The 57,671-nt window shown below is 36.0% G+C and carries 57 protein-coding genes, 2 pseudogenes and 3 riboswitches (2 of these 62 running past the window's edge); of the genes and pseudogenes, 34 read left to right on the forward strand and 25 right to left on the reverse strand.

Translation table 11 applies throughout. The features are described from left to right. Together MKY76_RS11775 and MKY76_RS11780 are read left to right on the forward strand one after the other, a co-directional pair. Positions 1-959, forward strand: partial view of a PLP-dependent aminotransferase family protein gene (locus MKY76_RS11775; protein ID WP_131520216.1) — the 3' portion only. 457 nt of this gene lie to the left of the window's left edge; the window shows 959 of its 1,416 coding nt (coding positions 458-1,416); its start codon lies off the left edge, out of view; it ends in the stop codon at positions 957-959. 69 nt (positions 960-1,028) lie between these two features. Beyond that, positions 1,029-1,460, forward strand: coding sequence for a DUF2935 domain-containing protein (locus MKY76_RS11780; protein WP_131520215.1), 432 nt, complete (start codon positions 1,029-1,031; stop codon positions 1,458-1,460). Between the two features lie 79 nt (positions 1,461-1,539). Here the strand turns inward: MKY76_RS11780 and MKY76_RS11785 are convergent, their stop codons facing one another. Then, positions 1,540-1,905, reverse strand: coding sequence for a hypothetical protein (locus tag MKY76_RS11785; protein WP_131520214.1), 366 nt, complete (start codon positions 1,903-1,905; stop codon positions 1,540-1,542). 347 nt (positions 1,906-2,252) lie between these two features. Here MKY76_RS11785 and MKY76_RS11790 point away from each other — a divergent pair, with 347 nt between their 5' ends. The 4 genes from MKY76_RS11790 to MKY76_RS11805 all read left to right on the forward strand — a co-directional run bounded on the left by MKY76_RS11790 (position 2,253) and on the right by MKY76_RS11805 (position 7,494). After that, entirely contained in the window at positions 2,253-5,300 is a 3,048-nt protein-coding gene (locus MKY76_RS11790; protein WP_131520213.1) for an ATP-binding protein, read from the forward strand. Continuing rightward, complete coding sequence (locus MKY76_RS11795; RefSeq protein WP_131520212.1) at positions 5,297-6,403, forward strand: response regulator; 1,107 nt, start codon at positions 5,297-5,299, stop codon at positions 6,401-6,403. Before MKY76_RS11790 ends, MKY76_RS11795 begins: the two co-directional genes overlap by 4 nt. 71 nt (positions 6,404-6,474) lie before the next feature. Then, complete coding sequence (locus MKY76_RS11800; protein WP_048392764.1) at positions 6,475-6,978, forward strand: GNAT family N-acetyltransferase; 504 nt, start codon at positions 6,475-6,477, stop codon at positions 6,976-6,978. Between the two features lie 48 nt (positions 6,979-7,026). Beyond that, the gene (locus MKY76_RS11805) at positions 7,027-7,494 is read left to right on the forward strand and encodes a DinB family protein (protein ID WP_259950768.1); all 468 of its coding nucleotides are present in this window, start codon (positions 7,027-7,029) and stop codon (positions 7,492-7,494) included. Positions 7,495-7,521: 27 nt separating this feature from the next. On the opposite strand, the gene MKY76_RS11810 is transcribed toward MKY76_RS11805, so the two are convergent. Next, a complete protein-coding gene (locus tag MKY76_RS11810; RefSeq protein WP_227744874.1) occupies positions 7,522-7,803 on the reverse strand; it encodes a hypothetical protein in 282 nt (93 codons plus the stop codon). A 48-nt stretch (positions 7,804-7,851) separates the two neighbouring features. Then, entirely contained in the window at positions 7,852-8,262 is a 411-nt protein-coding gene (locus MKY76_RS11815) for a DUF3888 domain-containing protein (protein ID WP_227744873.1), read from the reverse strand. Between the two features lie 90 nt (positions 8,263-8,352). Between MKY76_RS11815 and MKY76_RS11820 the strand changes: the two genes are divergently transcribed. After that, the gene (locus MKY76_RS11820; protein ID WP_319839172.1) at positions 8,353-8,772 is read left to right on the forward strand and encodes a hypothetical protein; all 420 of its coding nucleotides are present in this window, start codon (positions 8,353-8,355) and stop codon (positions 8,770-8,772) included. A gap of 31 nt (positions 8,773-8,803) precedes the next feature. Here MKY76_RS11820 and MKY76_RS11825 read toward each other — a convergent pair whose 3' ends face one another. Beyond that, positions 8,804-10,285 (reverse strand): Lsa family ABC-F type ribosomal protection protein, encoded by a 1,482-nt coding sequence (locus MKY76_RS11825; protein ID WP_342556578.1) that lies wholly within the window; start codon positions 10,283-10,285, stop codon positions 8,804-8,806. A gap of 564 nt (positions 10,286-10,849) precedes the next feature. Then, positions 10,850-11,030: riboswitch (cobalamin riboswitch) on the forward strand. A gap of 173 nt (positions 11,031-11,203) precedes the next feature. Between MKY76_RS11825 and metE the strand changes: the two genes are divergently transcribed. The 15 genes from metE (at position 11,204) to MKY76_RS11900 (ending at position 26,027) form a co-directional block, all read left to right on the forward strand. Beyond that, positions 11,204-13,501 (forward strand): 5-methyltetrahydropteroyltriglutamate--homocysteine S-methyltransferase, encoded by a 2,298-nt coding sequence (gene metE / locus MKY76_RS11830; protein ID WP_342556579.1) that lies wholly within the window; start codon positions 11,204-11,206, stop codon positions 13,499-13,501. A gap of 149 nt (positions 13,502-13,650) precedes the next feature. Beyond that, positions 13,651-13,844: riboswitch (cobalamin riboswitch) on the forward strand. A gap of 148 nt (positions 13,845-13,992) precedes the next feature. Then, positions 13,993-15,609 (forward strand): nickel ABC transporter substrate-binding protein, encoded by a 1,617-nt coding sequence (gene nikA, locus MKY76_RS11835; RefSeq protein ID WP_066036744.1) that lies wholly within the window; start codon positions 13,993-13,995, stop codon positions 15,607-15,609. A gap of 71 nt (positions 15,610-15,680) precedes the next feature. Continuing rightward, on the forward strand, positions 15,681-16,634 hold the full coding sequence (nikB, locus tag MKY76_RS11840; protein ID WP_115673607.1) for a nickel ABC transporter permease: 954 nt from the start codon (positions 15,681-15,683) through the stop codon (positions 16,632-16,634). A gap of 2 nt (positions 16,635-16,636) precedes the next feature. Next, positions 16,637-17,446: an ABC transporter permease subunit gene (locus MKY76_RS11845; RefSeq protein ID WP_227744871.1), complete on the forward strand. Its 810-nt coding sequence runs from the start codon at positions 16,637-16,639 to the stop codon at positions 17,444-17,446. 13 nt (positions 17,447-17,459) lie between these two features. Next, on the forward strand, positions 17,460-18,230 hold the full coding sequence (locus MKY76_RS11850; RefSeq protein WP_269898459.1) for an ABC transporter ATP-binding protein: 771 nt from the start codon (positions 17,460-17,462) through the stop codon (positions 18,228-18,230). Positions 18,231-18,239: 9 nt separating this feature from the next. Beyond that, on the forward strand, positions 18,240-19,046 hold the full coding sequence (locus tag MKY76_RS11855; protein ID WP_319839174.1) for a dipeptide/oligopeptide/nickel ABC transporter ATP-binding protein: 807 nt from the start codon (positions 18,240-18,242) through the stop codon (positions 19,044-19,046). A gap of 188 nt (positions 19,047-19,234) precedes the next feature. Continuing rightward, positions 19,235-19,600, forward strand: coding sequence for a DUF2089 domain-containing protein (locus MKY76_RS11860; RefSeq protein ID WP_004229931.1), 366 nt, complete (start codon positions 19,235-19,237; stop codon positions 19,598-19,600). A 12-nt stretch (positions 19,601-19,612) separates the two neighbouring features. Further along, entirely contained in the window at positions 19,613-19,999 is a 387-nt protein-coding gene (locus tag MKY76_RS11865; RefSeq protein WP_016991732.1) for a hypothetical protein, read from the forward strand. A 9-nt stretch (positions 20,000-20,008) separates the two neighbouring features. Continuing rightward, positions 20,009-20,290 carry a hypothetical protein gene (locus MKY76_RS11870; protein WP_048392756.1) on the forward strand — a complete coding sequence of 94 codons (282 nt, stop codon included), beginning with the start codon at positions 20,009-20,011 and terminating at the stop codon, positions 20,288-20,290. A 370-nt stretch (positions 20,291-20,660) separates the two neighbouring features. Then, positions 20,661-20,839: riboswitch (cobalamin riboswitch) on the forward strand. A 117-nt stretch (positions 20,840-20,956) separates the two neighbouring features. Then, on the forward strand, positions 20,957-21,181 hold the full coding sequence (locus MKY76_RS11875) for a glutaredoxin (protein ID WP_342556580.1): 225 nt from the start codon (positions 20,957-20,959) through the stop codon (positions 21,179-21,181). Continuing rightward, positions 21,178-21,537, forward strand: a complete 360-nt coding sequence (gene nrdI / locus MKY76_RS11880) for a class Ib ribonucleoside-diphosphate reductase assembly flavoprotein NrdI (protein ID WP_342556581.1) — start codon at positions 21,178-21,180, stop codon at positions 21,535-21,537. Before MKY76_RS11875 ends, nrdI begins: the two co-directional genes overlap by 4 nt. Continuing rightward, entirely contained in the window at positions 21,534-23,627 is a 2,094-nt protein-coding gene (gene nrdE, locus MKY76_RS11885; protein WP_269898457.1) for a class 1b ribonucleoside-diphosphate reductase subunit alpha, read from the forward strand. Before nrdI ends, nrdE begins: the two co-directional genes overlap by 4 nt. Then, positions 23,615-24,583 (forward strand): class 1b ribonucleoside-diphosphate reductase subunit beta, encoded by a 969-nt coding sequence (nrdF, locus tag MKY76_RS11890; RefSeq protein WP_004229921.1) that lies wholly within the window; start codon positions 23,615-23,617, stop codon positions 24,581-24,583. Before nrdE ends, nrdF begins: the two co-directional genes overlap by 13 nt. 12 nt (positions 24,584-24,595) lie before the next feature. Then, entirely contained in the window at positions 24,596-25,033 is a 438-nt protein-coding gene (gene dut / locus MKY76_RS11895; protein WP_048392753.1) for a dUTP diphosphatase, read from the forward strand. Between the two features lie 145 nt (positions 25,034-25,178). After that, complete coding sequence (locus tag MKY76_RS11900) at positions 25,179-26,027, forward strand: copper amine oxidase N-terminal domain-containing protein (RefSeq protein ID WP_259950139.1); 849 nt, start codon at positions 25,179-25,181, stop codon at positions 26,025-26,027. Positions 26,028-26,109: 82 nt separating this feature from the next. Here the strand turns inward: MKY76_RS11900 and MKY76_RS11905 are convergent, their stop codons facing one another. After that, positions 26,110-26,601: a PaaI family thioesterase gene (locus tag MKY76_RS11905; RefSeq protein WP_048392750.1), complete on the reverse strand. Its 492-nt coding sequence runs from the start codon at positions 26,599-26,601 to the stop codon at positions 26,110-26,112. 296 nt (positions 26,602-26,897) lie between these two features. Here MKY76_RS11905 and MKY76_RS11910 point away from each other — a divergent pair, with 296 nt between their 5' ends. Further along, entirely contained in the window at positions 26,898-27,494 is a 597-nt protein-coding gene (locus MKY76_RS11910) for a hypothetical protein (protein ID WP_315058419.1), read from the forward strand. A 109-nt stretch (positions 27,495-27,603) separates the two neighbouring features. On the opposite strand, the gene MKY76_RS11915 is transcribed toward MKY76_RS11910, so the two are convergent. Then, positions 27,604-27,990: a hypothetical protein gene (locus tag MKY76_RS11915; protein WP_257960965.1), complete on the reverse strand. Its 387-nt coding sequence runs from the start codon at positions 27,988-27,990 to the stop codon at positions 27,604-27,606. Positions 27,991-28,184: 194 nt separating this feature from the next. Between MKY76_RS11915 and MKY76_RS11920 the strand changes: the two genes are divergently transcribed. The 6 genes from MKY76_RS11920 (at position 28,185) to MKY76_RS11945 (ending at position 34,009) form a co-directional block, all read left to right on the forward strand. Beyond that, positions 28,185-28,679, forward strand: coding sequence for a DinB family protein (locus tag MKY76_RS11920; protein ID WP_054550171.1), 495 nt, complete (start codon positions 28,185-28,187; stop codon positions 28,677-28,679). A gap of 47 nt (positions 28,680-28,726) precedes the next feature. Then, positions 28,727-29,281 (forward strand): GNAT family N-acetyltransferase, encoded by a 555-nt coding sequence (locus tag MKY76_RS11925; RefSeq protein WP_016991743.1) that lies wholly within the window; start codon positions 28,727-28,729, stop codon positions 29,279-29,281. Between the two features lie 14 nt (positions 29,282-29,295). Next, positions 29,296-30,057: a glycosyltransferase gene (locus MKY76_RS11930; protein WP_115673612.1), complete on the forward strand. Its 762-nt coding sequence runs from the start codon at positions 29,296-29,298 to the stop codon at positions 30,055-30,057. A 190-nt stretch (positions 30,058-30,247) separates the two neighbouring features. Then, positions 30,248-31,195 carry a serine hydrolase gene (locus MKY76_RS11935; RefSeq protein ID WP_342556582.1) on the forward strand — a complete coding sequence of 316 codons (948 nt, stop codon included), beginning with the start codon at positions 30,248-30,250 and terminating at the stop codon, positions 31,193-31,195. A 309-nt stretch (positions 31,196-31,504) separates the two neighbouring features. Continuing rightward, complete coding sequence (locus MKY76_RS11940; RefSeq protein WP_288582591.1) at positions 31,505-32,071, forward strand: TetR/AcrR family transcriptional regulator; 567 nt, start codon at positions 31,505-31,507, stop codon at positions 32,069-32,071. Between the two features lie 57 nt (positions 32,072-32,128). After that, on the forward strand, positions 32,129-34,009 hold the full coding sequence (locus tag MKY76_RS11945) for an alpha/beta fold hydrolase (protein ID WP_342556583.1): 1,881 nt from the start codon (positions 32,129-32,131) through the stop codon (positions 34,007-34,009). Positions 34,010-34,681: 672 nt separating this feature from the next. On the opposite strand, the gene MKY76_RS11950 is transcribed toward MKY76_RS11945, so the two are convergent. Further along, positions 34,682-35,569: a LysR family transcriptional regulator gene (locus MKY76_RS11950; protein ID WP_048392734.1), complete on the reverse strand. Its 888-nt coding sequence runs from the start codon at positions 35,567-35,569 to the stop codon at positions 34,682-34,684. A gap of 117 nt (positions 35,570-35,686) precedes the next feature. Here MKY76_RS11950 and MKY76_RS11955 point away from each other — a divergent pair, with 117 nt between their 5' ends. Beyond that, a complete protein-coding gene (locus MKY76_RS11955; protein ID WP_115673615.1) occupies positions 35,687-37,084 on the forward strand; it encodes an MFS transporter in 1,398 nt (465 codons plus the stop codon). 793 nt (positions 37,085-37,877) lie between these two features. Here MKY76_RS11955 and MKY76_RS11960 read toward each other — a convergent pair. The 5 genes and pseudogenes from MKY76_RS11960 to MKY76_RS11980 form a co-directional block, all read right to left on the reverse strand. Continuing rightward, entirely contained in the window at positions 37,878-38,834 is a 957-nt protein-coding gene (locus MKY76_RS11960; RefSeq protein ID WP_315058433.1) for an acetyl-CoA carboxylase carboxyltransferase subunit alpha, read from the reverse strand. Continuing rightward, the gene (accD, locus tag MKY76_RS11965) at positions 38,827-39,675 is read right to left on the reverse strand and encodes an acetyl-CoA carboxylase, carboxyltransferase subunit beta (RefSeq protein ID WP_054550179.1); all 849 of its coding nucleotides are present in this window, start codon (positions 39,673-39,675) and stop codon (positions 38,827-38,829) included. Before accD ends, MKY76_RS11960 begins: the two co-directional genes overlap by 8 nt. A gap of 87 nt (positions 39,676-39,762) precedes the next feature. Then, positions 39,763-40,333, reverse strand: a pseudogene (locus tag MKY76_RS11970) (GntR family transcriptional regulator). A 667-nt stretch (positions 40,334-41,000) separates the two neighbouring features. Beyond that, on the reverse strand, positions 41,001-41,258 hold the full coding sequence (locus MKY76_RS11975; protein ID WP_257960958.1) for a hypothetical protein: 258 nt from the start codon (positions 41,256-41,258) through the stop codon (positions 41,001-41,003). 128 nt (positions 41,259-41,386) lie between these two features. Beyond that, positions 41,387-42,574, reverse strand: a complete 1,188-nt coding sequence (locus MKY76_RS11980) for an MFS transporter (protein WP_257960957.1) — start codon at positions 42,572-42,574, stop codon at positions 41,387-41,389. A gap of 91 nt (positions 42,575-42,665) precedes the next feature. Between MKY76_RS11980 and MKY76_RS11985 the strand changes: the two genes are divergently transcribed. Further along, positions 42,666-43,535 (forward strand): LysR family transcriptional regulator, encoded by an 870-nt coding sequence (locus MKY76_RS11985; RefSeq protein ID WP_342556584.1) that lies wholly within the window; start codon positions 42,666-42,668, stop codon positions 43,533-43,535. Positions 43,536-43,937: 402 nt separating this feature from the next. Here MKY76_RS11985 and MKY76_RS11990 read toward each other — a convergent pair whose 3' ends face one another. From MKY76_RS11990 to MKY76_RS12040, 11 genes are all read right to left on the reverse strand, one after another. Then, the gene (locus MKY76_RS11990; RefSeq protein ID WP_066036725.1) at positions 43,938-44,216 is read right to left on the reverse strand and encodes a hypothetical protein; all 279 of its coding nucleotides are present in this window, start codon (positions 44,214-44,216) and stop codon (positions 43,938-43,940) included. Positions 44,217-44,372: 156 nt separating this feature from the next. Beyond that, a complete protein-coding gene (locus tag MKY76_RS11995) occupies positions 44,373-44,846 on the reverse strand; it encodes a DinB family protein (protein ID WP_066036724.1) in 474 nt (157 codons plus the stop codon). Between the two features lie 1,073 nt (positions 44,847-45,919). Further along, on the reverse strand, positions 45,920-46,402 hold the full coding sequence (locus MKY76_RS12000) for a GNAT family N-acetyltransferase (protein WP_315058453.1): 483 nt from the start codon (positions 46,400-46,402) through the stop codon (positions 45,920-45,922). Positions 46,403-46,459: 57 nt separating this feature from the next. Beyond that, positions 46,460-47,815: an FAD-dependent oxidoreductase gene (locus MKY76_RS12005; RefSeq protein WP_342556585.1), complete on the reverse strand. Its 1,356-nt coding sequence runs from the start codon at positions 47,813-47,815 to the stop codon at positions 46,460-46,462. A 104-nt stretch (positions 47,816-47,919) separates the two neighbouring features. Then, positions 47,920-48,144, reverse strand: coding sequence for a hypothetical protein (locus MKY76_RS12010; RefSeq protein WP_103118155.1), 225 nt, complete (start codon positions 48,142-48,144; stop codon positions 47,920-47,922). 64 nt (positions 48,145-48,208) lie between these two features. Next, positions 48,209-48,490: a Fe-S cluster assembly protein HesB gene (locus MKY76_RS12015; RefSeq protein ID WP_103118156.1), complete on the reverse strand. Its 282-nt coding sequence runs from the start codon at positions 48,488-48,490 to the stop codon at positions 48,209-48,211. Continuing rightward, positions 48,487-50,256 (reverse strand): arsenical pump-driving ATPase, encoded by a 1,770-nt coding sequence (gene arsA / locus MKY76_RS12020; RefSeq protein ID WP_342556586.1) that lies wholly within the window; start codon positions 50,254-50,256, stop codon positions 48,487-48,489. Before arsA ends, MKY76_RS12015 begins: the two co-directional genes overlap by 4 nt. Position 50,257: 1 nt before the next feature. Then, positions 50,258-50,617, reverse strand: coding sequence for an arsenite efflux transporter metallochaperone ArsD (gene arsD, locus MKY76_RS12025; protein WP_103118158.1), 360 nt, complete (start codon positions 50,615-50,617; stop codon positions 50,258-50,260). 1 nt (position 50,618) lies between these two features. Then, on the reverse strand, positions 50,619-51,038 hold the full coding sequence (gene arsC, locus MKY76_RS12030; protein WP_103118159.1) for an arsenate reductase (thioredoxin): 420 nt from the start codon (positions 51,036-51,038) through the stop codon (positions 50,619-50,621). Positions 51,039-51,050: 12 nt separating this feature from the next. Beyond that, a complete protein-coding gene (gene arsB, locus MKY76_RS12035) occupies positions 51,051-52,109 on the reverse strand; it encodes an ACR3 family arsenite efflux transporter (protein WP_342556587.1) in 1,059 nt (352 codons plus the stop codon). Next, entirely contained in the window at positions 52,102-52,428 is a 327-nt protein-coding gene (locus MKY76_RS12040; protein WP_305193220.1) for a metalloregulator ArsR/SmtB family transcription factor, read from the reverse strand. Before MKY76_RS12040 ends, arsB begins: the two co-directional genes overlap by 8 nt. 609 nt (positions 52,429-53,037) lie before the next feature. On the opposite strand from MKY76_RS12040, the gene MKY76_RS12045 reads away from it, so the two are divergent. The 3 genes from MKY76_RS12045 to MKY76_RS12055 all read left to right on the forward strand — a co-directional run bounded on the left by MKY76_RS12045 (position 53,038) and on the right by MKY76_RS12055 (position 55,854). Next, positions 53,038-54,024 carry a copper amine oxidase N-terminal domain-containing protein gene (locus MKY76_RS12045; RefSeq protein ID WP_342556588.1) on the forward strand — a complete coding sequence of 329 codons (987 nt, stop codon included), beginning with the start codon at positions 53,038-53,040 and terminating at the stop codon, positions 54,022-54,024. Positions 54,025-54,863: 839 nt separating this feature from the next. Continuing rightward, positions 54,864-55,478, forward strand: a complete 615-nt coding sequence (locus tag MKY76_RS12050) for a DUF4879 domain-containing protein (protein ID WP_103118161.1) — start codon at positions 54,864-54,866, stop codon at positions 55,476-55,478. Between the two features lie 34 nt (positions 55,479-55,512). Then, positions 55,513-55,854, forward strand: coding sequence for a hypothetical protein (locus MKY76_RS12055; protein ID WP_103118162.1), 342 nt, complete (start codon positions 55,513-55,515; stop codon positions 55,852-55,854). A 476-nt stretch (positions 55,855-56,330) separates the two neighbouring features. Here MKY76_RS12055 and MKY76_RS12060 read toward each other — a convergent pair whose 3' ends face one another. Both MKY76_RS12060 and MKY76_RS12065 read right to left on the reverse strand, forming a co-directional pair. Beyond that, the gene (locus tag MKY76_RS12060; protein ID WP_048395851.1) at positions 56,331-57,176 is read right to left on the reverse strand and encodes a DUF2785 domain-containing protein; all 846 of its coding nucleotides are present in this window, start codon (positions 57,174-57,176) and stop codon (positions 56,331-56,333) included. Further along, a pseudogene (locus tag MKY76_RS12065) lies at positions 57,173-57,671 on the reverse strand (alpha/beta hydrolase) (it continues 258 nt past the right edge of the window). The gene MKY76_RS12060 and the pseudogene MKY76_RS12065 overlap by 4 nt, the downstream one beginning before the upstream one ends.

The raw sequence follows: 57,671 nt of genomic DNA on the forward strand, positions 1-57,671 counted from the left end.
TAAGAAATTATATGGCAAGCTACCTTTATGAATCAAGAGGGGTGCAATGCAGTGCAGAGCAAATCGTTATAGGAGCAGGCTTGCAGTTTCTTCTTGGTATCGTATGTAACCTAATTGGACGGAATGAGCTTTTTGCTATGGAAGATCCAGGTTATTATCGCGTTCGTTACTTGTTTAAAGATAATGGTATAAAGGTGAAACCAATCCCACTTGACGAGCATGGTATTCATATCGATCCGTTAAGAAACAATAACATCAAGGCTGTTTATGTCACACCCTCCCATCAATTTCCCCTTGGAACGGTTATGCCTATCTCAAGAAGATTAGCATTACTAGAGTGGGCTAAGGAAGAAGATGCTTATATCATCGAGGATGATTATGATGGGGAATTTCGATATGCTGGAAAACCGATTCCTGCACTACAGGGATTAGATTCAAGTGATCGCGTCATCTATATGGGCACCTTTTCAAAATCTTTGATTCCAGCCATTAAGCTAAGCTATATGATATTACCTAGAAAATTAATGGATTTATTTCATCAAAACAATTACTATGTTCAAACTGTGTCTAGACTCCATCAGCATACGTTACAGCTATTTATAGAGAGTGGGCATTGGGAGAGACATTTGAATAAAACACGAAATAGTTATAAGCGAAGATATGAGGCATTACTAAAGTCCATTCAACAAACGTTCGGGGAAAATGGGAAAATTTATGGAGCCAGCAGTGGCTTACATATTTTACTTGAACCAAATAATAAGATGACTGAAGAGGAATTGATTGATACAGCAAAAATGGCTGGTGTTAAGGTCTACCCAACATCTATTTTTTATGCAAATCCCTTGGTTGTTCAGCCTGCAAAGGTATTACTTGGATTTGCTAATCTAGCGGAAGATGAGATTGACACAGGCATTAAGCTATTAAACAATGCTTGGTTTAAAAGTTCTACTATGACGTGAATCTCTTTCAAAGTTCTATTTCCACATTTCTTGTATATACATAATAGAGATAAGTGGGAGGGGATTTTTATGCAATTTTACTATGGCCATCAAATGCCATTACGTGTATTAGATGAAGCTGAATTTTGGAAACATCAAGAAGAGGAGCATACAGTAGTAATAAGAGAGCTTGTGAAAGATTTGGAGCAGCAATATGTCGATGCGTTAAAGGAATGGGAAAAAGCTTTTGCTCAAACACATCAGCAAGTTGTAAGATATATAGAAACCGTCAATCGTTCCCAGGGACAAGTTTCTCCAGCTCTGTTTCAGGATATGTTACAGCTTACTTCCTTCTGTTTGCAACAGAGTGATCAATTTATCCAGTTTTGCCGAACGCTTATGCAAGAAAGTCAACCGATAAGCGCAAATCCTACAGCTAAAGTTGTATTAAATCATATCATTGTAGAATCCGAATATTTTATCGGAATTGCCCAAACCATTTTATATCAACAGAAATACTAGGTCTAGCGTCTGGAAAATGGAGTTTGGAGAAAAAACACTTGCCACACTCCATTTTTTGGACGTTTTCACCATCACAATATTAACTATTCGGAATTTTCTCTTTATATTTAAAGGAAAGGAGACTTAAAGAATAATTTTTAAGTGTATCTGCGTGAACAAAGTCATTTAGAATACTTTCAATTGAATGACAATGTTGATTGATTAAATTAATTTCTTCTATATAATTTGAATCAATCAATACTTCTTTTAATGTTTTAAACACTACTTTCTGCTCGTTAAATAAATAAACCAGTTCAAACCTAGTGTTCAATATTAGAGTGGTAATCTCAGGGAAAATAATTCGATCCTTTAGTACTTCAAGAATGGAATTCACGGATTTTACTCCATCAATAGTTTGTAAAGATGAAAAAACACCATTTAATAACTCTTCAAAATCAACCTTCATCAAAATCCTCCATCAATCAAAATCCTTTCTGATAATAACATTTTTTTAGAAAAATTTTAATGATTAATATTTCCCTTCGATAATGTGGAAAGTCTATTTAGACAATAGTAATTTATTGAAAACAATTCACTTCACATGTTTCCAGAGGCTAATAAAAATTTTTAATCCGCTCACAATCATTTTTTTAAAATAACAACAAACAAAACATCAAGAAAGGTATTATTATTGCTTGTTTAGATTTTGTTCAAACACAGTATGCTACTATCTCAAAAGGGGTTGATTGTAAAAACAGTGAGCAATATGATGTAAAGATACATCATAAATGATCGATCTTTGGGGGCACGAAAATGAAAAAAAATATCATAATTATTGTAAGTATAATCATGCTTTTTGTGATTGTTTTTTTTATTGGTAATTGGCATTACTTCTCCACTAATCAGCCAAAAATTATACATAAAGGTGTAGGAAAATTAGAGGAAGAGCAATTATTAAAGCCTGTAAAGCTAGAAGGAGAATGGGCCTTTTATCCAAATGTATTAATTTCTTTGGGGGAAAATTTTGATAGCTATCAACATAAAAAACTGAATTTAAATATACCCTTTAATTGGCAAGCATATGTAGAGCCAAATGAAGAGGGGCTTTCGGTGGGAACCTATCACGTCAACATAGAGGTACCATCAGATGGAGTTTACGGCCTATATATTCGAACGATTCGTCAAGCTAGTCGTGTATTCATTAATGGCGTTGAAGTAGGGGCTAAAGGAAATCCAAGTACTGTTTTAAGCGCATATGCATCTGAAAATGATGATAAATATACCGTTTTTTCTCCTAGTGTCAATAAAAGACTAGACGTTGTCATCCATGTTGCAAATTACAATTATCCTCAGGCTGGAATTGTTTATCCTATTGAATTTGGTACGATGAAGGCTATTCAAAAGCATTATCACTGGAAAGTGTTTTTAGATATAGTAGTGAGTATAGGTCATATTATAGTTGGTGCGATCTATGTCTTTACATTTTTACAGAATCGCAAGCGTAAGGAAGAGTTATTCTTTGGTCTATTTACTATTTCATTAGGATTTTATATGTCGTTTATCAATCAAAAAGTATTTTTCCTGTTATTTACTGATCTATCGACGGTCAATCAATTACGTCTGCAATTAGGAATCATTCCACTCGCATTGCTTGCATTAACATTTTTTATAAATGCGATGTACCCACAGTTACTAGAAAGAAAAATTTTATACACGCTTGCCATATTACTTGGTATCGTGTTTGTTATGTACGGTATCTATAATCCCTTTACAAAAAATGAAAGAGCCTCCTCAGAATTTGAAATGATTATGAGAAAAATAATCTATATCAGTGTCACGGCTCCAGTTATTTTCTATAATATTTGGTTGCTTATAAAGGTCATGCTAAAACGTTTAGAGGCTGTGCGTTATGTGCTAATAGTTATTACAGCGATTAGTTGTTATTCTATTTTACTCATTTGTAACTTTTTATTTGGGATGCCTTTTGACTATACAGAATTCATGTTATTTTTACTAATATTATTTGGCTTTTCCTCATTATTAAATTATCGTGCCAATCAAGCTGTTTTAAAAATAGCAGCATTGTCAGAAGAATTGCTTGAACATAATCAAATGAAGAATGAATTTCTTCTGAAAACTTCGCATGAACTCCGTGCCCCCCTAAACGGAATATTAAATATATCCAGATCCTTAATGGAAGGTGCTCAAGGACCATTAAAACGATCTCAACAGGAGCAAGTTATTCTAATTCACAGCGTTACACAGCGCATAGGTCATTTAGTAGAAGATTTATTGTTTTCTTCTAATCAAATGACAGGAGAAGTAAGGATTAGTCTACGCAGTGTATCTCTATCTGTTATACATGAGGTAGTAGCCGAAATTCGTAGTCTTATGCCCAAAAATAGTGAAGTAAGGGTAACAGCAGAGATAAACTTAGATTTGCCAAAGATCTACACGGATGAATTACGCTTTAAACAAATTTTATATAACTTGCTGCATAATGCGATTAAATTTACACAAAATGGAACAATCATAGTCACTGCGCATGTTGAACAGGAGCAGATGGTCATCCAAGTAAGTGATACAGGCTGTGGAATTCCGACACAAGAATTAGATCGTATTTTTAACGCCTTTTATCAAGGAAACAATCATCATAATAAAGAAGGGCTAGGTTTGGGATTAAGTATTACTAAAAATATTGTTGAAAAATTAAATGGTAACATTTATGTGACAAGCACTGTAGGGGAAGGGACAACATTTACATTTACAATGCCCCTCTCAACACTAGAAAACGTAAGTAATGAACAAGCTATCATTACATCACATACAGATACAGAAATACAGCTTCGACTGCCCCTTATTTATAAAGGAAGCGATAAAAAAATACTGGTGGTAGATGACAACCATGTCAATATAAAAACTTTAACGGAAGCACTAAGTTTAAAGGGATATACAGTGATCGCCTTAGATAACGGCTTTGATGCGATCGATTATATTAAAACCAATCATGTAGATTGTATGTTAATCGACCTAATGATGAATGGCATGTCGGGTTATGAGTTATGTAAACGTGTACGTAAACAATATGATATGCTGGAACTACCAATAATTATCTTAACTACAGTTATGAAGCAATCTGACTTACTGCAAACGTTAAAAGTAGGGGCGAATGATTATCTACAAAAGCCGATTTCTACCGATGAACTTTTTATTCGTATTGAATCTTTATTGGCTGTTCGACAATCATCAATCGATGCAATCGAAGTAGAAATGAACTATTTATATTCACAGGTCACACCACATTTTGTATATAACACACTTAATACGATTATTGGTTTAAGTTATACAGATATGGAAAACACACGTGAAGCTCTTTATTGTTTAGCCACTTATTTCCGTGCAAAACTGAATGTTCATTATCGAAATAGCATTGTCCCCATTGATGAGGAGATGGAGCTTGTAAAAGCCTATTTATCAATTGAAAAAATGCGCTTTGGAGATCGTTTACGTATTAAATATGATATTGACGAATCGATACAATTAGGAATCCCTGCATTGTCCATTCAACCTTTAATTGAAAACGCAGTGTTCCATGGTATCTCTAAGAAAGTAGAGGGAGGGACCATAGAATTAAGCCTACAGAGAGAGGGACAATTTGTAAGAATTAATATCTATGATAATGGTGTAGGAATTTCAGAAGAAAAATTGCACCAATTGCTAAATGAAGAAAGTACAAGAATTGGCTTTATGAATCCATTAAAGAAATTTAAATTAATAAAAAATGCTAGTTTACGAATTTACAGCGAAGAAGGAAAGGGAACAACAATTGTCATTTTATTACCAGAGGGTGGTGTCACATGAATATAATGATCGTTGATGATGAAAAATTGGCCATTGATGTTTTATCTATTATGGTTAAACAACTTGCCCAATTTCAGATTAACATTAAGGGAACATTTACAAATCCAACTGAGGTCCTCCAGTTTCTTGAAAAAGAAATAATTGATGTAGTGTTTTTAGATATTGAAATGATTGACACACACGGTATGCAACTTGCAAAGCAGCTCCTACACAAGCAACCATCCTTACAAATCATTTTTGTTACAGCTCATACACAATTTGCCGTGGAGGCTTTTGAAGTTGAGGCAACAGATTATTTATTAAAGCCAGTACAGGAAAAACGACTGATTAATGCGTTAACAAAAGCACAGAAAAAAATGGTCGTGACGGTGGCGCCGAGGGATGAGAAGAAAAACTCATTATATGCGCATACATTAGGCAGCTTTTATCTACTGGATGTTCAACATAATGTGATTAAGTGGCGAACAAGAAAAGTACGTGAACTATTTTTATATTTACTATTTCACCAAAAACGGCCTATGTTAAATGCAGTTCTTTTAGAGGAATTGTGGCCAGATTTGAACTTTGAAAAGGCAGCTAGTAATTTACATACAACTATTTATCATTTAAGAAAGATATTAAAGGACAATGGTATTCAAGATCCCATACTCTTGGTCAATAATCACTATAAATTAAATGCGGAAATTCAAACTGATTATGATGAGCTGAATCAACTATTGGAGCAGGATCAACATGATGAGAAATCCATTCAGCAGTTATTGAATTGCTATGAGGGTGATTTTTTAATAGATGAGGAGTATTTATGGGTTAATCAAATCAGGCTCCGCTTAAAGCAATCTGTATTACATGTGCTTGAACAGTATATTGCACGTACAGACGTTGCCCACACTTTATTAAAGTATAATTGCCTACAAAAGCTTTTAGAGCTAGACGAATACAATGAACAGTATATGTTTCAATTGTTAGAATTCTTAATTCAACAAAATAGGAAACAAGAATGTATAAAATTCTTTGAATCTATAGAGGCAAAATTAGCTGAAATTGATCTCGCTGTGCCAGAAAAATTTTATAGAAAATACAACGAGTTCTTACTCAACGTTTAGAAACGATTTCGGAAAAGTAATTTCTGTTTTAATAGTAGGTAATAATTTTATAAAAAGGAGATGCTTTCGGCATGCAAAAGATTGAAATAATTGAGCTTCACCATATTGAGCAAGATTTGGAGAGGCTTACTGAATTATTGATTATGGTCGTAGATGAAGGAGCATCCGTAGGTTTTTTACCTCCACTCACACAAGAACAAGCGATAAAATATTGGCAATCTGTCTTAGCGTCAGATGTCTTACTGTTCATTGCGAAAATAAATAATGAAATTGCAGGTAGTATTCAATTGCATTTAACTAGCAAACCAAATGGCATTCATCGTGCTGAAATTTGCAAGTTAATGACACATCCCAACTTTAGACGCAACGGTATTGGACGAGCGCTGATGCAACAAGCAGAGGAACGAGCAAAACAAGAAAACCGCTCCTTGCTAGTTTTAGATACGAGAGAAGGGGATCCTTCCAATAAATTATATAAATCATTAGATTATCAAGAAGTGGGGAAAATTCCTCAATATACTATTTCACCAGATGGAGAATTAGAAGCAACCGTAATTTACTATAAATTAATTTAATCCATGGTATTGAATATAACTGAAAACGTGTAGAAAGGGAGCTAGTATATGAACGAAGCACAATTATTTATGCAAATGAAAATGTGGCGTAATTGGACTGTTGAATTTCTACGTACGATCCCTGAGAATATTGCTGATCAGATACCCGCAGGACATCATAACAATATTCGTTGGAATGCTGGTCATCTATTAGTTGGTTGGGATCATACCATTTTTCCAGCTGTTACACAAGAAAGGCATTTGCCTCTATCCTATCATGTAATGTTTCCTAGTGGCAGTAAACCAGATAACTGGACTGAGCAACCGCCAACAATGGATCAAATTATTATACTCCTAGAGGAACAACCAATTCTGATTGAACAAGCTTGTGCAGGACATCTACATGAACCGCTTAAAGAACCTTTTTTAGGTATGAAAACATTAGGTGATATGGTTGTCTTTCATATGAACCATGAAAATTTTCACATGGGAATTATAAAAAGTATGATGCAAACGCTCTTAAAGAATGAAGCCTAACTGATGGAATCAGTTGGCTTCATTTTTCTATATATACCACGGTAACAGATCCTCCATTTTCTTACCTGGCTTACTTGTTTTATCTGTTACGATCCATGTGCCGTCTTTCTTTTGCAGCTGATAGCTTACATTTGTACCATCCGCTCTTTTAAAGAGCATATAACCTATATTACCCTTGATAAAAGTGACAGGGTCTATGACATTTTTGTAGGGAATCTTTCGCTCAGGAAATAAAATATGGGTCACTATTTCCTCTGCAATCATAGCAAGGGATTTCATATCATTATTAATTTCAGCTTGATATTGCAATTGATCGTATCGGTAGGAAGTATAAGATGCTAAGTCCAGCTTAAAACTCTACTGTATATCTAACAGTGTTGCCCTATAGAATGCGTTTATTGCCTTTTCTACATCATCTGCCTCATGTATATAGCGAAGTGTGATGACACCAGTTGGACTGACTTCAAACGTAATGATTTCCTTACTGTAGGGTGGGGAATGCGCATGCTCAAAGGTCGTAACTTCCACGCTAACTTTAAAGCTAAACTGACTTTCTTTGACAATTTTTAAAATTTTCACATCATACAAGCCATACTGCTTAGGATAGCCATAGTAATGATCAATTTCCTTTTCAATAAATGGATTAAGGATTGTAATGAATGTGTCCCTGATTAGTTGCTCATCAGCTTGTTCACTTTGCGCATAAATCTTACATGGCAGAATGAACATAGTGAAGATAAACATTAAAACATAAGCAAATTTTTTCATGGAATAGTGACCTTTCTGCAGGATGATACTTTATAGAGTGCACCAATCACAGCAAATTATCGAGCATTTTTAAAGAAAGGGAGTTGAACAATGGAAAAAATAATAATGCCCTTTTTATGTATGCTTTTGTTATTTCCAACAGCTACTTCGGGATCAGAACCTGAAGGATTAAAATGTCCAAATCCAGATGTATTGATGAAAACAACGGAGAAAGACAAAGACGAGCTTAGTCAAGCATTAGCTGACATCATTCCAAAAGTATATGGCTCAAGCCCTGATTATCAGGAGTGGCAAATTGAGGTGATAAAGCCCATGCCCATATTAACTGGCATGGAGGAGAATTACTATAAAATGGCGGTGAACTTCTGTGGAGAAAATGTGGCTAATCACTCCTGGTTTGTTCGATTAAGGTTTCCAAGATTACTGCCAGCGCAAAGTGCATCACTAGGTGAGCTATATATCGTAAAAGAGACAAATTCTAAATGGATCCATTGGTTTCAATATCATTAAAAAGGAAGAATCCATAAATGGATTCTTCTCTTTATGACATCGCTATCGTTTTCATGGCAACAGTTTGTTGAAATGCCTGATCATGCTCAACAATCACCATTGTGAGATGAGAGCTTTTTATGAGCTCTTCAATCTGCATGCGTGAATAGATATCAATAAAATTGAGTGGTTCATCCCAAATATATAAATGAGCCTTCTCACACAAGCTTTTAGCAATCAGCAGCTTTTTCTTTTGCCCACCAGAATAATGAGAGATATCCTTCTCAAATTGAATACGCTCAAAATCCATCTTGCGCAGGATTGATTTAAATAACGTCTCATCAATACCATGCTCTTCAATAAATTCCGATAGCAATCCCTTTAAATGGGATGTATCCTGCTGAACATAGGAAATGACTAGACCTGAAGCTAACTTTATCGAGCCTGTATGTTGGATGGGCTTACCTAGAATAAGTTTTAACATACTACTTTTTCCGCTTCCATTTTTGCCATCTAAAACAACTCGATCCCCTTGTGCCACTTTGAAGCTAATAGGCTTATTCACGATATGGTCATCGTACCGAATCGATACATCCGTGACAACAACCATTTCTTTTGATGGATATGCCAATGGCTCTACTTTCAATGACTCGGTTTTTTCAACATTTTTTAGCAGTTTTGATTTTTCCTCAATAGCTCTTTGTTGTCTGGATTCCAGGTTCTTCGCTCGTTTCATCATCTTGGCTGCTTTATGTCCAACAAAGCCTTTGTCCAGTTTGGAACCTGAATTGGTTGTGCCGTTTTTGGAGGCTTCCACTTGATTAGACCAACCTGACGAACGCTTTGAGGATTGTTTTAATCGGTCGATATCTTTTTGCAGTCGTTGATTGGTTACTTCTTCGTGTTCCTGCTGACGATCAAAATTTAACTTCCAAGAAGAATAATTTCCACTTTGAACGTCAATATTGGCTCTATTAATCGATAGGATATGGTCAACACAGCCATCTAAAAAGCTTCTGTCATGTGAAATTAAAATAAATCCTTTTTTCCTGCGAAGATAATCGGAAACCGTCTTTCTTGCATCCGTGTCTAGGTGATTGGTTGGTTCATCAATTAATAAAAATTGACCCTCTGTCAAAAACAACGCAGCAAGCAGCACCTTTGTTTGTTCGCCATTGGATAATGTTTTAAAAGGACGATACATGACCTCCGCATCTACATGTAGGTAAGCTATTTCACGTAGACATTCCCAATCTTCTGCCTGAGGACAAATTTCCTCAAATATTTCATGGGTATATTTATTTGGATCAGAAACTGGATAGGGGAAATAAGTGAAGTCTACAGAAGAGATGATTTTTCCGCTATACTCATAATTTCCTAATAACAACTGAAAGAATGTTGTTTTACCTCGTCCGTTTCTACCGATAAATCCAAGTTTCCAATCCGTATCGATTTGAAAGTTGACATTCTCAAAAATATTGTCAAAGCTGCTTGGATAAGAAAAAGTTAGGTTTTGTACTTGTATCATGGACATGATAATTCCTCCTTTGTATTGCAACAGTTTACTTTTCATACAAAGTCGGTCTATCCATCTATGGTTCATTTCTCCGTATAAGCAGATGGATATTAACGACTTATACGGAGTGTTACATGCGTTACAATAGTTTCTGAATCGCTCATATTTTTCCTCTCCTTTATGGGTAAATGAAAGGTACAAAATCAACTATGAAAGCAAGAAAAAATCCCTCCAATTGTGCATTGGAAGGATTAGTCTTTCTCTGAATTAATGCGATTTGCCATTTGTGTCATGACAAATAAAATGCAAACTGATAGTTAAAAATGGATAGACTAACCCTATATTTTGTGTTTGAAATCATTCAATTCAAATAAAAATATAGTTTAGTTCTTCATTGTCCATTCATCAGTCCTCTCATAATTGTCTTTTTATAGTAACAAATTTTTTTACAGAATACAATGTAACCTTATTTTCATTTAGTACTATACAATAATTCCTATAATATTTATAGAAATAATTTATATAATAGTTGAAAAATAATTTCTACTATTCTGAAATATGTGCTATAGTAGGAGCATAATTGAATATTGTGTAAGACTTGGTGCCAAATGAAAGTTTGGCTTAAAAGGGAAGTCGGTGCAAATCCGACGCTGTCCCGCAACTGTAATTCGGAGCAAATCACAAATGCCACTGGGGAAACTGGGAAGGCTGTGAGGCGTGTTGATGGAAAGCCAGGAGACCTGCCAATTTCTAGTACACACCAAATACCTACGTGGAAATAGGTGGTGAAAAGTGACCAAATAGGCACTGTGCGATAACGTTTATGCGAAAGTAGATACTTTTTCGTATTGTTTTAGCATTATTAATTTTAACATGCAGCCATTTTCCTAATAGGAGAATGGCTTTTTATTTTTTCTAAAAAAGGAGCTTAAAAACATGAACTATACAAGTACATTGATCGGTTATCCCTATATAGGAGAGGAACGCGAATGGAAAAAAGCACTAGAAGCATTTTGGCGCAATGAACTTTCTGAGGAGGACTTTGAGGAAAAATTAAAGAAAATCCGTTTATCAAGAATAAACAAGCAGCTGCAACTTGGAATCGATATGGTGACAGTTGGCGACTTTACGTTTTACGATAGAATGTTAGATACAGCTTTGATGTTTGGTTTAGTTCCAAAGCGCTTTAACTGGCAAGGTGGTAAAGTCGATTTTCATACCTACTTCAGTGTAGCAAGAGGAGACAAAACAGCCGTAGCTAGTGAAATGACAAAATGGTTTAATACAAATTATCACTACATTGTTCCAGAGTATGAGGGACAAGCCTTACAACTAACAGAAAATAAAGTGTTAGCCGACTTTTTAGAGGCGAAGGAAACTTTCGGTATCATTGCGAAGCCGACACTAATTGGTCCCTATACATTTTATAAGTTAACGAAAGGCTACAACAAATTAACACAGGTTGAGTACTTATTAGCTTTATTACCACTCTATACGCAGGTATTAAAAGAATTAGTGGATGCAGGTGCCACTTGGATTCAGCTAGAAGAGCCATCCCTCGTCTTAACACTTGATCCAGCAGAGATAAAGCTGGTGAAAGAAATGTATGACCAGTTAGCCACTGCCGTTCCTGAGGCTAAAATAATGCTACAGACTTATTTCGAAGCTTTAAGTGCCTATGAAGCATTAAGTACATTGCCTGTTCAAGGATTCGGTTTGGACTTTGTTCATGGCTATAAAGGAAATATGGCGTCACTTCGTCAATTTGGTTTCCCGCAGGATAAAGTATTAGGAATAGGGGTTGTGAATGGCCGTGATATTTGGCGTTCAAACCTGGCGGAGGTCAATGCGACAATTCAAGCCATTGAACAGCTAAGTCATGCTGCTGAACTATGGATTCAACCATCAAGTAACCTACAGCACGTTCCAATCACAACCTCTCTTGAAAATGAACTTGACCCTGTTTTAAAGCAGTCTCTGGCCTTCGCAGATGAGAAAATCGTAGAAATCACGGGGCTGACTAAATATAGACGAGATAAAGATGGTTCCTTACAACATAATTTTTCAGAAAGTATGAAGGCGATTGAGGCTCTAAAAAATCATCCAATCCGCCAAAATAAGTTAATTCATCAAGCCGTTCAAACTGTGACAAAGCAAGATTTTGAACGACACAGTAATTTTACGAAGCGACAAACGATCCAACAACAAGCCTTAGGATTACCGCTGTTTCCAACAACTACAATCGGTAGCTTCCCGCAATCAGATGAAGTGAAAAGAAATCGTAATGCGTGGCGAAAGAAACAATTATCGAATGAAGCCTATGAAACATTTTTAGAAGACGAAACAAAGCGCTGGATCTCCATACAAGAGGAATTAGATATCGATGTACTTGTTCATGGTGAATTTGAGCGTACAGATATGGTCGAATATTTCGGTGAAAAGCTGACTGGCTTTGCCTTTACAGAGAAAGCGTGGGTTGTTTCATATGGATCACGCTGTGTGAAGCCTCCGATCATTTATGGAGATGTTGCATGGGCTTCACCAATTACCGTAAAAGAATCCGCCTATGCCCAAAGCCTAACGAAGCGATTTGTAAAAGGCATGCTGACAGGGCCAGTAACAATATTAAATTGGTCCTTTGTGCGAGATGATTTGTCCCGTAAAGATGTCGCTTATCAAATTTCATTAGCACTCCGTAAAGAGGTGGAAGCACTAGAAAACGCAGGTATATCAATTATTCAAGTGGACGAGCCAGCGTTAAGAGAAGGTTTACCGCTTAGAAAGGAGGAATGGGGGGCTTACTTAGAGTGGGCTGTCAATTCCTTTAAGCTTGCGACATCTAGTGTCAAAGATGAAACACAAATCCATACACATATGTGTTACTGCGAGTTTAATGATTTCATCGAACCAATTAGCGCACTAGATGCAGATGTGATTTCCATAGAAACATCACGAAGTCATGGGGAACTTATTACCTCACTACAAGTGCAGCCCTATAAAAAAGGAATTGGCTTAGGCGTCTATGATATTCATAGCCCTCGTGTACCAAGCGAGGATGAAATGCTCGCTATTATGAAAGATAGTCTACAGGTGCTGGACCGTTATCAATTCTGGGTGAATCCAGATTGTGGCTTAAAAACGAGAAAAGAAGATGAAACCGTTGCAGCTTTAGCGAATATGGTTGCTGCTACTAAAACGTTGCGTCAAGCTGTACAGCAATCTACATCAAGCTAACGAAATGATTTTTAATCTACCACATCTACTCTCCAATAACGAAGACTAGGGTAAATCCCTAGTCTTTTTATCTTACGTCGATATATATATATTATCTTCAGAAAGTAAAATTGACGTGAACATGCGAGCATGTTATGTTTATTACTAATTTCATAGCAATCATTACAAGTTTGAGTGAAATCGTCTTTCATTCAATTAAAAGGAAAATGGGTGAAAATCCCATGCTGTCCCGCAGCTGTAAATGAGGAGTTTTGTTTCAAATACCACTGAGTGAGTACTTGGGAAGGTGAAACAAAATGATGATTCATGAGCCAGAATGCCTGCTTGTAAGAAGATTCATTGATGATCTACGAAAGATAGGGAGATGGATGGAGACTTGCTCATCGTGGGTTTTTCTGTCCTTATTCTTTTTTAGAATAAGGTTTTTTTATGCCTTCTCTTCTTCAACAAGTAGATGTATTTGTACTACGAATAGAGATAGGAGACAGAAAATGAGATTGACAAAGTATTTACTTCCTTTCCTGCTTGTCCTGACGTTCAGTTTACTTGCTGGCTGTACAGGCACGGATGAAGAAAAGGAAAAGACCTCAGCAAACCAAACAGATGAAAAAATAATAACGATTGGCTGGCCATTAGATGTCGGTCCATTGAATCCTCATACATATTTACCGAATCAAATGACTGCCCAAGCAATGGTTTATGAATCCTTGGTGGAATACAATGATGATGGTACTGTTACGCCTAAGCTCGCCGAAAGCTGGGACATCTCTGAGGATAAAACTTCGTATACTTTCCATCTAAGAAAAGACGTGAAATATTCAGACGGCACTGCATTTAATGCAGATAATGTCATTCGTAACTTTGACGCCGTTTTAGCGAATCGAGACATGCATTCTTGGATGGGCATGGTTAACCACATGAAAGAGGTTGTAAAAGTAGATGATTTTACAATTCGTCTGCAATTGGATGAGCCTTATTATCCAGTCTTAAACGAACTTGCCTTCGTCAGACCTTTCCGTTTTTTAGGGGATAACGGATTCCCAAAGGATGATATGACGCAAGATTCTATCAAAGCACCGATTGGAACAGGCCCTTGGGTATTAACTGAATACAAAAAGGACGAATATGCATTATTTAGTCGCAATGAAAACTATTGGGGAGAAAAACCACTAGTTGAACAAATAAAAGTAAAAATTATTCCTGACTCAGAATCTATTTCATTAGCATTTGAAAACGAAGAATTAGATTTAATTTATGGGCGTGGCATTATTAGTTTAGATAACTATACGTATTTAAAAGACAGTGGCAAATACAAAACTGCTACCTCTGAGCCTTTATCTACGAAAGCACTGCTATTCAATACACAATCTGGTCCATTATCTGAGCTAAAGGTACGTCAAGCCATTCAATATGCTATTAATAAGGAACAAATGGTCGACAGTATTACACATGGTACGGAAAAAGTAGCGAACACATTGTTCTGGGATGCGATTCCTTATGCCAATATAGATTTAGCACCTATTGTATACAATCCAGAAAAAGCCCAACAATTGCTAGATGAGGCAGGGTGGTTATTACCTAAGGGTGAAAAAATTCGTTCAAAAAACGGACAGCTGTTGTCTTTAGATTTGATTTACATTGCATCCGATGCAATTCAAAAACCAATGGCAGAATTAATGCAAGGTGAACTCGCAAAAATTGGCGTTCAGTTGAATTTAGAAGGGGCAGATGTAATGGTCGGTCTTCAAAAATTGATGGATGACCAGGTGGATATTAATTTCTGGCGTACCAATGGACCACCTACAGATCCACATAGCTTTGCAAATGAATCAGCTACACCAAATGCTAGTGGTGTGTACGAGGCGAAATTAGGCCTAGCAAACGCCAAAGAAATCGATACGAAAATTCACCAATTATTAGTAGGAACAGATGAACAGGAACGCGTGCAGCTTTACACGAATATTTTAACGATGTTTCATGACCAGGCACTCTTTTACCCTATTTCTTACGAAACAAATAATGTGATTTATCAACCATCTCTAAAGGATTTTGCACCACGTGCATCTGAATATGATATACCTTATGCACAAATGGCTAAAGAAAAATAAAAGTGGAGGAGAGAGTGTGTCTAGCAGAGACAGCTCTCTCTTTATCATAGGATTGAGTAGGAAGTGACAGCATGTATGAATCAACATGGATCTTTTGTTTAAAAAGAATTTTAACATTGCCCTTTGTCTTATTAGGCGTTTCCATCCTAACCTTTGTATTTATTCGTTTTGTTCCTGTAGAGCCTGCTGAAGTCATACTACGTTTGGCAAGGGTTGCGCCAACAGAGGAAGCCATTCAGGCATTACGTGAGGAACTGGGAACGGACAAGTCGTTTTTTCTTCAATATTTGCTATGGGGAAAGGGCATAATCCAGCTAGATTTTGGAACATCTTTTGTTAGTAAATTACCTGTGGCACATGAACTATTCGTGAAATTACCCGCAACCATTGAATTAGCTATTGCTGCGTTTATCCTCATTTTAGGGCTAAGTATTCCATTCGGAGTAATAAGCGCATTGTATAAGCACACCATCATCGATAAAATCATACGATTCTTTAGCATATTGAGTGTGTCGATTCCAGCCTTTTGGTTAGGTTTCCTATTACTCTATTTATTTAGCTTAAAATTAGGACTCTTTCCGACAAACGGGAAGGGCACACCTGCTCATTTAGTTTTACCCGCCTTCGCACTGGCGTTACCAACAATTGGATTATTCGTTCAGCTTATCCGTTCAACCATCCTAGAAGAATTACAGCAGCAATATGTTCAATATGCACGGCTAAGAGGATTAAAAAGCTCCGTGATTCTTATCCGTCATGTTTTGCGAAATGCTGCTATTCCCTTGACTTCCTTGCTAGGCATGACCCTTGGCAATCTTTTAGGTGGAGCCGTGATTGTGGAGCAGGTTTTTAGCTGGCCCGGACTCGGCAGGTACTTAATAGAATCCATTATGAACAGGGATTATCCAGTTGTACAATGCTATGTGTTAATTATTGCGGTTATCTATGTGCTTGCCAATTTATGTACAGATATATTGCATCGTTTATTGGACCCTCATCTAATGATGAAGGGTAGGAGAGATTAAAAATGAAATTTGTACGAACAAAAAGTGGCAACTTAACAGGATTAATCAGTCTATTCCTCCTTGTCATTACTGGCTTATTAGGACTGTTGGCGCCAATTTTAATGCCACACGACCCTTTTGCTGTCGATATTGCTAAGAAATTTTCAGTCCCGTCTTGGGACTATCCATTAGGTACAGATCATTTAGGAAGGTGTATCTTGTCACGCCTTCTTTTAGGTATTCGTTATTCTTTAGGTTCAGCGCTCATCATTCAGCTAGTCGCTATTGTTTTAGCTATCCTACTGGGTGCTTTTGTAGCGTTGAAAAGAGGATTAATTGATTTTCTTTTTATTCGATTATGTGATATTTTATTAGCCTTTCCGACACTCGTACTTGCATTTGGGCTGTTAGGTATATTAGGTCCTAGCTTAAAAAATGTTTTAATAGCGCTCATTTTCACACAGCTTATTTATTATGCAAGAATGATCCGAGGTTTGTTTATTGGCATCAATGAGAAAGACTTTGTTCAAGCTGCTAGGATAACGGGCACTACAGGTATCCAATTAATTAGACGCCATTATATACCCAATCTATTGCCATCTATTGTCACGATTGTCGCATTAGATATCGGGAAGGTGATTTTAGAAATTGCAGGCTTTTCCTTTATCGGACTTGGGGTGCAGGCACCGATTCCAGAATGGGGCATGATGATCAATGAAGGAAAGCAATACATGAGACAGCATCCTGAATTAATGCTTTATCCAGGACTTGCCATCATCCTTGTTGTGTTATTGTTTAATCAATTAGCAAATCGTTTAAAAAGGCTTGACTAGGAAAGGGGAAGTTATGGAGAAAGTTTTAGAAGTGATAGACCTCACAGTCAAAATAGGGGAGAAAAATATATTAACCTCTATCAACCTGACAGCTTATAAAGGGCGAGTCCTAGGAATTATCGGGGAAAGTGGCAGTGGCAAGTCTATGCTTTGCCATGCCATCATGCAAACATTACCGTCCTTTGCCCATGTCAGCCAAGGGGAAGTACTCTATCTGCAAGAAAATTTATTAAACGTTTCAGCTACTAAATGGAGAGCTTATCGTGGCAGACATCTTTCGATGATTTTGCAAAACCCACCCGCTGCATTTGATCATATTCAAACGATTGAAAGTCATTTTCGAGAAACATTAAAAGCACACTTTAAGCTTACAAAAAAAGAAATGAGACAGATCGCCCTTGATGCTTTGAAAAAAGTTCATTTACCTCAGCCAGAGCAGCTCTTGTCCTACTATCCTTTCCAGTTAAGTGGAGGCATGCTACAGCGAGTGATGATTGCTCTGTCAATGGCGATACAGGCCTCCCTCTACATCGCAGACGAGCCTACGACTGCTCTGGATACCATCAATCAGAAACAAGTATTAACACTATTTAATCAAATTCGCTCAGAAACAGATGCTACCATACTCCTTGTCACGCATGATTTAGGTGTCATTGCTGAGCTTGCGGACGATGTGGCTGTGATGTATCAAGGAGAAATCGTTGAGCAAGCAAATGTTTTTGATTTTTTTGATGCGCCTCAGCATCCCTATACCAAGAAACTTTTACAAGCGAGAATGCTATGAGGTGATAAAATGACGCTACTAGAAGTAAAAAATATTGAGAAATACTATGCGCAAAGACCATTTCTATTCAAACGAGGACAGGAAGCCCCTGTATTAGAGAATGTGACATTTTCACTTCAGGAAGGAGAATGTCTTGGCATCGTCGGTCAAAGTGGTTCTGGAAAAAGCACATTAGGGCGCATTATTTTAGGGATTGAACGACCAACAAACGGAGAGCTGATCTTTCAAGGTGTCAATTTATACGAAGCACCCAGCAAAGAGAAAAAAATGATACGAAGAAATTTACAGGCTGTTTTTCAAAATAGTTATCATTCATTTAATCCAAAACAGACGATTTTCGAAATACTCGAAGAACCGTTTTTGAATTTCGAGCATTTTAGCAAAGCAGAGCGACAACAGAAAGTAAGGGAATTACTAGACTGTGTAGAGTTAGAGTGGGCAATGGCTCAAAACTATCCCTCACAGCTAAGTGGGGGACAGCAGCAACGAGTCAACATTGCTAGAGCTCTTGCATTAAAGCCGAAACTGATTGTTTTAGATGAGGCCATTAGTAGTCTTGATATGATTTTGCAAAAGACGATTATAGAGCTACTGCAAAGACTTCAAAAAGAGCTACAGCTTGCTTATCTATTCATTTCACATGATTTACAGGCCACACGTTTTATGTCAGATCGCATCCTTGTGATGCAGCATGGTCAGCTAGTGGAGGAGATAGGCAAGGGTGGGACATATCAGCACCCCGCTTCACAAGCGTTATACAATGCAATTTTGCCATCACACCCGCGGGAAAGAAAAAAGAAGGATAGACCCAATTAAACAGAAACGCCATTTTGAGAAATTAAAAATGGCGTTTTTAATTTTTAAAGCAATATAGAAACAAAAATAAATAAAATTAATCAAGATATTAATTTTATTTATTTTTTAATTAAAATTATTAATTTTATTATTTACATCTTTAATTTCTTTATTATATAATCAGCTTAACTTAAAGGAAGGAGTTCACTATGGCTTATCAAGTAATCACAAATTGTCCTGTCTGCAGTAAAACATTAAAAATTACGAAGTTACAGTGTTCTCATTGTCACACGACCATTGAAAATGAGTTTGAATTGTCGAAGCTAGCATCCTTATCACAGGATCAGCTTCATTTTGTGGAAGTATTTTTAACCTGCCGAGGAAATATTAAAGAGGTTGAAAAGGAACTGGGGGTTTCGTATCCAACAGTTCGAGGCAAGCTAAATGATATTATTTCATCCCTTGGCTATGCTCAAAAGAAGAAAAATGAAGTAGATGAGAAAAAAATTGTAAGCATGCTTGAAAATGGCGAAATCACAACAGATGAAGCCATAAAGCTCTTAAAAGATGAATAGGGAGGAACGACCATGAAAGAGGAAATTACAAAAGTGTTAACGATGATTCAAGAGGGCAAAATTGATGCGGATAAAGGATCAGAGCTGATTCAAGTGCTACAACAGAAAGAAGAATCAGAGAATAAATTTGTGGAAAAAACAAAGTATTTAGATAAAACGTTAAAGGTCCGTGTTGTATCCACCGAAAATGATAATGTCACGGTAAATTTACCAATTAAACTTGTCAAAGCCGTATTGATGGCAGGACACAGCATCGCTGCAAGTATTCCGCAATCTGAAAAATACGTAAAAGATATCGACATCAATCTTCTTCTTGAAGCGATTGAAAATGAACTAGATGGACAAATTGTAGATATAAAATCAGCAAACGGAGATTCCGTTGCAGTCTTCATTGAGTAGAGGCGACGAATGATGCATGTAAAAGTGAAAGCAAAAGACGTTCGCTTTACCGTCCCTGTTCCCTATACTGTGCTAACCATTGTCCTCTCCATTTTAACTTCTAAATGGATTCAGCAACAAGCCAATAAGTGGACAAAGGCATACTTCGATAAAAAGAAAATAGACTTTACCTTTCCCCTCATCGACAAAGAAATGTTAAAGCCGATTATCAAGGAACTACAAAATTATAAAGGACTTGTGCTAGTCGATGTCAAAGCTCAGGACGGGACTGAGGTTAAGGTTAGACTATAATCCCAATGATAGAATGGTAAGAGCATGTTATGATAAAAGCATGCTCTTTATTAATGTAATGAGCATCATTTGAAATGGGTAAGAGATGATCATTATTTCAGGACTTACGATAGAGACAACTATTTTTCAATGGTACATAAAATAGAAGATTTCTTTAAACTACAAATCAGAATTCTAAATCCATTTTAGTAGAAAATCACGTACATCGTTAAAATAGATTTTTAATTCGGGTATAAGTGATTAGTGGTAATCTATTTGGAACTACATAATTTAAAATACTGAATAATCAAAAAATAAAGAAGTTTAGAATCTTGATTTACTTTTCATTTGAAGGATGGTACACTTAAAACTATTGAACAACAACTATATATTGTGTTCGTTTTACAAAGGTACTACTACATGTAGTTTAAAAGGGAAGTTCGGTACAATTCCGACGCTGTCCCCGCAACTGTGAAGCTGACGATGATTGCAACCACTGTGCATTTGCATGGGAAGGGAATCAGAGAATGAAGCAAAGCCAGGAGACCTGCCTTTATAAAACAAATTTATCATTTCTTCGGGGATTAAGAGATGGGAACGTCAGTATTTTTGGTATGTTAACGTTTCCATTTAGCCTATCTCTCTAGAGGAGATAGGCTTTTTTATTTTATGAAAAGAGGGATTTCTATGAAACTTTATACGAAAACAATTTGTCCAAAATGCCTATGGGTAAAATCTGAACTACAACGTGTAGGACTTGAAGCTGAAATTGTTAACATCGATCACGATGAACAAGCAAAGCAAACGATTATTGACGCAGGTTTTTTAAGTGTGCCTGTTTTAGAGATGAATGAAACTTTCATAGGAGATGTTCAGGAAATTGTTTCTCAAATTGAGTTGATTGCCCTATGATTGTTTACGCGAGTCGTACAGGTAATGTCCGAAATGTTGTATCCAAATTAAAGGCAGAATGTATCGAGCTCTCGGAAGAATTGCGATTGAACAAGCCATATCTCTTAATTACCTACACAGATGGTTTAGGTGACATTCCAGCAAAGGTACAACGTTTCTTAGAAAAAAACAGGGATTTTTGTAAAGGAGTAGTTGCCAGTGGGAATAGTAACTTCGGTCATCATGTATTTGGCGCTGCTGGTGAGAAAATCGCTGCTACCTATCATGTACCCTTAGTAAGGAAATTAGATTTACAAGGTAATCAAACGGATTACGAAGCAATACAAACGTTTTATGAAACGAGGGTAATGAGATGAAAACCTATTTAAAGCTTAATAATGACGTACTGAATCGTTATAGTACAACTGGATTACTGGAGTTAGAAAAGGACCGCGAAGCTACGCGCCGCTACTTTTTAGAGTATGTTAACGTACGTTTGCGTTATTTTATAGATATTGAAGAAAAAATCCGCTATTTAGTTGATGAGGGCTACTATGAGAAAGCATTTATCGACATGTACGAAATGGAATTTATTAAGAAGCTGTACAAGAAAGCCTATGATTATAATTTCCGCTTTCCATCCTTTATGAGCGCAAGCAAATTTTACGATAGCTATGCTATGAAAAGTCGTGATGGGGAAGAAATCTTAGAAAAGTATGAGGATCGTATTGTCATTATTGCTTTGTATTTAGCTCAAGGCAACACGGCTCTAGCAGAACGCTCTGTCGAAGCAATGATGGAAGCCTATCAGCCTGCAACACCAACTGCTTTAAATAGTGGTAAGAAAGCACGTGGTGAATTAGTCAGCTGCTTTAAATTATCAATGGATGACTCCATGAATAGTATTGCTGAAAATATTGGCTATTGTTTAGAGCTATCACGCCTTGGTGGTGGAGTTGGGGTCAACTTAACAGATTTACGTCCATTAGGTGATCCAATTAAAGAGATATTAAATCGTGCAAGTGGTGTCATCCCAGTAGCGAAACTGTTAGAAAATTCTTTCAGTTATTCGAATCAGTTAGGGCAACGAAATGGCTCAGGTGTTGTCTATCTAAATATTTTCCATGCAGACATAGAAAATTTCATTTCATCAAAAAAACCAAATGCTGATGATAAAATTCGCCTCGCTACCCTTTCAACAGGGATTATTATACCTAGTATTTTCTTCGAACTGATGAAACGTGATAAGGATATTGTTTTGTTTAGTCCATACGATATTTTTAAAGAATATGGCAAACGTATGTCTGAAATTTCTATTTCAGACATGTACTACGAGCTACTTGATAACCCTAAAATTCGTAAAATTAAACGTTTAAATGCACGAAAGCTTTACACAGAGGTGAAAAAAGCACAATTTGAATCAGGCTATCCGTTTGAAATCTTTGATGATAATGTCAATAAGGTACATCCTTTAAAAAATATTGGACGTGTCAAAATGTCCAATTTATGTACAGAAATCTTACAAGTACAAGAGACAAGTATCATTACGGACCAGGATCAACCAAATGACTATGGATTAGATGTATCGTGTAACTTAGGTTCCATCGATATCCATGCAGCAAGTAAAGTCAAGGATTTCGGCGCATTAGTCGATACAGCCATGCACCTATTAACGAATGTATCGCAAATGACGCATATTAAGAATGTTCCGTCTGTTGCAAAAGCCAATCAATTAATGCATTCTGTAGGGCTTGGCTGTATGAACCTCCATGGGCATCTCGTGACAGAAGGCATCCTGTACGGCTCAAAAGATTCCATTGATTTCATGGATCACTTTATGGAAGCGATGAACTATTATTCTCTGAAATCTTCGATGGAAATGGCGAAAGAAAAAGCTGCAACCTTCTACCGATTTGAGGACAGTGATTATGCATCAGGTAGCTATTTTGACCAATATATCAATAAAACTGAAGAAGAACTATCGCCTGCTGTGTTGAAGGCGCTTGGCAATATTCCAATCATCACAAACAAGATGTGGGAAACGTTAAAGCAGGATGTAATGCAGTACGGTCTATTCCATTCCTATCGTTTGGCTATTGCACCAACTGGTAGTATTTCATATATTCGTAGCTGTACGGCTTCAATCGCACCATGTACAGAGCGCGTAGAGGTTCGTGATTACGCCGATAGTAGAACCATTTATCCAATGCCTCATTTAACAAATGACAATAGTCATTTATATGTGGAGGCGTATGATGTAAATCCGTATGATTTAATTGATTTATATGCAGCTTCTCAAAAGCACGTTGACCAAGGTATTTCCATGACGCTTTATGTAACGGACAATTGGACAACCGAACAATTGGCTAAAGTATACATTTATGCGTGGATAAAGGGCATTAAGTCTGTTTACTATGTTCGTCAACGATTACAAAGCTTAGAGGAGTGTGTAGCATGTCAAATATAATTTATGAGGCAGTCAATTGGAATAAGGCAACAAGTGAGCTTGCCCAAATATTTTGGGACCAGCAATGGAAGCAAATTTGGTTTCCAGAAGAAATTGCGGTCAGTAAAGATATTAAACAATGGAAAAGCTTTGAGCATCAGGACACATATAAAAAAGTATTTGCAGGATTAACCTTACTGGATACTGTACAAACAAATATCGGAATGAATCGTGTTGCTGCTTATACAGACGATTTACAGGAAAAGGCTGTCCTAACCGTTTTTGATGCATTCGAGGCGATACATGCCAAGTCCTATTCTTATATTTTCACAACGCTTTGTACAAACGAAGAAATCGACGAGCTATTTGAATGGGTCAAGAAAAATGAATTTCTACAGTATAAAGCCAATAAAATAGCAGACATTTATAATAGTATTGAAGAAGGCAATCCAGAGAGCTTATGGAAAGCGATGTTTTCATCCGTTATGCTTGAATCTTTCCTGTTTTATTCTGGCTTTTTCTATCCACTATACTTAGGAGGACAAGGCTTCCTACGAAACAGTGCCGAGATTATTTCACTCATCTTGCGCGATGAATCTATCCATGGGGTAGCAGTTGGATTTTTTGCTCAAAATTTATTCAAGCAATTTTCAAAGGAAAAGCAAGAAGAGCTACATTTATGGGGCTATGAGCTATTATTAGATTTATATCAAAATGAAATGAAGTATACAGATGATATTTATGCGGAAACAGGATTATCACCTGAAGTGCGAGCATATGTACGTTATAATGCTAATAAAGCTTTAATGAATGTCGGCTTTGAAGCCATGTTCCCAGAAGAGGAAGTCAATCCAATTGTGATGAATGGTATTCGTAATGAAGGCTCCACATATGATTTCTTTTCACAAAAGGGTGCTACCTATGCCAAGGCAAAAGTTGCGCCAATCACAGATGACACATTCAATTTTAATCGTTAAGGATGAAGAACAATGAATCTAGAAGTAAAAATTAAAAAAGTTCACGCTGATGCCATGCTACCGATACAAGCCAACCCTGGTGATGCAGGCATGGACCTCTATTCCATAGAAGCAGTAGAAATCCCAGCAGGCGTAGCCAAACTCATTAAGACAGGTATTCAGATTGAGTTACCTAAGGGAACGGAAGCCCAAATTCGACCAAGAAGTGGACTAGCATTAAAGCATAGTGTAACCGTACTGAATAGCCCAGGCACTATAGATGAAGGCTATAGAGGCGAAATCGGTGTTATTTTAATCAACCATGGTCAAGAACCATTTATCGTAGAAAAATCAATGCGCATTGCTCAAATGGTTATTCAATTTGTTCCTTCTATTCAATTAGTGGAAGTAGATGAATTATCTCAAACGGTCCGTGGAGAATCTGGATTTGGTGCAAGTGGTACGAAATAGCGTACCTATATATAAACCGCATAAAGTTTACTTAAAAATCCTGCGAAAATGCAGGATTTTTTTGTTACCGTTGCTAATAGCAGGAGGAAATAATAGGGTACATATGGAATGAAGTAATGATAGCGAATTAAAGGAGCTAATAATCATGAAAAAAATATGTTCAGGTATTTTCCTTATGTTGATTGTCATTCTTACATCTATCACAACTGCTGCAGCAGCTAGTAGTCAACTAAAAGTGGACGGTATGACAGTACAAACGGATGTGAAGCCCGAAATAAAAAACAATCGAACAATGGTACCTTTACGCGTGATTAGTGAAAATTTAGGGGCTAAGGTGCATTGGTCGGATGGGCAAGTGATACTGACCCAAAGTGAGATGAAAGTCAGTTTAAAGTTAAACAGTAGTAAAGCCACAGCAAATGGAAAAACGGTATTATTGGATGCAAAGCCATACTTAAAGAATGGACGCACCATTGTACCATTACGTTTTCTAGCAGAAATCTTTGGCTGTAAAGTTCATTATGATCATTTAACGATCTCTATCGATACAGAGCCATTGATGATTAAGGGTGTGGAAGTGAAAGCATTACTTCATGAATACCACATGACAATGGGGGGAGTAGTCGAGCAAATCAATGGCAATGCCTATATGCAAGAAATGCACCGTATATTTACTAAAAATATGGGCAAGAAGATAAAACAGCCTAACGACTACACATGGTCTGTCCATAGCACCGTAATTGGGGGCTATTATAAAATGGGCCAATATGATTTCCTGAACAAGGAAGGTAGTAGCATAGCACGTTATGATCTCTATTCGTTGGTGCAATCTTCAGATAAACCTTTGACTGGACAGCCAGACGTGTTGATTTATGACGCAGCTGTTGACCAATGGTATGAGTTTAACAAAACTGCCAGTGACTCTATTTATTCGTTAATGGAAACTGCTAAGAGAAATGGCTTTGTGACAGTTATTAGTAATACAGTTCCTTGATTATGAATCCATTAAAAACGCAATAGAAGAGCACATCTATAAATAAGATGTGCTCTTCTTATTTTAGTGAGGATAAAAAATGCTAATCATTTTTATTTAGAAAAGTACTAGGCATGACTACAAGAACTACTGTTCCACGAGCACAAAGCGTATCCTGCGCGTAAACTTCAGTTTCTACTTTCCATTTCTTCGGATGAATTTCTTCAACAGTGCCAATTGCCTTTAATGGAACATGTTGGGGTGTTGGCTTTAGGAAATCTACATTAAGGTTAGCCGTTACAAATCGAGGTGGCTCCGCTCCATCACCAATTTCATGTCCATTTTTACGATGCAAGGCAAGCGCTGCCGACCCTGTTCCATGGCAATCAATTAATGAAGCAATTAAACCACCATAGATAAATCCTGGAATACCCATATATTTTGATTCAGGTGTATAGATTGTAATCGTCTTATCACCATGCCACCCCGTGCGAAGATGATGACCATCATCATTCAAACGGCCACACCCATAACACCAAGCGATATCATCTGGATAAATATCTTGAATTGCTTTTTCTACTTTTAATTCTTCCATTCTTCTCTCCCCAATACTCTAGTATTATTTGTTTCTAATCGAACGTTAATCATTTAAGTATAATTAATCATTTCCATTCCATCAATAAAAATCTAAATATTCCATCTATTTAAACTATGTAAGAAAGCACTACCATAAAGTTGGACAAATTTAGTGACAGATGGGGAGGGCTGGTATCAGAAAGTAGGAAAAGCTGCATAGCTTGTAAAACGCTGGCATGGTGCAACAATAGAAAGATGGTATACTATGATCGTTGCATTGCTGTGCTGAAGAAGGAATTAAAGGAGTCAAAAGGTATGTCATTAAAAAATATAATCGATTGTATTTGCAAGGAAGCAACTAATAAAGACAGTAAAAAATTAGAAGAATTACTAGAGCAATTGTATGATTATGAAAGTGCTAAAATACTTGATATTTACCCTTATCAGATAAAAAGTAATGAAAAATATAGTCAAGTTGAAGTATTCTTCGATAAATTAGAGATGGTCGATTTCCAACAAAAAACGCAGGATTATCATTCGTACCAGAAAAGCCTAGAAAAATTTGAGAGATTTTTTGAATTGATGTGGTTAAAATCATCTGAATTTTATGCATTTTATTATTTACCAGATCCTTTATATAAGGATCAATTGTATTATAAAGTCTACGAGAATGAGTGGGGTAAAATTATACCTAAAGATCTTACAGAAGGCATTTTATTAAACATTGATGATTACACAATGTTAATTTCACTAATAAAATTAGCTGTTTCGGACCATCTCCATTTACATTTTATTTTACCTGAGGAGAATATTGTATTTAGTGGGAATGGCTTAGCCTTTTTAATTTACAGCCAACATAATCTTGAGTTATTAGAAAAGGTTGCTAATACGGAGGGGCTCTATATCCGTTGAAAAAGTGAGAGAACATTCCCAGCAACATGAAGCTAGATAATATAAAACATACCCTAAAAAATAGCAACAATCTATGTTTCTTACAGATCGTTGCTACTATTATTTAAAATCATTTATTTTGCTCTCGATAATTAATGGCCTCTTTAAATTCATCGGTGGCTAGGATATTGTAGAACATATTTCTACTGTTTACGTTTGCTATTGTCCCAGTGATTGTATTATCAATCCATAGATAGTATTCATCATCGTTTAGTTTGATCTTATACTGCGGAGCAATTTCGTTATCGACCTCACCGAATTCTCTAGCTTTTTTAAATGTTTTTTCTATAATTTTAATATCTTTCGCATCGGAGATTTGTTGTAAAGTATCGGGTTGCACTTCATCAAAATTAATTAATTCTTGAATTTCTATCACCTTCGATGCTTCTTTCTGATCGTTACAAGCAACTAACGCTAAGGAACAAATCATTAACAACAAAATTGTTTTTATTTTCACCTTGTCTTCACCCCTTTTTGTTCAATCTAGTATATTCCCTTATGAACATTTCTTCAAACTGCAAAACCCTCAAAGTATTTACATATTCTAACAGTCTAAAAAAAAGGTTTAACCATAGCATAAAAACTTATTTGAGAGCTTTCCCCTTGAATGGAATTTATAGTATGCTGATTAAAAGGGAGGAGAGGGATTTTATGGTTAAACAATTGATTGTTGGGGATACAACACAGGAATTGGCTTCTACTCGTCGCATGCTGGAACGCTTGCCCGACGAGCATATGACATGGAGGCCACATGAGAAATCAATGACACTAGGAGGTCTGGCCACGCACCTAATCAATCTGCTAAACTGGCAAATGGCTATTTTACAGTACTTAGACTTTGATCTTTCCACCGTTCCGTTACGACGAGAGGCATTAGAAAAGCGAGCTGACATTCTGGATGAGTTCGATACAAACGTAAGAAAACTGGAAATGATGCTTACTGAATGTGATGAGAAAACGCTCGGAGAGGAATGGGCACTACGTCATGGTGACCATATTATTCGCCAAGAGCCTCGAGCAATTGCGTTCCGCACCTTCGGATTAAGCCACATGGTCCATCATCGGGCGCAGCTTGGGGTATACTTGCGACTTCTCGATATTCCAGTACCAGGCATCTACGGCCCCTCTGCAGACGAAGAAGCCTAGTAAACTACTTCCATGAATCGCTATTTAGAAAGGTATGAGGTGTTCGATTGACTAAGATAATGACGAAAACAGAACGATTAATTATTCGATTAATGGAAGAGGGAGATTACTCTTCTTGGCTTACGCAATATGAAAATCGTTTACCTTCCCAGCATAAATACGATGAAGGTAAATTAGATATGAGCATCTGTACGAAAGAATGGTTTCGTGATTTAGTTACTAAGCATCATCAGATGGCTGAGGATGATAAGGTGTATGTATTTGGAGTATTTAGAAAAACAGATAATACGCATATTGGTTTTGTAGACTTTTCCACAATTATGAGGGAAGAATTTCAATGGGCTAGGTTCGGGTATACCATTCATAACCATTTTTGGAGAAAAGGTTATGGTAAAGAGGCTGTAAAGGCAGCGATTGATCTAGCATTTGAAAAATTAAATTATCATCGAATAGAAGCTCATATAAACCTCGACAATACGGCATCTATAAAATTAGCAGAAAATGTTGGGATGCTTTATGAATGCACGAGGAAAGGATTCATATACGAGGACAACAAGTGGACTGATCAGCTGGTTTATTTTATAAATGCAGAAGACATTTAAAAGGGAGGAGCTGTATGTACGACATGGAGAACTCTTTAGAAGTGCAAAAGAAAGAGGATATAAAAATTTCAATAGTCATACCAGCCCATAATGAAGAAAAATACATTGGAAAATGCTTAGAATCTATTTTAAAGGCTTCCAAATCCTTTGAAAATCAAGTAGAGATTATTGTTGTTTTAAATCGCTGTACAGATAGAACAGAGGAAATTGCAAAATCGTATAATTGTATCCTACTAAAAAATAGCGATAAGAACCTTTCGAAGATTAGGAACGCTGGCGTTGATATAGCAAGAGGGGAAATCATCGTCACAATTGATGCCGATACACAGATGAACGAACATGTGTTATCGAAGGCAGTGGAGAACTTAAGCACAGGTAAGTACATTGGCGGGGGCGTTACAGGAAAGTTTGAAAGAATGTCCTTAGGAATTTTTGTTTCAGCTTTGTTATTAATCGGACCAATATTTTTAAAATATGGTGCAATTTCTGTAGGCATCTTTTGGTGCTACAAAAAAGATTTTCAAGCAATTAATGGATTTAATGAAAATATGCTCATGGCAGAAGATGCCGATTTTGCTAAACGATTAAAAGATTGGGGAAAAAAGAACGGAAAAAAATACGGAACAATTCAAAATGGAATGATCACTTCAAGCAGAAAATTTGATAAGCATGGAGACTGGGTTTTACTTAAACGTCCTAAAATGATCCTAGCATACCTTAAAGGTACAGATCAGAAACATGCGAATGAAGCATATTATGAAAATGAAGATAGATAAAAAGAAACCGTAACGTTAATCGAACAAGGATTAACGTTTTTTTGTTATCACACTAGCTGGAAAAAAGAAAAGAATTGAATAATTTTTTATAATAAAATATTCTTTATTACATCAATATTGATGATTCATTTTAGCGAAAGGATGGGGATTGATATAGCTGACGTCAATGTGTCAAACCCTAACAATCAGAATGATGAATAACTTTGAAGATTTAATAGAAAAAGAGTATTCCAATATAGCAGGCATCGCTATTAGAAAAGATAATCATTTAATTTACGAAAAATATTTTGATGGGTACACCCCAGATGATGCTTTGCATATAGCATCTGTCACTAAAAGTATCATCTCCATTCTTATTGGAATGGCAATTGATAAAGGATATATGAAAAATATAGAACAGCATGTGTTAGATTTTTTTCCAAATTATACAGTGAAACGTGGCGAAAAAACCATTCAAAACATCACCATAGCAAATTTGTTGTCAATGACTGCACCCTATAAATACAAGTCAGAGCCTTATACGAAAGTATATTCAAGTGATGACTGGGTAAAAGCTGCATTGGATTTGCTAGGGGGCAAAGGTAGTATTGGGGTGTTTAACTATTCTACCGTTGGCACACATATTTTATCAGGTGTTCTTACAACTGCCACTGGTCAATCTGTTCTTGATTTCGCTACAGAAAACTTGTTTAAACCTCTTGCAATCAAAGCTCCCACAAATACAACTATACAAAATAAAGAAGACTATTTCGCTTTTCTGAAGGATAAATATGTCACTGGCTGGATAGTAGATCCTAAGGAAGTAAATACCGCTGGTTGGGGACTTACGTTAACAACCCGAGATATGGCCAAAATAGGTCAGCTCTATTTAAATGGGGGTGTATGGAACGGTCGCCAAATACTTTCTTCTCAATGGATAGAGGACAGCACTAAAGTACAAAGTCGATCAGGAAAGCTGACCTATGGTTATTTGTGGTGGATACTTGATGATTGCTATGCAGCTTTGGGTGATGGTGGAAATGTAATATTCATAAATCCTCAAAAGAAGATGGTCATTTCGATTACTTCGCGCTTTATGCCACGTGCCAAGGATCGTGTTGAATTGATTAGAAAGCATATAATACCATGGTTTGAATAACAGCTAGGGATAATAAAAAATTATGGTAAATACACTCCATTTTGATCATCATCAATCAAAATGGAGTTTTTATATTGAATGAAGGATATTAATGCATCAATTTTGTCAATCATCCTTAATGGGCATAAAAGCAAATAATTACAAGCCATCCAAAACAGTTTTGGGGATCCGTTCAACTTTGTTCAAAATGACATTTTTAAAATCAATTAAAGTTTCGCATTTTTAATCAAAATTTTTTTAAACTAACAATAATACTTGCAACACCCATTGTAGTACTGTATAGTACTAATTATGACAAAGGTAAAATTAATGAATCAAAAACGTGTAATTGAAGTAGCTGCAACATTATTTTTAGAAAAAGGGTTTGCTTATACAAGCATGGATGAATTAGTTCGTGTAAGCAAAGTTTCAAAGTCTAATGTGTATTATCACTTCTCTAATAAGGAAGAATTGTTGGAAGGGGTCGTTGATTATTGGATTGAAATGTATCAATCTGCAATAGATGACTTACTATCTCAAAACCAATTATTAGTTGAAGATCGTATCAAATTGTTTTTAAAGCAAATAACACAAGGAGTTCAGACGAGAGAATATAAGGGGAGCTGTCCATTTATTACGCTTTATATTCAAAGTCCTACAAATGCCACAAAAGTAAAAGAAAAAATAGGTCTTTTTTTTAAAGGCTTACAAACGAAAGTTTCTTTATTCCTTAAACAAGGGGTAGAGAATGGTGAATTTAGAAAGACAATAAATATTGACGAGGTTGCATCTCTTTTTATTACAAATCTTGAAGGAGCGCTATTTATTTCAGAAACACTGGAGGATGCAACTGTAATCATGAAAACAGCAGATCATTTGTTTAACTTGCTTCGGTAAAAGAAGCATTTTTTTTACATCAAATTAGTACTATGTAGTACTACTAGGAGGATTTTTATGAGAACAGTATTTTTAACGGGTGGAACAGGTTTTATTGGAAAGCAATTAGTGAATGAATTAGCCAAAGAGGATGTGAACATTCTTCTTTTAGTGAGGTCGAAAAGTAAAGCAACACAGATTTTTCAGGAAAGAGACATCTTAAAAGAGGAAAATATGCACTTTATTGAAGGTGATTTAACGAAAATAGACTTAGGTCTAAGTGCTGAAGATAAGGAGTTGGTATTGAAAACGGATGTGATTATTCACGCAGGAGGCTCCATGGATATTCAAGCGACAAACAAAGAGGCAACTTCTGTATTTTTGAATGGCGCCAAACATATTAGTGAATTCGCTAAAAGTATTCATCAATTGAAGGGCTTGCAGCAATTTATTCATGTTGTAGGTTACATGAGTCCCTTCGATGATAATAATAGCAAGGTTGCGATAGATGTATTTAAAGAAGGAAACAAATTTTTAAAAATAAAAAATCCATATGAGAAAACAAAATTTTTAGCTGATCTTTATATCCGTCAACAGGCATCAGCAGTAGGTTATCCGCTGTCTGTCATTAATCCGCCAACTGTGGTTGGTAGTAGTAAAACAGGGAGTACAGAGCAGATAGCAGGATTAGGTTTGCTTGTGACAAGTATGCGAAGAGGGCTCATGCCAGTGATTCCGGGAGGTAAGGGATATAGGTTGCCACTGATTTCAAACGATGAGTTTGCGAAGTTTATTGTGCAGGTTTTCAAATTGGAGCAGCCGGCTATTCAAACATATACACTTGTTGATGACAAAGAGAACGATCCGAACATTGCTGAATTATTAAGTGTTATGTCGGAAAGTATGAATATGAGGGCACCAAAAATCTCTTTTCCAATGCCGCTTATGAAAACAATAATGAAAAGTGGAGTAAGTAAAATAACAAACATTCCTTCTGATGGACTGAATTTTATCACAAAACGAACATTTTCAAATGGTTCGGTGAAAAACATGAGGGGGGGAGATTGGTTTAAGAAGATGAGTGTCATGAACTTTTTCCCTGCCGTAGTAGCTGATCTGGATTATCGATTGATGTATCAAAATGGTGAACATCATCATTTATTTGAGCGAACATTATGCGATAACAATACCCTTTACCAATTACACGGAGAAGGAAAACCGTTTATTTTATTACATGGTTTATTGAGTGATGGGGAGGATTTATTTCCTTTAGCGCATGAGCTTCATGAAAAAACGGGTCAACCTGTATGGATCTTGGATCTTCCAGGTTTGGGACGTTCTCCTTTTAAACGCGAGAAAAATCTTTTAAATATCTATTTGAATGTATTAAAAAAGTTATTGGAGAAAGCTACTAACGGCGCCCATCTAATTGGCCATTCATTTGGTGCGTATATTCTTTTGGAAGCATTAGTACAAAAGTACATAGATAAGAAGTATACAATTACTTTACTTCAGCCACCTATTACTAAAATAAATGCTAAATCGATATATGTTCCTCAATTTATGAACAAATGGACATTGAAATTGGCAACTACTAATTTGATAGAGCGATATTTATTAAGTAATGGTTTATTTGAAAGTATAGAGAGCATCCCTGAACATTATATTGAAAAACTAAGTAAAAGTTTTACTTCTCCTAGAATTTTAAATACTACGGTTCAGCTTAATAGTTTACTATCGAAAAACGTTCAAGGTGATTTCAATGAAGTAACAAAGTATAATCTTCACATTATTTGGGGGGATTCTGACAGAGGCTATTCTGCTCCTACACATCTGGGTAAGGTTGATTTTGTTCCATATGGTCATCATTTTCCTCTTAGCCATCCGAGTGAAACGGCTAATTTGGTCATAAAAAACAGTAATGAATTTGCAAAAGAAGCTGAGATCTTGCTTCGGTAAAACTACTATTTAGTGTCCTTTCTACAGGTAGCAGTGAAAATTACTGATATATTACAGCTGAAAAAGTATATACCTAACCAGTTGTCGAAATTTATTTGACGACTGGTTATTTAGTATTATTCTTCAGAATTAAGGAATCAAGAAGAACGAATTTAATAAAAGGAAACTTGATGCAGTATATTGTTTTATTTAAAGAAAATTCTTTTTTAGAGTATGGGGAAGACGAAAGGGACTACGAAATTATTCATATTCCAACAGAGACATTAAAAGAATTATTTGAAGATAATTCAAGATCTAATTGCATTTTTATAAAACGATTTAATAGATATCGAGGTGATTGAGGATTAATATCTTTTTCAATGAGCATTCGTAAATAATCGCCTATGTTCATTTGTCCTCTTATTGGATATGGCAGCTGAAAACAACTTTTTTATTATATGAAATGGGGAAACTATTTTTTAAAGTAATACTATCTTAGGCACCAATGTATTAAGTTTTTTAACATATATTAAACTTTCATTCAACAATTGGGCCAGATTGTAGAGTAACTTCAGGGCATAACTTCTAACTAATAAATATACTATGTACGTTATTCGTTAGAAGTTATAATACTCAATTTAATAGTAGGTTGTTCCTTAACCTCATCGAATCGGTACGAGTCATGCAATAAGATTAATTGGACTGGTTTGATATTGCCTCAAAATAGTCTAGAACTACCTTGCGGAATTCCAATGAAGCTTGCGTCATGTATCGACTTTTATGCCATAATAAAGCGATATCACGTACAAGTTCATGATCCTCAACTTGCAAATATTTAATCTTTTCCCATGATATTTTTGCTGTGCTTGGTATGAAGGCAAGTCCAATTTCAGCTTCTACAAGAGTGATCAAACGTGTAGGTTCATCGCCCTCATACACATATTTAAGGTCAATTCCAGCCGATTTGCATACAGCGTCTACTAAATCACGAGTGCCGTATCCTCTTTTCACACCTACAAAGCTTTCATCCTTAAGTTCTGTTAAACATACGCTACTTCGGTCTGCCAGCCGATGCCCATTAGGAACTGCAACAAGAATGGGATCAACAAAGACAACTTGACATTCGATGTCTTGCCCTTGAAAAGGAGAGGACGACAAGCAAAAATCGACTTCGCCTCGATGTAAAAGCGTGACCATTTCCAGTGTGGTCAGCATTTGCACATGAAATTGGATATTAGGACGTTTTTTACGAAACTCTCGCATTATCTGGGGCAAAGTGCTTGCTGTGGTTACCGCAAGCTTAAGTGTACCAGATTCTGCTCTGGACAAATCGCTAATCTCCTGCTTCCCCTGTTCCAACTCAAACAAAGCCCTTTCCGCGCGACGAATGAATTTGTTGCCAAATTCATTTAATCGCAGTTTCCTGCCTGTGCGATCAAATAAAGGTACCCCTAAATCTTCTTCCAGACGCTGAATCGTTTTGCTTAGCGACGATTGCGTAACGTGGAGACTTCGGGCAGCTTCGGTTACATGCTCTAATCGAGCTACCTCAAGAAAATATTGTAGTTGAAGAAGTTCCATTTCTTTTTCTCTCCAATCATTCCTTTTGGTCAATGATATCATAACTTTAAATGCGTTGGAATGAATGTAAAATTTCAAGTAAGATATCAATGTAACAAATATAAAGGGGGGTAAAATATGAATTCTCGTAGCAGGTGGTTAATGATATCCGTTGGACTAGGAATATTATTAAACCCTTTAAATTCATCAATGATTTCTGTTGCTATTGCTAGGTTGCAACATGTGTATAGCATTGATTTTACTACTGTTTCCTGGATTGTGTTTTCATTTTATATCGCTAGTGCTATCGCCCAACCTGTAATGGGGAAGGCTAGTGATTTATTCGGTCGGAGAAAGATATTTCTAGCTGGTCTTCTAGTATCCTTAGTTTCTTCTATTCTGGCTCCATTTTCTCCAAATTTCGGATGGCTTATAGTGTCCAGAATTGTACAATCAATCGGAACTAGTATGCTGATTGCAGTTGGAACAGCTATCGTACGCATTCATATTACAGAAAAGCAAGCAGATGCTTTAGCAGGTTTATCGATTTTCCTATCCGGTGCGGCAGCTATAGGACCTTTTGCAGGAGGAGTACTTATTCAATGGTGGGACTGGCCAGCGATCTTCATCGTCAATATCCCGTTTGTTGTGGCGAGCTTTATATTAGCTTGGAAAATGATTCCTAATGATGGATCGGCAGCAATTGTTTCACGTGACATGTCGTTTCAAAAATTACTGGGTGTGATTGATGTGCCAGGAATTCTGCTCTTTGCGGTGGGTCTGATTGCACTTCTAGTTGGCTTGCTGTCAGCGAAATCATCTGGGCATTTCTCTCTATGGAATGTCATTTTTGTGCTAATCGGGCTCGTTGCGTTGGGAATATTCGTACAACATGAGCTAAAAACAATGTCGCCATTTATTCCTTTACGCACCTTCGCCAAATATCCAGGGATGACTTGGGTCAATATACAATACTTGCTAGTTAACTTACTTTATTATTCACTCTTTTTTGGGATTCCATCATACCTGCAAATGGTGCGTCATGTCAGTGAATTTCAGACAGGGATTCTTATGTTAACCTTGGGCTTGAGCTCGATTGTAGCTTCGCCAATAGCAGGGAAATGGGTCGGTAAATCGGGACCAAGACCTGCATTGATTGTATCCTCATTACTGATGGTAGTGGGGGCAGTGTGGATTGTGACATGGACGCAAAGTTCACCAGTCATCAGTGTGTGCCTGGCGTTAGCCGCATTCGGTTTTAGCAACGGGCTAAACGCTGTTAGTATGCAGGCAGCTTTGTTTAAAAGCTCTCCAAAAGAAATTGCTGGTGTAGCATATGGCCTATTTAATACATCGAGATACTTGGGAACAATTTTATCTTCACTGTTGACAGGTATCATTATGGGAGGTGCGTTCAACTTGACAGGATTCCGATTGCTGGGAGTTTTCCTAACGGTCATTGCATTGGTCTTAGTATTTATAAGTCTGCGCCTCAGATATTCTGAGCAATTGGATGAACCGAATACAAGCAATTAAAACAAAAAATAAAAATAGGAGTTGAATGTTATGACAACTGTTAGTATCAAGGAATGGTCCTCATGAGATCAAGCTTGGAAGGAAATGCAAAAGGATAAACAACCCCAAGATGAGAAAGTCATCCAGAAGTTGAATGCGAGAGCGCAAACTTTCGCCGCGAATACCCTTAGAAATGCAGGTCAAAAACGGATGGAGCAAGTTATTCAATGGAATGAGGATTACAACAAAAGAATTGGTTCATATTACATTTTAAATTCATTTTGTCTCACTATTATTAGTATACTTTTTAATGAAACATAACTTCCTATAATTTATATTATGTAAACTAAAATTATTTTGCGTGGAGGAGGGCCTTGATTCATCAACTACCCATACTATCTGTACTTGTATATGAACAAGAACTTTTAGACATTTTATTTTTATGGACAGATGAAAACTAATAAAGATTAAATTACTCTGTGTAAATGGTCACTTAAAGCAAATTAATAAGACACAAAAGTGTTGGTTTAGAATAAAGTTTGATTAAAAGTTTGTTGCAATCGTTGATTTTATAATAGAAGAAACCCACGCATTTTGAAAAAAGTTTGATCAATATGCGTGGGTTTTATTTAAATACGAAGTTATTTTTATCAAACTATATTACAAATAATCGAACTTTATTATAAATGCTCAATCTTTTTTACCAACTACAATTCTTTTTTCTTCCATCATTCATTAGGATATTAATTTATTTAGGAAACATTTTTTATCTCTTTACAAACAAATTCACATGTCCAATAACCTAAAAATGAAATTAAACTTCTGTATATTGTCCAATCTTTCTGAATTTCTCATAGCGATCTTCAATTAATTGTTCGCCATTTAGAGAATTCAATGCTTTTAGTGTGACGCTTATACATTCTTTTATATAAGATGCTTGCTTCACAACATTGCGGTGTGCTCCACCCGTTATTTCAGGGATTATTCCATCAATAACGTCGAGCTCTTTTAAGTCAGGTGCTGTTATCCGCATTGCTTCTGCAGCTTGCTTCCCTAGGCTACCATCTCGCCATAAGATCGATGCAGCCCCTTCAGGCGAGATAACCGAATACGTTGAGTTCTCTAACATAAAGACGCGATTAGCTACCCCTAATGCAATGGCACCACCACTTCCGCCTTCCCCTATAACAATACTAATAACTGGTACTGTTAGAATCGCCATTTCAGAGAGAGTTCTAGCAATGGCTTCACTTTGGCCGCGTTCCTCGGCTGCCTTACCCGGATAGGCTCCTTTTGTATCAATAAAACAAATAATTGGGCGCTTAAATTTCTCAGCTTGCTTCATTAAGCGTAATGCCTTACGATATCCTTCAGGGTGTGGCATACCAAAATTTCGTCGAATATTTTCTTTAGTTGATTTTCCGCGCTGATGTCCAACAATGGTTACGGGCTGTCCTTCAAAGAGAGCAATTCCTCCAAGAATAGCTGCATCGTCACCAAATGTACGATCTCCATGTAACTCAATAAAGTTTTCACACATCGCTTCTATATATTGTAAAGTAGTTGGTCGTTCTGGATGTCTAGCAACCTGTACACGATCCCATGGCTTCATATTGGCATAAATAGATTGTTCTAGCTGTGTTAGACGTGTTTCAAGCTTTTCGATTTCGCCTGTCATGTCTACATTTGCCTCTGTAGCAATCGTTTTTAATTCATCAATTTTTTCTCGTAATTGTACGACTGGTTCTTCAAAAGCTAAATTTTTAGACATATTGCACACCGCCTTTTGTATGCATTTTTACAAGTATTGCTACTTGGTTTCGTAAATCCTTCCGATGGAAAATTGCATCAAGCTGACCATGCGCTAGTAAAAACTCCGACTTTTGGAAATCATTTGGTAATTTTTCTCTTAATGTTTCTTCGATTACACGGCGACCAGCAAAGCCAATCAATGCTTGCGGTTCTGCAATATTAATATCTCCAACAGAAGCAAAGCTTGCTGAAACGCCACCGTATGTAGGGTGCGTCATGATCGAAATAAATAATAGTCCTTCTTCACTATGACGTTTTAATGCCACACTCGTTTTTACCATTTGCATTAATGATAGAATACCTTCTTGCATGCGCGCTCCACCACTAGCAGTAAAAATAATAACCGGTACACGTAATTCAATAGCTTTTTCAACGGCACGTGTGATTTTTTCTCCTACAACGGAGCCCATTGAGCCCATACGGAAATGAGAATCCATAATGGCTACAACAATTTCTTCTCCATCAAGAGTACCTAACCCAGTCAGTACAGCTTCGCTTAATCCCGTTTGTTGTTTAGCCACTGAAATTTTTTCTACATAATCAGGGAAATTAAGTGGATTACTTGTTTGTAAATGATCATCCATTGAAACAAATGAACCTTCATCTAAGAGATATGCTACGCGCTCCTGTGCAGTCATTTTGAAATGATGGTCGCATTTTGTACACACTTTATGATTTTTTTCTAATTCCTTTGTTAACTGAATGTGACGGCATTCTGGACATTTTGTCATAAGTCCTTCTGGAAATCCCATTTCCTGTCTGTCCTCTTTCTTTTTACTAAATAAGCTACGTACTACCATGTTCTACTCCCCCTTTGTTGTCTAAATGCCTTGTTCAGCATTCATCCACTGTTGGTAAGCTTTTAATGCTTCTTTTTCATAGCCAAGCTATATCGATTTCAACATAGTTTGAATGATTAATTTTTCTTCTTCTGTTGAGTTTCGATTTAAACGGTCACCGGCATAAACTGCTAACTGAAACCAAACTTTTAGTGAAAGACGATTTCCTGACGTGATGATTATTTCTCGTTAAACATCCCGACAATAAATCGTACTTTCTATCTCTAGCTTTACAAAAAAACTGCCCCACACTGGTAGTGTTCGCAGAGTCTCTGTACAACTTATAACGCGAATGGCTTCCTTATCATGAATTTGTCGCGTTAATTCGCATCCTTTTTGATTTTTCATCTTCTAATATAAACATCGACAATATTTCTACGAGCTGATGCTTTTGTAGAAGCTAGAAACGTCCTTCCCCATGTCTCGTTTCAATAAGACCTAATAACTCTAAACTTCGCAATGCCTCTCTCACAGAGGATCGCCCGACACCTAGACGTTCTGAAAGGACTCTTTCGGAAGGTGACTTTTCACCAGCCTGTATTTTTTCTATTTTAATAAGTTGTCGTAATTGTTGGACGATATCTAAAAACACTTTCTTTTGTTCGGTTTTTTTATCCATACGATCAACTCCTCGGTCAATCTATTCGCCTTGGAATAATTATTGCTGTCGCTTTCCTTTCGCGCAGATAAACAATGCATCCAAAGGCTTCATCTTCATTCAGTAGGTGTTTGGATACCTACTAAAAAGAAACAAAATCCACCACCTTCAGATGATGGCGTCTCTTACTGAATGAATTCAAAAGTGGTCTGGCCACTTTTGAAGTTGGCTTTATCTTACAAAATAATTATTTGAAAGTAAAGAAAAAACTGCATAAAAATTTATGCAGTTTCTAAAATTCCCTTCAATTTCATACTCTTTTCGTCGTTTGTGCATATTTTATTTTCACTTGAGGTCTACCAAAGCGCTTTTCAAGCGTTCTCTCAATGTAAAGCAATTCATCTTCTAGTAAAAGCTCTTGAACAAGAGGAAAAACTTGCGGGAATAAGGTTACAGAAACCGTTCCTTGCTGCTTTGTTGTTTATTAAAAATGAGTAATGATTAAATTCTAAAAAAGAGCTTTTGAAACAAGAAACTGCCCTTAGAAAGTTTGGAACTTTAAAGGACAGTTCTGATTTTTAAGTATTCTATTTAGATTTTTAATATCAATCAACAATTTTTAATTTTTAACTCCTCTATCCATCCATTTAAACAGCTATTATTTTCTTCTATTTGCATTCTTACCCAATTATTTTTTTCTTTCTATTACCTCAACTATTGTATTTTTAGAAATTTTTGTTTCTTGAATAGGCTTAGATTGTCGGCTTTTCCCAAATCTTATATAACTTCCATTACGTAATATCCCTAAATCATAAGGTAAATAATCTGATTTAGATTTACGATAATTTTTTTGTATTTCTTGAACTGTTGAATGTTCAATTATACTAGATTGAATCTTATTAATTGTCTCAGTACTATAAGTGTTTAAAAACATCGAAAAAACCATTAACAAAACTTCATCTCGAATTACTGAAATAGTCTCCTTAGTAAAATCAGTTATTTCTTCAATATAAACAATACCTAATATTCCCTGAATATCAAGTCAGTTGAGTTTAGAAATTACTTTTTAATTCATTAAAGTCGATGGTGCTTCATAACTTTTTTATTTAGGTAGAAAGAACATCTGATAAAAATAAGTGCGAGTATTACGAATAATCCACCAATCCAGCTTAAATTTTCTATATTAGTATATTGAATAATGATTCCTCCTAATGCAGAGCCCAGCATCATTCCCACATTCATTAAGGCGGTATTAAAACTGAGTACTGTTTCAGAGGATTGTGGTTTTAGTGAAATCAGATAAAACTGCTTTGCTGGTGTCGTTGTCCAAGTTGCTACTCCCCAAAAAGCTAGTGTGACAAATACACCCACTGCCCTATACTGTGTAAATGCTAGTACAAATAAAGAAATGATATGAACACATAAACTTAATGTTATTGTTCGATTAGGTCCCCATCTATCTACCGCATATCCTCCAAAGCGTGAGCCAATAAAAGCAAATGTGCCTAAAACAAATAATGCGATACTTGTCATTTCTATAGAAAAACCAGCAGTATGACTTAATAATGGAGCAATGTAGGCAAACACCATCGTATAACCTAAAATCCAAAAAATCGTTGTCATTAAACCAGTTAGGACTCGTTTATCATTCATTATTTGTAGCTGTTGTGTAAATGGCAGCGGTTGGTTTCCTTTTATAGTTGGTAATAATTTATAAAGACCTATCATTAAAAAAACTGTACCAAGCACAATGATCAAGAAAATATAGTGCCAATCAAAATGTCCAGCTAAAAATGTTCCAATAGGCACTCCAAGTACTAATGAAACAGTGAAACCTGTAATGACTGTTGCCATTGCACTACCTCTTTTTTCTGGAACTGCAATTTGAGCGGCATAATTGGTGGCAACAACAATATACAACCCTCCACTCATTGCCATAATGACTCGGGATAACATAAGAATGACGAAATTATAACTGAAAAATGCAACTAGATTTCCTAGAATAAATATAGAGATGGCACTTAAAAGCACTTTTTTACGGTCAAATTTAGACGTTAGCATGACCAATACCAATGCTCCAATAGCATAAGATAAAGAATAAATCGTAATCAACTGGCCAGCTATTGAAATTGAAACATCTAATTCAAAAGAAATCAGTTCTAAAATTCCAGAAACAACAAACTCTGCTGTTCCTGTTACAAAAGCTCCTAAAGCTAAAAGTATGATGATTAGTTGATTTATATTATTTTTCAATTTGTACATCTCCTTATATTTGAACTGCTGTTTTTATTTTAAGTTCCATGTTAACATAAGTAAAATTGATGTTTTTGATAAGGGAGATGAGTAATTACTCATGACTATTGTGCGCTACGAAATCATTGCAAAAGTAGTCGAGCTAGGAAGCTTTACAGAAACTGCTGAAACATTAAATATGACTCAATCTGCCGTGAGCCATGCAGTTGCAAGTTTAGAATCTGAATGGGGAGTTTCTTTATTAATTCGTGATCGAAAAAAAGGAATAACACTTACAGAAATGGGACAAAAAATTCTGCCGCATATCAGAGAAATATTGAAAAGAGTGGAAGTCATTAATCAAGAAATTGCACTTATGACAAGCTTGGAAACAGGTATTATTCGTATCGGCACTTTTGCAAGTGCTTCTTCCTGCCTATTGCCTAAATTACTTGCAAAATTCCGGAAAAAGCATCCTAAAATAGAATTTAAATTTTATGAAGGAACCTATGAGGAAATTACGGAATGGTTGGGTTCAGGCATTATTGACATTGGATTTGTAGTAAAAGGAAAATCAAGCCCAAATTTCGATTTGGTTCCTTTGATTAAAGACAAGATGGTAGTCGCTTATCACTCTGCTCATCATTTCCGCTCTAAAGAAATTGTAGAAATGAATGATTTAATGGATGAATCCTTTATTATGCCAACAGGGATGTACCAATCACATGTTGAGGAATTATTTGCAGAAGCGCAAATTAAACCATCTATTCTTTTTGAAGTACACGACTGTACAACCATCGCTAATATGGTACAGGAAGGACTTGGCGTTACGATAGGTCCAGAATTATACTTAAAGACACAGCAAAACATAAAAATCAGCAAACTAAATATTGAAAACAGCCGTGAAGTAGCACTTGCCTGTCATTCTATTGCAAATGCTTCTCCTGCAGTTAAGGAATTTCTCCATGTGGCAAAAAATGTTTTTAAGTGAACATTTGGAGCGATTACGTTTCAAAATAGAACTTCCTTTATTCATGTAACTCATGATAAAAGGAAAGAAAAAGGAATTTTTATGTATAGGCCTTTTAGATTTATTAAAAACACCTAACAAGTGTAGTGGAACGTCCCCAAGCGCCGTTTTGGAGCCTTTCATAAAAAAATGTTTTTCAATAATTGGGCCCTTTTCATGAAGAAAGACGCTTTCCTTTTTTCAGAAAAGCGCCCGATTGTTTAATAAGACATACTTTATTCAGTATAGGAAAAAATACAATAAATTTTGATAAAGGTATAAGAGGAGGATTAAAGAAAAATAAAAAATGTTAATCACTTTTGTACTCACACTTGTTTTTATTACTTCTTTTCAATCAGCAGCTGATTCATCTTCCGAACTAACTCAAGACTCTGAAGAACTTAGATGACAGGGTAAAGGTTGTTTCATCTGTTGCGACGATTGAGTTGTTTGCTGTTGTAATTGGTTCATCTGTTGTAAAGGCTGAGTCATTTGCTGCATTGGTTGTGCCATTTGTTGTAGAGGTTGCATCATTTGTTGTGTGTTCTGTAAATTTAATTTGTTCGATATATTTTTTGTGAATTGCTGAAGATTTCCACTTTGCAACCTCTTGTTATTACCCAAGATAGCAGCTCCAATTACACCCCATGTAAGAAATTTCATTATTAAACCCCTTTTTCCGTCCCCCCTAGTTCATAGCGATTACCATTCAAGCCAGTTTTCTATGTTTGTTCATTACATATCTTCGAAGAATACTCTTTAATTTAACCCGTTATAAAAAGCACATGTTGTTCCCTCTTTGCTGTGGTTTAAATAGGTTTAATTTGGTTGTTTCTCTCGATATGAATTCTTTACCCGTTCAATTTGATCAAGGTGGTCGCGAACATGTTGTACGCGAAATTCAAGTAATTGCTTAAATGTGAATCGTTCCTGATCTATGTACATCCCCACTCGCCTGCTTTGTTCACTCGTTAGATTGTCCAAAATAGGCTGCATACTAGTACGTAACAATTTGAAAAGATGCAAATACTGTTCACGGTCCAATAAGTCATAACTCAAGGTATTCGCCCATGCATCTTGGTCAAATGAGACCAGTATTGGCTCATCCTCTGCCAATACTTTTTTTAGCCTAGGTGTGGCTGAGATCTCGGAATCCGTTACATGTATGAGAATTTGATGAATGCTCCATTTGTTTGGTGCGGGTTTGTATCGAAGCTCCTCCTCTGTTAATCCTTCGATGGCATCCCAAATCATTGTGTATCCTAAGCTGTACTCCTTTATTAAATCCTCCAATTCAGTATCTCCTTTCTCAAGTAACGCTTTTTAAAATTTTAATAAATATATATTCTTTTTTATTGGGTAAGAATCCTTGAATTTTACGAAAATTTATTAAACTAACCTGCTCCGTTAGTATAAAGCGACTGTTCTATTGAACAATCGTACACTTTAACGGAATAACTAAAATATGTCTAAGATCGCTTATAGCTAGTTGAACTATCGCTACCGTTAGTTTAACTAGACGAGCACAACCCATTATTGAGCTTTGGCATATAAGTACTTCCACCTGCTACCATTACTTTTGTTTCAACATCATAAATTGCATAATTACCTCTAAATTCTTTTTCAGTGTCTTTAAAGGAATAAAAGAAATAAACTTGCCTATCGGGGCTAATAGTACTTAATATCAATATCAGGATAGGTACGAAGAATATTTCCATCGAAAGTTATATAATTTAAACTTTCTACCTAATTAAACAATAATTTCTTTCTTACATTTACAGATGCATCAGGTATTTCTTTAAAAAGAACAGTATCCAAATACCTTTGCTGTTGCTTTGGCTTCAGCTTATATCTTTGATTAACCTCCTGATGAATAGGATATTTTAGGTCTCTTAATGCCTGGTAAAATTCATCTACAGTTTCATTAATAACTTTTTCCTTATTTGCGGGATGTAATTATTCATTTTTATCTGAAGGTGTAGTTTGTGAAAAAACAGGACTTACTAATAACATAGAAAAACTGAACAAAATATAAACACAATCAAACTATTAAGAATGGATTTTTCATTTAGATTACTCCTTTTTAGAAGTAACCCCTAGATATTCATTAGCTATCCTGCTCTGTTAGTTTAAGTAAGAAACTTCACAATCTTATTCTATGATTTCAACAATAATATCCAATTTTATTGAAAACGTTCATCAACAATCTGGCCCGCTTGTTGAACAAAAAACTCCCGCATATCAACACAGGATTTTTAATCGAACTTTGTTTTAAATGATCAATCTTTTTTATAAAACTACAATGGCTACCCATGAATTTACTTTATTCTAATTTTGAATCTTGCACACGTAACTTTATTTCGAAGTTACATTCTTCTTTCCATTAAAACTGTATCATGCCATCTCCCATCTAATTGAGCAATTTTTTCTCTTGTACCAACAATTCGAAAGCCCATCTTTTTATGTAATTGGATACTTGATGAATTGATCGCAAAGATGGATGATTGGAGTGTCCAAAACCCCTCCTTTTCACTCTCTTCAATTAGTACTTTAAATAGCTTAGAGGCAATACCTTTCCCTTTACTTTCACTCGATATATAAACACTAACTTCTCCAACTCCAGAATAGACGGAGCGTGTAGAGACGGGCGAAATACCAATCCAACCAACTACTCTATTGTTTTCTTCTGCTACAAAACGCAAGGTCGCATGGTGTCTTTCATCCCATACCTGTTCACTTGGCACTATTGTTTCAAAAGTTGCCATTCCTGTTTCGATTCCCTCTTTATAAATCTTTAATACCTCTTGTAAATCCTTCTTTTCCATTTTACGAATAATAAGTGTGTCCATCCCATTTCCCCCTTGGTATTTTAAAAGGACTGCTAGCTTGCGCTAACAGTCAAATTTTTAACAACATGTATTGGATTGATTAACAAGATTAATACTACATACGCCTGTTTCTGGTAATTCTAATTCCACACGTTTCGACGCTTCTTCATCTCCTGATAAATAGGCTGTTATAGAACGAACTTGTTCATAACCTGTGGCCATTAAGAATGTAGGTGCGCGTCCATAACTTTTTGCACCGACAATGTAGAAGTTCTTTTCTGGTTGTCGTAGTGTTTCTTCTCCATGCGCCCTTACTGTGCCACAACTATGCTCATTAGGATCAATTAAGGGCGCTAATGCTTGCACACTTTCTGTTGCTGAATCAATAGATAAACGCAGTTCATTGTTCATGGTAAAGTCAGGTCGATTTCCTGCATTAACAATAAGTTCATCGAATCCTGTAAGTACTTTTTGTCCTCCATTAATAGTACCTATAATATGAATATTCTCTTCTTTTTTCACTTGTGAAATATAGAAAGGTGTTACTACCTCAATCTTTCCTGTATCTACTAACTCATGGATGCGAATACCCAGTGCGCCACGTGCTGCCAACGCATCTTTTTCCTCCCCGCCATAGGCCTCCTCTACAGATTTTTTACGCATAATCCACAAAAGCTTTGTTGCAGGATTATCTTTTTGTAATTCAGCCAAAGCTAATAAAGTATTGATCGCTGAATGACCACCACCAATGACAGCAACCTTCTTATTTGCATATCTCTTAGGGTTCGTATTTATATCTGGAATACCATACTCAATGTGATCTGCTATTGCTTTTTCATTTTTTAGCCAAACACCTGTAGAATTTGCTGGGTTTGGATTCCCCCATGTTCCTGTTGCATCAATAACTGCTTTTGCCTCAATAATATCGATATCATCCTCTTTTTCAACATATATATTAAAGGACTGATTGAATCGATTTTTTGATTTCATTTTATCATTAAATTGTCTTGATATACCTACTACTTTTGAGTTCAATCGGATACTTGGTTTTATTTGTGTTAACTCTGCCAAAGGTTTTAAATAAAGATCTATTAATTCATGCCCCGTAGGTATTGTTTCTAAGTTAGGTTCTATCCAATCAGCCCCCTCTAATAATGATTTAGCAGCTTTATTGATGTTATAACGCCATGGAGAAAATAATGTGACATGACCCCAAGTACGAATATTGTGTGCTATTTCATTGCCAGCTTCAAGTAAAATAAATGACTGGTTCTGCTCTACTAGATGAGCAGCAGTAGCTAACCCTATAGGACCTGCACCAATTATGACAATCGGTAAATTCTTATTTGGGATATTAACACTCTCCTGTACTTCAATATCCTTAGTTGTAGTACAACAAGATTGATTTTGGTTGATTACTTTTAGTGTTTTCATATAAATTTCTCCTCTTTTCTCTATATAAGCATTTTCTTATATAAAATATATTTTTTTACGTCTAGCAGTTAGCTAGACGTAATTTATTTAAGCTTTTGTAATAGTTATGAACACACTTCAATTTCACACATGATTTTATCAATTTCTTTTATAGCTTTTTCAAATTGCAACCATGTAGAAGGGCCGTAACGCTCCATATCTCCTTTAAAGAAGAAATCAAAAGCAAATTCTTTAGCCTGTATCAATGTGTATTCTCTACTATTCATAATTAACTTTAAATAAGCGATAAAATAATCTTTTGTTAATACGCTAGCATGATTTACTGTCATTATTGTATCCTCCATTCACAGATAGAATAATTGCTAAGACAGACAGTATATTTAGAATTACTCTTTAGCAAGATGTCGGAGAGTATCCAACTAATACTAAACCTAGTTCACCATTCTCTTCTTCTGCATGGATCGTAACATCTGTTAATTGCGGTGCAATATCAGGATGAATTGCGATTTCGATACCTTCAATTGTTTGAATCGCATCTTCTGCTGCTGGTGCTTCTAAGCCTACACCTAAATTAACCCCACAGCAGCCTGTAATACCAAAGAAACGAAGTGTTTTAACCTCGGAATCAGCTAATACCTGTTCTAAATAATTTTTACCTTCTGGACTCATTTTCATTTGATTTTCTCTCCTTTTAATTCATGTAAGCCTTGTGCTCCAACCAGTGGCGTTTTTACCCATGGAATGGCCACAAATTGATTATTGCTGATGGATCTAACTTCTTTTAGCCATTTCGATTCTGCTTGTTGTTTTTGAATTAATGTTGGACTTGTTGTATAGATAGATGAAAATGCCTGATTAACAACCCACCAATCAACAGATAATCCAGCACGATGTAAATCTTCTTGTAAGCGCGAAGCTTCATAGACAGGTGTTGCTTCAGGGAGAGTTACAATGGCGACACTCGTATAAGAGGCATCACGCAACCTTGGTAACAGGTTTGAAACAGCTGGAGGAATATCCCCTTGTGAACGGCTTATTTCACGATGATAAGCTTCTGTTGCATCTAATAACAGCAGCGTATGCCCTGTTGGTGCAGTATCAATAATAATGACTTCATCTTGATGATTTTCTACAACGTTAGCAAATGCTCGGAATACAGCTATTTCCTCTGTACAAGGAGAAGCCAAATCTTCTTTCACAAATGCTAAACCTTCCTCATTCATCGTTTCACTTGCCTTTGCAAGCACTTCTGCTTCATAGTTTGCCACTTCTGCTTTTGGATCGATACGACTGATTGTTAAATTTTTAACGTTGTCATCACCGAATGTCCAATTGAGATGTGCGGCAGGATCTGTTGTAGTTAAATGTACATGAGTACCTTCTTCCGCTAATCGTAATGCAATATAAGAAGCCACCGTTGTTTTTCCAACCCCACCTTTACCCATCGTAAAAATGAGTTTCGGCTTACGCTCTAAATAATCTGCAATCATTTCTTCTATCTCAGGAATCTTAGTTACTTCATTTGATTCATCTTCATGTATAACTTCTTGGTCAGTCATCCATGCTTGCATACGCTCAATACTTGATAAAGAGTACGGTACAAAAGGTAAGTAGAATTGCTCAAATTGATTTAGTTCTTCAGGAATTCTTGCTATTGCATCAGCTTGACGTGCAATGAAAGCCTCTTCGATATCATCAGTAGAATTGGCATTGCTCATATATCCATTAATTAGTAGGGTCTGATTTTGAATACCTATTTCAAACAATTCGCGAGAAGCACGTGCTGCTTCCTTTAAAGGATTTTCTTCTGGGCGTGTCACTAACATTAACGTTGTTTGATTAGCATTCTTTAAACGTTCAACTGCCTCTTTATAGACTTCACGTTGTGGTTCTAACCCTTTTAAAGGGCCTAAACATGAAGTGCCAGTCGTATTATCATCTAGAAACGTAGACCATGCAGAAGGCAGTTGTAATAATCGTAACGTATGCCCTGTTGGCGCTGTATCAAACACGACAGTGTCAAAATTCCCAATGACTGAAGTATCAGTCAATAGTGTTGCAAATTCATTAAAAGCAGCAATTTCTACTGTGCAAGCACCAGAAAGTTGCTCTTCCATATTTTTTAATACCACTTCAGGTAGCTTTCCACGATACGGACCAACCATTTGTTCTTTGTAATGCTGTGCCGCCTGTTCAGGATTCAAATTTATCGCAAATAAATTATCTATGCCTTCAATTTTTGTTGGACTATTAGAAAAAGTTTGCCCAAAAATATCTTGTAAGTTGGATGCGGGGTCTGTACTAATTAAAAGTACCTTTTTCCCTTCATTTGCAATGGCTATTGATAGGCTACAAGCAACCGATGTTTTCCCAACGCCCCCTTTCCCCGTGAAAAATAGGAATGGGGTGTCAGGGAAATGACTTCTTGTAAAGCGTTCCATCTTAGGCTTCTCCTTTTAGTGACAAGCGTACTTTTGGCTTTTGTAGTAATTCGTCTTCTGAAAGTCCTGACCACAGTGAAAATTGTTCATTTGTTGGGTAGATCCCTTTACAAAGTAATTCTCCATCCACAAACGTTGCAGGCAAGGCATCCATTCCTTCTGACATTAATAGTTGATTGATAGCTTCGTTTTCTACAAAAGCATTTGGCTCGTTTGTAAGATTAAACCTTTCAGCTTCAATGTTTGTTTTCTTTAAATTATTCATAATAAATGACATACGCAATAATTCTGGGTCAATAGAGGGTCCACATAAGCCTGTAGAACAGCACATTGCTGGCTCATAGATATGAATTTTTTTCAATTTAATTCAGCTCCTCAGCTACAAATTGCTCAATCCGTTTTCCAATTGCATCACGTACAGTTTGGAATACAATCCATTTTTCTTCATCTGTACCTGTCGCTTTCGCAGGATCTTCAAATCCCCAATGCTCACGACGAACGTGAGGAGGTGTCATCGGGCATTTATCTGCTGCATCCCCACATAACGTGACAACTAACCTGGCGTTGTTTAATGTCTCCCTATCAATTAAATCGGATGTATGATTTGAAATATCAACCCCTACCTCGGCCATCGCTTTTATAGCATTCGGGTTTACACCATGTGCTTCAATACCCGCACTTTTAACTGTCCAATTGGTAGGTAGTAATTTCTTTGCCCATCCTTCAGCCATCTGACTTCGACATGAGTTTCCTGTACATAAGAAATAAAGTATATTTGTCATAGTAATTGCTCCTTATAATTTAATGGTTTTAAAGTATTTTTTCTGCCAACGTAGGGCAACCCATACAAGTCCTATGAGAACAGGTACTTCTACAAGTGGACCAATAACAGCAGCAAATGCCACGCCACTATGCAGGCCAAACACACCCACTGCAACCGCAATCGCTAGCTCAAAATTGTTACTTGCAGCTGTAAAAGAAAGAGCTGCTGTGACAGGATAAGATGCCCCAACTTTACGGGAAGAGAAGAATGACACAGCAAACATAATCACAAAGTAAATAAATAATGGAATAGCAATTCGCACTACATCAAGTGGCAGTTCTACTAATTGCTCACCCTTTAAAGCAAACATCATCACAATCGTGAACAACAGTGCAATTAGAGTCAGTGGTGAAATCTTCGGTAAGAACTTTTCCTCATACCAATGTTTCCCTTTTGTTTTAATCCCTATCCAACGTGTGAGGAACCCTGCAGCAAACGGGATACCTAAGTATATAAGTACGCTCTTAGTAATTTCCCACATGGAAATAGAAACACTAAAATTCTCTAAGCCAAACCAACCAGGTAATACATTTAAGAAAAAGTAAGCAAAAATTGAATACGTCACAATTTGAAAGATGGAGTTAAACGCAACTAAACCAGCTACATATTCACGGTCTCCACGCGCTAAATCATTCCATACAATGACCATTGCAATACATCGAGCTAAACCAATCATAATGAGTCCTGCCATATATTCAGGGTAATCATGCAGGAAGATGATGGCTAAAAAGAACATTAAGAACGGTCCGAGTAACCAGTTTTGAAAAAGCGATAGTAAAAGCACTTTCCAATCCTTAAAGACCCGCCACATTTCCTCATATTTTACTTTCGCTAATGGGGGATACATCATGACAATTAACCCGATAGCAATCGGTATGGACGTTGTGCCAATAGACATGGACTCTAACGCTTCACCAACATTAGGCATGGTGATACTTAATACAACACCTATTCCCATCGCAACGAATATCCAAAGGGTAAGGTAACGATCTAGAAAAGAAAGCTGTTTTGTTAAAGATTCATTACTCATTTATATTTCCCCCTACATGGCAGCAATCTGTGCTCCAGTTACAACCCTTTAAAGGCTGAATTTGTTCTAAGATGCCCTTCATCAATGGCGTTTGATCCTCTACTAAACGGTAATGTTTCCAAGTCCCTACTTTTCGTTCCGTAATAATGCCTGCCTCCTTTAATTTTCGTAAATGTTGACTAACAGCTGGTTGCGATATTCCGAGAACATCTACAAAATCACATACACATACCTCCCCATTCTTCATGCATGCAAGTAATTTAATGCGGTTTAAATCTGCAGCTGCTTTTAGTTGTTTTTCAATTAGTGTATTTTCCATTTATCTGCACTCCTTATATAATTATTTGCTTATATATTATTTTAAATAAAATCACCTCGTTAAAGAAAGGTGAATTAATCCATATATAACTATATTCTTATATTATGATTTAATGTTTTGAATTGCAACAGATTTTTACCCAATTTGAGCTAAGTGCTGCTCTTAACGGGAGTTTCCATTAACAATTGGAGAGTCCCTTTTTTAATTCGCTAAAGAGAGAAATAATAGAAATTCATATAGATTAGAACAAAGAGAGTAGACTATCCACTTAATTGCTAAAATAATATGTTAAGCGTAAGCCATACGTATCTTTTAAATCAGCATCAGTTGCCAGGATAATTTGTTTCATTGAATTTGAGATCTCCAGAATCGATACGCCAGGTTGAACAATTGAAATTCCAAATTAAGTTTAAAACCAATATTATTAAGTTATGATAATACGCTTATTTTCCAACTGCTTTTAGAATAATTGCTGCATCTTTTTAATTATGAAAATTAAAAAGTAAACATTAAAAGTTAAGACAAACATAAAATTTTCAAAAATAATTTAAAAATGGGAAATCTCCATTAATATCCCTTATAATCATATTTAAAGGGGGAAAATTCTAAATGAAAAAAATAGTTTCATATATTTTATTTGCACTCATTTTAATTTCTACAAATACGGTTAGTGCACAAAGTGTCGTTACTATCACTGGTGGGAAAATGATTGACAATCGTACGTTAGTCCCATTACGTTCAATCTTTGAAGAATTAGGAGCAACTGTAATATGGAATCAAAATACAAAAACCATTTCTGCAACTAAAGATACAACTAACATTTCATTAAAACTAGGAACGAAAACAGCTGTAATAAACGGACAAGCAGTTTCTATCGATGTTCCTGCTCAAATTAGAAATGGCACAACTTTAGTACCTTTAAGATTTATTAGTGAAGCTCTAGGTGCTAACGTTAAATGGGATAATAAAACTTTAACCGCTACAATCGAGCAAAATGATAAGACTATCTCAGTAAAGGTAGAAATTCCCAATCAAGAGGGAAATAGGAATTTTTTGAACATTACAGACGCAGAGATTAAAGAAGCAATTCAAGAAGGGAATAAAGGTGTATATCACCTCCACGATATAAGAAAAAAATATATAGTTCCTGTAGCATCAGATGGATTTGGACTAAAGTATTATCAACCTATTGTTAATATTAATACTCCATATTTAACTGTTCTATCTGTAGCCGCATTAAAAACTAATAAAAATGAAACTTTGTCTTTTTCAGAAGCTAAAAAATGGGTTGATATATATAAGCAATCAAAAAGTATTGATTTTACAATTGAGACATATGGTAATTCAATTGATGTAATATTTAACCCAATAAATATTGTTTTAAAACAAGGAGATAACTATATTTATCCATCAAGCACTATATCTTTGGGTGTTCAAAGAACAACAAGTTGGCCAAATGATCCATCATATAATGAGAATCATACCTCCTTTTTTCCAACTAATAAAATAGATACTAATCAAAATGCAACCCTTATCTTAAAAATGCCAGATAATACATTAATAACGTATAATGTTGTTTTTTCGAATTACAAATAGCATTAAAATTTTTGCAACGAAGGAAGGTGTAGCTCCTAAGGCTACATCTTTTTTATTGAATTAGTTTGGATAATATGACCATATTTTAGATATTATATTTCCGTATTTTATACGAAGTATCATTTCTTTGAATCTCTCTTATTCACAAAAAATCCGAAATTGTAAGCTTCTCTACTAGTATCCATCCTGTATTAAATACCTTTTTTTGAAAACTACTCTATGAGAAAAATTGAGACATATCATTATTCACTAAACAATATTTCAATTCGTATCAGAACACCAGAGTGTTAATTTTTTGTAATTAACTTTGAAAGTTTTGAGCACTTTATCACAGGAATACATATGTGTTCTTAAGGTATATTAAATTCTAATATTATAAATAGATTTATAATATTAGTTTTTTAAACTATTCACATTTGAATGGTGCCGATATTTATAAAATTATGAAATCACTTGGACATGAGAAGATTGAAGCTACCATTATTTATATGGAAAAGGTTCTGGAGATGGATTAAAATGCTATTCATGAGTGGGATACTGAAAGTTTTGGCGGTTATATCTAATATAAAAGATATTGATAAGTAATGTAGCAACTACAACTACTCCCCTATCACATTGTTATAGACACATGCTGGCAATCAGCATTTCAGAAGCTGCAGTGTAACCTTTGGAATCGAAAGTTTTGGTCGAGTTTAATGATTCATTACATGGGTACTACTTGGTTTTTCTGAAGGGGCATTTAATTAATAATTATCTATTTTGGAAAATAGTGTTAAACATCCGATTTATTATCCGATAATTATAATGTGTTACAAATAATGTAAAAGGAGAAGTTGTATATGAAGAAATATTTACTAACTGTAGGAATTTTAGCAAGCGGTTTGCTGGGGCTAAATACAGCTGAGGCTTCAGAGATAGAAAAAGATCAGATTGCTGTAGATCCATTAATTGAAGATTTAAAAACAAAACATCCTGATTGGACTGTTACATTAGTTACTTCAGATGAGGCTGCTAAAATTAAAGAGGAATTAAAAAACAGTCAAAATAGTCCCGTTCTAAGAGGTCCAGCACCACCTTTAACATCTGTTTATATTGACAAAGTAGTATCTCAAGTTGGAACAAGCAATCAAGTAACTGAGGATATTGGCATGCAGCAAACTTCTCATGCAGTTTCAGGAACTGTTACTGTAGCAGTTATGGAAGTTGGCTATGGAAGTGAAAATCAATGGTTAGATGATGAGCGTATTACATATCAAAATCGTGATTATAAACTTAATGAAGCTGCTATAGATTTTAATAATGACAAAATTATAGATGCGTTTTATCATACAGTAACTTTTAATTCAGACTTAAAAATTTCAAGTGGGACTTCTGCTTTATATAAGTTTAGATCAACTTCACAAAATTCCCCTTGGAATACCATTGAAAGAACGATAAATATTCCACATTTATAATGTAGGAATACTATGAAGAGAGGTGTATTTAAAGATGGTTTCTATGGAAGATATGAGTATAAGGTTAACTATCCTTCAAGGAGCTTACGGATATAAAGGTTTTACTCAACAAACTGGCGAGAATATGTATAAAACAGACTTGAAAGCTTTTCGAGAAACAATAGAAAATGCAAAAGAACCGATTGATACGAGTAAAGTTTCAAAGTTATCATCTGATCAAATCAAAGTGCTACAAGGTGCTCCAAGTGGTAGTTGGTTGATTCCTTTACTAAACAAAATGGGACAATTAGGGATGATGGATTTGCGTGATGGACTAGTTAACCCTAAAATATTCCAATATACCTCGACAATGAGTGCTTATAAAAGATCCATTTAAGCTAAGTAATATAAAAGGCATTAACGAAAAGGATTTCTCCTTTCTTGTTAATGCCTTTTAGGCAAAGACATTATTTTAGTTTTCCGAGAAAGCGCTCGATTTTTGAAAATCGTTATTCGATTAGAAACCCTACACTTATTTTTATTAGGCTTTAGGCTTCAATATTTACGTCGGTAAGAGCAGTTTTTGATATTACTGGAATAAACATTGCGACATATTGTGGTATAGAAAGTTTAAGTGGTCAAGAATATTTAGCTATTATTTCCAATTCACAAGAAAATACAACCGTTCTTTTAGTTGGAGAAGATAATGGAGATGTCTGTGAAAATAAACAGGAAAATGAAAAAGCATGTTTTAATAAATGATTAATCAAAACATGCTCATTATATATTTTAGGGAATCAAAGCGTTTAATGGCGGAATAAACCAGGGAATCTCTCAGCCAATTCCTATGGATGGGGACAACCCCTTAATCCTTTAACTGATAGAAAACCTGTTTAATTTTGCCTCAGTGCCAAGTATGGCAGTATTAAGCTCATTCCCTAGGCTATCTTGTCCCCTTCTGAAATAGAGACTGCGTAAAAAATTCTTGCTGTTCACACGAGCAATCACCTGACTGCGATTTCTCGGCAAATTGCAGCATTGCGCTAAGCAGCTAATCCAATCAGCAATTTCTTGATGTGGAAGTAATTCTTTGTGAATCATCGTATCCACGATATTGACTAACCGCTCATCATCCTCATCACTAAAAATATGTATTCCATTATGTAGCTTGCCAGAAATAGCGACAAGAACCTCACGCAGCATTGCAACGCTGCTCTCCTCGCACTGCACCAACTCAACAAAAACATCTGCACCGTGAGACGCGCTGTGAGCCCAGCCTCCTACTGAAAGGTAACCCCGCAGATCTTTCTCTTCTTTGTAATAACGTAACATTACTTGCATTAATTGCTCAATTTCTTCTTGATTTAAAAATGGATTCTTTCTGTGGTGTTGTATAATCAAAGCGATAGGCAAGGCAGAAAACGTCCTTGTAAAAACTGATTGATCATCCTCGCTGCCAATATTATAGAACAAGTGGTTCTCATCAGTCAGAACAGTTAAGAGACTACGCAACTCCTCTTCACTGAACCTATTCTCTTCCTTAATCCACATATAAAACATCGGATAAATCAAATTATCCCGCAATTCTGGATGAGGATCGCCAATATATTGGAGTAACAAAGGTAAGAAATCTTGATGCTGCTCACTTTCGCCTAACTGATACTCATTCTCCTCAATTCTTTGTAAATCTTCCATAAGTTTTAACCTTATATCGCTCACTTTCCCATCCCCTTTAACATGAATAAAATCTCTTCTATTACAATATCAGGCTCATCATGATGTATATAATGTCCACTACGATTAGCAATCCGGAACTTACTTGACGTTGACAGCCGTTGGAATTCTGGCTTGTAGACTTTGTTCAATTTTTAATATTTCTAGAGAGGGCCATCCATCTTCATAATTATCGGGTAAACCTCTTGTAATAATTGAGAGAGGGATGTCACTTTCTTTTGAATAATCAGCAATTTGCTTATAACTCTGTATTTTATCAATTTTCTCACTATTCAACATAGGATTCTCGAAATATTCCCTATTTCCTGCAAGTAGATTTTCTGGTAGAACCTTTTCATAGGCAAGTTCTTTATATTCCGGTGCAGCGTCAACCAAAACCATACCACAGATGTCCTACGGATAAAGACTGGTATACAATCTGGCGACCAAACCACAAAAGGAATGGCCTACTAATATATAAGGCTTTTCCACGTCAAGCGC

The sequence above is a fragment of the Lysinibacillus sp. FSL P4-0201 genome (assembly GCF_038593425.1).
Taxonomy (GTDB): domain Bacteria; phylum Bacillota; class Bacilli; order Bacillales_A; family Planococcaceae; genus Lysinibacillus; species Lysinibacillus capsici.

Coding starts and splice junctions, on each gene's coding strand:
- arsB (WP_342556587.1), bottom strand. CDS start 52,109: ATGAGTAATGAATCTTTAACAAAACAGCTTTCTTTTCTAGATCGTTAC.
- MKY76_RS11910 (WP_315058419.1), top strand. CDS start 26,898: ATGTCATTAAAAAATATAATCGATTGTATTTGCAAGGAAGCAACTAAT.
- MKY76_RS11795 (WP_131520212.1), top strand. CDS start 5,297: ATGAATATAATGATCGTTGATGATGAAAAATTGGCCATTGATGTTTTA.
- metE (WP_342556579.1), top strand. CDS start 11,204: ATGAACTATACAAGTACATTGATCGGTTATCCCTATATAGGAGAGGAA.
- arsC (WP_103118159.1), bottom strand. CDS start 51,038: ATGACAAATATACTTTATTTCTTATGTACAGGAAACTCATGTCGAAGT.
- MKY76_RS11870 (WP_048392756.1), top strand. CDS start 20,009: ATGATGCATGTAAAAGTGAAAGCAAAAGACGTTCGCTTTACCGTCCCT.
- MKY76_RS12055 (WP_103118162.1), top strand. CDS start 55,513: ATGGTTTCTATGGAAGATATGAGTATAAGGTTAACTATCCTTCAAGGA.
- MKY76_RS11825 (WP_342556578.1), bottom strand. CDS start 10,285: ATGTCCATGATACAAGTACAAAACCTAACTTTTTCTTATCCAAGCAGC.
- nikB (WP_115673607.1), top strand. CDS start 15,681: ATGTATGAATCAACATGGATCTTTTGTTTAAAAAGAATTTTAACATTG.
- MKY76_RS11980 (WP_257960957.1), bottom strand. CDS start 42,574: ATGTACAAATTGAAAAATAATATAAATCAACTAATCATCATACTTTTA.
- MKY76_RS11935 (WP_342556582.1), top strand. CDS start 30,248: ATGATGAATAACTTTGAAGATTTAATAGAAAAAGAGTATTCCAATATA.
- MKY76_RS11820 (WP_319839172.1), top strand. CDS start 8,353: ATGGAAAAAATAATAATGCCCTTTTTATGTATGCTTTTGTTATTTCCA.
- MKY76_RS11815 (WP_227744873.1), bottom strand. CDS start 8,262: ATGAAAAAATTTGCTTATGTTTTAATGTTTATCTTCACTATGTTCATT.
- MKY76_RS11860 (WP_004229931.1), top strand. CDS start 19,235: ATGGCTTATCAAGTAATCACAAATTGTCCTGTCTGCAGTAAAACATTA.
- MKY76_RS11900 (WP_259950139.1), top strand. CDS start 25,179: ATGAAAAAAATATGTTCAGGTATTTTCCTTATGTTGATTGTCATTCTT.
- MKY76_RS11875 (WP_342556580.1), top strand. CDS start 20,957: ATGAAACTTTATACGAAAACAATTTGTCCAAAATGCCTATGGGTAAAA.
- nikA (WP_066036744.1), top strand. CDS start 13,993: ATGAGATTGACAAAGTATTTACTTCCTTTCCTGCTTGTCCTGACGTTC.
- MKY76_RS11845 (WP_227744871.1), top strand. CDS start 16,637: ATGAAATTTGTACGAACAAAAAGTGGCAACTTAACAGGATTAATCAGT.
- MKY76_RS11960 (WP_315058433.1), bottom strand. CDS start 38,834: ATGTCTAAAAATTTAGCTTTTGAAGAACCAGTCGTACAATTACGAGAA.
- MKY76_RS11920 (WP_054550171.1), top strand. CDS start 28,185: ATGGTTAAACAATTGATTGTTGGGGATACAACACAGGAATTGGCTTCT.
- MKY76_RS11950 (WP_048392734.1), bottom strand. CDS start 35,569: ATGGAACTTCTTCAACTACAATATTTTCTTGAGGTAGCTCGATTAGAG.
- arsA (WP_342556586.1), bottom strand. CDS start 50,256: ATGGAACGCTTTACAAGAAGTCATTTCCCTGACACCCCATTCCTATTT.
- accD (WP_054550179.1), bottom strand. CDS start 39,675: ATGGTAGTACGTAGCTTATTTAGTAAAAAGAAAGAGGACAGACAGGAA.
- nrdE (WP_269898457.1), top strand. CDS start 21,534: ATGAAAACCTATTTAAAGCTTAATAATGACGTACTGAATCGTTATAGT.
- MKY76_RS12010 (WP_103118155.1), bottom strand. CDS start 48,144: ATGACAGTAAATCATGCTAGCGTATTAACAAAAGATTATTTTATCGCT.
- MKY76_RS11785 (WP_131520214.1), bottom strand. CDS start 1,905: ATGAAGGTTGATTTTGAAGAGTTATTAAATGGTGTTTTTTCATCTTTA.
- MKY76_RS11905 (WP_048392750.1), bottom strand. CDS start 26,601: ATGGAAGAATTAAAAGTAGAAAAAGCAATTCAAGATATTTATCCAGAT.
- MKY76_RS11865 (WP_016991732.1), top strand. CDS start 19,613: ATGAAAGAGGAAATTACAAAAGTGTTAACGATGATTCAAGAGGGCAAA.
- MKY76_RS11805 (WP_259950768.1), top strand. CDS start 7,027: ATGAACGAAGCACAATTATTTATGCAAATGAAAATGTGGCGTAATTGG.
- MKY76_RS11975 (WP_257960958.1), bottom strand. CDS start 41,258: ATGGTTTTTTCGATGTTTTTAAACACTTATAGTACTGAGACAATTAAT.
- MKY76_RS11945 (WP_342556583.1), top strand. CDS start 32,129: ATGAGAACAGTATTTTTAACGGGTGGAACAGGTTTTATTGGAAAGCAA.
- MKY76_RS11780 (WP_131520215.1), top strand. CDS start 1,029: ATGCAATTTTACTATGGCCATCAAATGCCATTACGTGTATTAGATGAA.
- nrdF (WP_004229921.1), top strand. CDS start 23,615: ATGTCAAATATAATTTATGAGGCAGTCAATTGGAATAAGGCAACAAGT.
- MKY76_RS12040 (WP_305193220.1), bottom strand. CDS start 52,428: ATGGAAAATACACTAATTGAAAAACAACTAAAAGCAGCTGCAGATTTA.
- MKY76_RS11800 (WP_048392764.1), top strand. CDS start 6,475: ATGCAAAAGATTGAAATAATTGAGCTTCACCATATTGAGCAAGATTTG.
- MKY76_RS11790 (WP_131520213.1), top strand. CDS start 2,253: ATGAAAAAAAATATCATAATTATTGTAAGTATAATCATGCTTTTTGTG.
- MKY76_RS11855 (WP_319839174.1), top strand. CDS start 18,240: ATGACGCTACTAGAAGTAAAAAATATTGAGAAATACTATGCGCAAAGA.
- dut (WP_048392753.1), top strand. CDS start 24,596: ATGAATCTAGAAGTAAAAATTAAAAAAGTTCACGCTGATGCCATGCTA.
- MKY76_RS12000 (WP_315058453.1), bottom strand. CDS start 46,402: ATGGACACACTTATTATTCGTAAAATGGAAAAGAAGGATTTACAAGAG.
- MKY76_RS11990 (WP_066036725.1), bottom strand. CDS start 44,216: ATGAAATTTCTTACATGGGGTGTAATTGGAGCTGCTATCTTGGGTAAT.
- MKY76_RS11955 (WP_115673615.1), top strand. CDS start 35,687: ATGAATTCTCGTAGCAGGTGGTTAATGATATCCGTTGGACTAGGAATA.
- MKY76_RS12050 (WP_103118161.1), top strand. CDS start 54,864: ATGAAGAAATATTTACTAACTGTAGGAATTTTAGCAAGCGGTTTGCTG.
- MKY76_RS12045 (WP_342556588.1), top strand. CDS start 53,038: ATGAAAAAAATAGTTTCATATATTTTATTTGCACTCATTTTAATTTCT.
- MKY76_RS11940 (WP_288582591.1), top strand. CDS start 31,505: ATGAATCAAAAACGTGTAATTGAAGTAGCTGCAACATTATTTTTAGAA.
- MKY76_RS11850 (WP_269898459.1), top strand. CDS start 17,460: ATGGAGAAAGTTTTAGAAGTGATAGACCTCACAGTCAAAATAGGGGAG.
- MKY76_RS12015 (WP_103118156.1), bottom strand. CDS start 48,490: ATGAAAATGAGTCCAGAAGGTAAAAATTATTTAGAACAGGTATTAGCT.
- MKY76_RS11930 (WP_115673612.1), top strand. CDS start 29,296: ATGTACGACATGGAGAACTCTTTAGAAGTGCAAAAGAAAGAGGATATA.
- MKY76_RS12005 (WP_342556585.1), bottom strand. CDS start 47,815: ATGAAAACACTAAAAGTAATCAACCAAAATCAATCTTGTTGTACTACA.
- MKY76_RS11985 (WP_342556584.1), top strand. CDS start 42,666: ATGACTATTGTGCGCTACGAAATCATTGCAAAAGTAGTCGAGCTAGGA.
- nrdI (WP_342556581.1), top strand. CDS start 21,178: ATGATTGTTTACGCGAGTCGTACAGGTAATGTCCGAAATGTTGTATCC.